Below are 47,980 nucleotides of genomic sequence, written 5' to 3'. Positions count from 1 at the left end.
TTGCTCAGCCGCATGCGCCGTAATTCCAACCGTCGCAATATCACCCTCAACTGAAACCCACTCATGATCCTCTGAATAATAGATTCCCATTACTATATCTCCCTAGCTCAACGCTTGTAGTTTTGCTGCACGAAGGGCAGCGATACGATTTCGGCAGGCTGGGCCTTGCCGCGAATGATAAGATTGATTTGCTCGCCCGGTTCACCATGACCCGCGCTCACATAGCCCATTGCAACCGGGCCGCCCACTGTCGGGCCAAAGCCGCCAGACGTGATCGCACCGATAGTGTTGCCATTGGAACATTGGATTTCAACGCCTGAACGCGCAGGTGCACGACCAGATGGTTTGATCCCAACAAGTTTGCGTGACGCACCCTCGGCCAGTTCTTTTTGGATGCGTGCCGCACCCGGGAACCCACCGTTTTCACGACGGCTTTTCTGCATGGCCCAAACCAATGACGCCTCAACCGGGCTTGTGTCATTGTCGATATCGTTGCCATACAAACACAGGCCAGCCTCTAGGCGCAGACTGTCGCGTGCACCCAAACCGGCTGCTTCGCAGTCTTCATGCGCAAGGAACGCTTTGGTGATTTCAACGGCGCGGTCTTCTGGGATGGAAATTTCATAACCATCTTCGCCAGTGTAGCCCAGACGTGAAATCCGGCATTCCGCACCCAAGATGTCACCCACCATGGTTTGCATGAATGTCATGTCCGCCACAGCCGGGCAAAGTGCTGCCACAACGCCTTCGGCTTTGGGGCCTTGAACCGCAATCAACGCACGATCAAAGATTTCGGTAACTTCGACGCCTTCAAGATTATCGCGCATATGCGGAATATCCTGATGACGCATGGAGGCATTCACAACCACGAACAGATGATCACCCGCGTTTGAAACGATCAAGTCATCCATGATGCCGCCGTTTTCGTTGGTAAAGAACGTGTAACGCGCTTTGCCCTCTTTCACGGTTGTCATCGCAGATGGCACCAATGCCTCAAGTTTCTGAGCCACATTTTCGCCACGCAAGATCACTTGCCCCATATGAGACACGTCAAACAAAGCTGCGCGTTCACGACATTGGGCATGTTCACCCATAATACCAAGTGGGTAGTTCACCGGCATCATCCAGCCTGCAAAATCGACCATCTTGCCACCCAACTCTACGTGTAAATCGTAGAGAGGTGTATGTTTAGGAGTATCTGTCATTGTTGACATACCTTTCTTAATTCAGTCGCGTACAACCATAACCGTACAATGCGCATTTCTGACAACGCGGGCAAGGTTCGGACCGATTTCGTAGTTTGGGAAGTCACCCTTGGCCGATGCCATAACGATCAAATCATAACCGTCTTTGTGGGCGAGCTTTAGAATTTCGCGATAAACGCTACCTTCTTCGATATGAACAGGCACGTCATTTGCACCACCATCTGCAAGGATCGCGCGGATTTTCTCTGCAACATGTTCCTTGGCACCAGCACCATAATTGGCAGGCAGGTTTGGCAATTGGATGATCTCGGGAATGACCGAAACCGCGTGTAGCTCCGCGCCGTAAAACTTGGCCTGCTCCAATGCGACGGGCAGTGCCTTTTTCCACGATTGGGCGTCACTATGATCTACGGGGAACAAAATTTTAGTCGCCATCTGTCATCTCCTGAGACATTGAATTTCTGGAGTGGAGGCCCGAATAAACGGGCCTCCGTTGTTCTTATTATTCTGCTGGTGTTCCAGATTCAGACTTACCGCCGGACGCAAAGAATTCGCGTGTCAGTTTAAAGACGATCGGGCTAAGCAGAGCCAAAGCGATCAAGTTCGGGATCGCCATCATAGCGTTCAGCGTATCGGCCAAGAGCCAGATAAAGCCGAGATCAGCTGTCGCACCGAAGTAAATCGCAACAACCCACAAGACGCGGTAAGGCATCAGCGCTTTCGCACCAAAGAAGAAGCCTACGCATTTTTCGCCGTAGAAAGACCAACCCAAAATAGTGGTGAAGGCAAAGATCGACAGTGAAATTGCGATGATGTACCCACCGATACCCGGCAGAGACATTTCAAACGCAAGTGATGTCAAAGCAGCACCAGATTCACCCGATGTCCAAGCACCAGAGGCGATGATCGCAAGACCAGTGATCGAACAAACGATGATGGTATCAATGAAGGTACCCAACATCGCGATCAAACCTTGGTTGACCGGACCAGCAGTCGATGCTGCTGCGTGCGCGATAGGCGCTGAACCCAGACCAGCCTCGTTTGAGAACACACCACGTGCCACACCGAAACGGATCGCAGCCCAAACAGCCGCACCAGCAAAGCCGCCTTCAGCAGCGGATGGTGTGAATGCATGTGTGAACACAAGGCTAAGCGCAGAACCAACAGAACCGATATTGATCAAAAGAACCAAAAGGCCTGCGATAATATAAGCAACCGCCATGAACGGAACCAATTTACCAGCGACAGAACCGATGCGGCTGATGCCACCCAGAATAACGCCTGCTGTGAGAACCATCAGAACGATACCGGTTACGGCTGTTGGAACACCAAAGTTAGAGTTGATAACCGCAGCAACACCGTTCGCCTGAACGCCGTTGCCGATGCCGAATGCCGCAATCGCGCCAAACAAAGCAAACGCAGGTGCCAACCAGTACCAACCAGAAGACAGACCGTTTTTGATGTAGTACATCGGGCCACCAACAAAGTTGCCCAATTCATCTTGTTCACGGTATTTCACCGCAAGAACAGCCTCAGCATATTTGGTTGCCATACCGACAAGCGCGGTCATCCACATCCAGAACAGCGCACCAGGGCCACCTAGGAATACAGCCGTTGCAACACCAGCAATGTTACCGGTACCGATGGTCGCGGACAATGATGTCATCAGCGCGTTGAACGGGCTGATTTGGCCTTCGCCGCTATCTTCGCGACCTTTAAAGAGCAGGCTAAAGCCCGTTCCCAATTTCATGATAGGCATAAATTTCAGCCCAGCTTGTAGGAAAAACCCCACACCGAGAATAAGAACCAGCATCACTGGTCCCCACACGATTGAGTTAATCTGCCCTACTAGATTGGTAAGCGCTTCCATGGTTTCCCTCCCTGTTTGCGTTTTCCGATTAGATCGTCAGTTCGTTTGCTGCCCTATTGGACAACGCCTTTTTCCGCGCGTCTTTCAACGCTGCGAAATCCTCATCCGCGTGAAAAGAAGACCGCGTAAGCGGTGTTGCTGACACGCCTAAAAATCCCTTAGCGCGGGCTGCTATCTCAAGCTTTTCAAACTCCTCAGGGGTCCAAAAACGATCAATAGCGTGGTGTTTTGCGGTGGGCTGCAGATATTGCCCAACTGTTAGAAAATCGACATTGGCGGCGCGCAGATCATCCATGACCTGTTTGACCTCTTCCAAACTTTCACCAAGCCCAACCATGAGACCGGATTTCGTAAAAATTTCAGGATTGGCGCGCTTTGCATCATCCAATAAGCGCAACGATTGATAGTAACGCGCACCCGGACGCACCGTCGTATAAAGACGCGGCACAGTTTCAAGATTGTGATTGAACACATCCGGTGCAGCGTCATAAACGATTTGGCCGGCGTCCCCTTTGCCCAGAAAATCCGGCGTCAGAACCTCAATCGTGGTGTCAGGTGTTTGGTGGCGCACAGCGCGAATGGTTTGCGCGATATGATCCGCACCGCCATCCGCCAAGTCATCACGGTCCACTGATGTGATCACAACGTGACGCAATCCCAGCTTTTTGACCGCAGCCGCAACCCGACCCGGTTCAAACGCATCCAGAGCATCCGGTTTACCCGTTGAAACATTGCAAAACGTACAACCCCGCGTACAGGTTTCGCCCATGATCATCATAGTCGCGTGACGCTTAGACCAACATTCACCAATGTTTGGGCAGGCTGCCTCTTCGCATACAGTAGACAGATTATTGTCACGCATGATGCGGCGGGTTTCATAGTATTCGTTTGATTCAATCTTTTTCAGTCGAATCCAGCTCGGTTTGCGCGGGATCGCAGTGTCGGCCTTGTGGGCTTTTTCCGGGTGGCGTGGACGCAGCTGGATGGTCATATCTGGCAACCCCTTACGCGTGGATCGCGCGGTTGAGCGCATCAAGACAGGCTTCTTTCACCGCTTCGCCCATTGCAGGGTGGGCGTGGCATGTGCGTGCGACCTCTTCAACAGTGGCGCCTTTGACCATCGCCAGAACCAGTTCAGCGATCAAATCACCACCATGAGCCCCAACAATATGCGCGCCTAAGATCTTGCCAGAAGGGTCTGCCAGAACTTTGACCATCCCATCGGTTTCGCCAATAGAACGCGCGCGGGAATTCGCCATAAAGCTGAATTTACCGACGATGTAATCCACACCGCTTTCTTTCAGTGCCTCTTCTGGTAAACCGACAGAGGCAACTTCGGGGTCTGTGTAAACCACACCCGGCACAGTGTTATAATCAACATGGCCGTGTTCACCCGCTAAGGTTTCAACACAGGCAACGCCGTCTTCTTCTGCTTTGTGCGCAAGCATCGGGCCGGGGATACAGTCGCCAATCGCATAAACGCCAGCAACGGAAGTTTGGAAGTTTTCGTCAACTTCGATAAACCCGCGACCATTGACGTTCACGCCAAGCGCCTCAAGCCCAAGACCATTGATCACCGGGCGACGCCCAATCGCGACCAAAACTTTGTCCGCAACCAATTCTTCTTTTTTATCTTTGCCAACACGTTCAAGTGCCAGTGTTAGACCATCTTCGCCTTTTTCAACGCCCAGAACTTTGCGCCCCAAAGAAAACTTCAAACCGCGTTTGCTCAGCGCACGTTGTGATAGTTTTGCGATCTCGCCGTCCATCCCCGGTAGGATACGATCCAGATATTCAACCACGGTCACTTGGGCGCCAAGGCGTGACCAGACTTGGCCTAACTCAAGCCCAATCACGCCGGCGCCGATCACCACCATGCGCTTTGGAACCTCTTCCAAAGACAAAGCGCCGGTGCTGCTCAGCACGTCCACCTCGTCCGTCACCACACCAGGGAGCGGCGTTGGTTCAGAACCGGTGGCAACAAGAATGTTTTTTGCAGATAATGATAAATCACCATCTTCAGTTTTGACGGAAACAGTGCCAGCAGCCGGGATAGACCCCCAGCCCTGCACATACTCAACGCCATTTTTCTTAAAGAGAAATTCGATGCCTTTGGTCAGATCGGCAACGATCTTTTCCTTACGGCCCATCATGCCGCTCACATCAAGCCAAACACCATCAACAGAAATCCCGTGCCCCGCCAGATGAGAAAGCTCCGCGAATTTAGCCGAAGACGTCAGCAAAGCCTTTGACGGAATACAACCAACGTTCAGACAAGTGCCCCCTAAGGCCCCTCGCCCTTCCACGCAGGCCACTTTTAGACCCAACTGCGCAGCACGAATTGACGCAACATATCCGCCCGGACCACCGCCAATCACTACGAGATCATATTCAGCCATCGGATTTCTCCCTATTGCGACGCTATTTCAACTGGAATCGCCATTAAGTTTCCTCTGTGTTTCCTTTAGTGGAATTTTCCATCCATAGCAACAAAAACAAACATCAAGGAAATTTGACTGAAATTTGAGAATGCACTAGATTGTGCTAACCAACAGAAAGCGAACGAAAAATGATCATTGAACATCCCGAGGACGAAGCGCTCGGCGCAGAAATTTCCAAGGCCGCACCGGATTTGGCCGAACTAGGACAGATGGTGCGCGAGGCGCGAAAGCGTCAGGGATGGACACTAGAGGAAACAGGACAGCGTGCAGGAATCGGCCGCTCGACCCTCTCAAAAATCGAAAACAACCAGACAAAACCAAGCTTCGATATCATCCGAAGACTGACAGAGGCGCTCCAGCTTGAGACACCTAATCTGTTCTTACAATCTGGGAAATCAGATATCTCGGGACGCCGTGATGTCACGCGCAATGGGCAAGGTGAACGCAAATCCACGCAAACCTATTCGCATGAATTGCTCTGCACCGAGTTAACCAGTAAAAGCATGGTGCCTTACATCAGCCAGATCAAAGCACGCGACATTTCGGAATTTGGGGATTGGATTCGTCACCGTGGCGAGGAATTCATGTTTGTCCTCAGTGGCGATGTCACACTTTATACAGAACACTATCGCCCACTTAATCTTAGCGCCGGGGATTCAGTATATTATGACAGTGGCATGGGGCACGGCTGTATCTCAATCAGCGAAGAAGACGCCATGGTGCTGTGGGTCTCTCTCGAAACCACATAGATCATTTGTGGCCCGGCCGTAAATCAGCCGGGCAAACAGGCTTCGATTTAGAAGTCGAAAAGCTCGCTTAAAAAGCTCTCACGCTTTTTCTTTTTACGGGGGCGATCATCGTCCCTATAGCGGTCGTCGCGCGGCGCATCATACTTAGAGGCCGCTGGTGCCTGTTGGACAACGCTGCGTTCGATGATTTTATCCAACTCACCGCGATCAAGCCAAACACCGCGGCATTGTGGGCAATAATCGATTTCAACACCATTTCGGTCAGACATGACCAATTGCGTTCCGTCTAACGGGCACTGCATATGTTTTCTCATCCTTCTATATCTATCGCTGTTTATATAGGTGCGCATTTCCATCGAACAAGACACCGGAATCATCCCAAAGACACGATCTTCAGATGATTAATCAAATGGGGAAACGAATCCGTTCTTTCCCCTGAAACAGGTCTCATTCGTCGCGTAGCCTGCCCCAATCAAGATTGATTCAGTGACGGTTTTCCCACCAAAAACAACAAATCTTAATTGCTCTGATTTTTTTCACCGGCACGATACCCCAATAAAATAAGGCGCATTTTCTAAGGACACGAACAACCCTTACGATTGCCTTAACGTCGCAGTTTTTTGCCGCATTTCGGCCTCACCTTTCATCGAACACTGATCAGACCGATGGAGGAAACATGCGAGTTATATTATTTATCATAGCGCTTTGCTTCGGCACCAACGCCGTAGCCCAAAGCCAACCGTCAACCGTCACTCAGTCTGATCGCTGGGGGGCCGTCGGCCGACTGAACATTGCCGGAAACAGTATGTGTACCGGCACATTGATTGCCACAGACATTGTTCTGACCGCCGCGCATTGTATGTACAATCAGCGCACCGGCCGACGTGTTGACCCGACACAGATCGAATTTCAGGCTGGGCTTCACAATGGCCGCGCCATTGCGACCCGCGGAATTCTTGCCGCCGTCATTCACCCCGACTATGACCACCGCACCCGTGGTGAATCTCAGATCGGGAATGATCTCGCGGTGCTGCGTTTGCGTTCACCGATTGATCACGGAACAATCGAACCCTTCCTCACCGACACCCGCCCCAACGCCGGGGATCGGCTCGGTGTTATTTCCTACGCCCAAGGCCGCTCGGAGTCTGCCAGCATCCAGCAGCCATGCCAAATTTTAGCCAGCCGTCACGATACGCTTGTGATGTCATGCGAGGTTGAATTTGGCGCCTCAGGTGCCCCTGTGTTTCTGTTCAGCGCAGGGGCCCGCCCGAGATTGGTATCCGTGATTTCCGCCAAAGCCGAAGTCAACAATCGCGCGGTTTCAATTGGTACAACACTAGAGGGTCAATTGACTCAAATGCTCAGAGAAGCGGGCTAACCCCCACCCCGTTTTCTCCGTCAAAGGCCAATGTTCAGAAATGGACATTGGCCTTTTTTATTTTGATCACTGCTGATTTTGCGGCAAGCCATCGGTGATGTCGTAATAATCATCTTTGTTCGCCACAAAGATATGCATCTTTAGCTTGGTCTTGGTTGGGGTATCAAACGCGCCCATCGAAATGCCAATCCAGTCTAGGTGCGGCGGGTCGAAAAACAACGTTGATCCACAGGTCGAACAAAAGCCGCGCCGTACCCTTTCGGAAGAGTGATACCAGCTTAGCGCTTCCGCCCCCTCAATCGTCAAGGCAGAGCGCGCGACATCAGTGGACACTTCAAAATGCCCCGTATGCTTACGACAGTTGGTGCAATGGCACGCACTTGGATCAGAGAGATCACCCGCGACCGAAAACCGTACAGCCCCGCAAAGGCATGAACCCATTTTCATATCTTATCCTTTCAAACGGCCTTACGGCTCGCGAAAGGCTTCTTGTGATTTATAAAGCGGTTTCAGAAGATACTGCAAAACGGTTTTGGACCCGGTTTGCAGTTCGACCTGTGCGCGCATACCAGGGCGGATTTCGATTTCCTGCTGGCGCTGCGTAAACGCAGAGGTATCCACGCGCACCGTCACCCGATAATAGGGCTCAGCATTTGGGTTGCGTTCATCTTCAAACGTGTCTGCCGAAATAAAATCAACCGTCCCCTGAAGCGTACCGTAAATCGTGTAATCATACGCTGTCAGTTTAATTGATGCCGTTTGCCCGGCCTCAACACTTGCGATGTTTTCCGGGCGCACGCGGGCCTCAACAAACAGTTCTTCGCCCAAGGGGGTGATTTGAAAAATCTCCTCGCCCGGGCGCACAACGCCGCCAATCGTCGTGACAGATAGGCTGTTGACGATCCCCCGCAATGGGCTGGTGATAACGGTGCGTTCCAACTGGTCCGTGGCCAGTCGCAAGTTTTGCCGCAGTGATGTCAGATCCTGAAGCACCTGCGAATATTCCTGCGCGCGGTCCAGCTCTGATTGCGTCGAAAGTTCATTATACCGGATTTCCGCATCGCTAAACGCTTTGCGTGCGCGGTTGACTTCGATCAGCGCCACGATTTCGCGCGAAAACATATCTTCCATCATCCGCAACTCTTCGCGGGTTTGGTCCAGAATGTCGCGCGCGCCATCGCGGCGGCTGGCGTAATCGGTTTGACGCGCATTCAACAACGTCCGTTCAGACGCATAAATCGCAGGCGACCGGGCCGCCAACGCATCCGGGGCTTCAAAATCAAACGCGCCAGATAATTCCGCCTCAAGCCGCAATTGTTTGATTTCCAACGTGTCGATCTGATCCTGCAAATCATCCACCGCCGTCTGAAACTGCGTGCCATACAACCGCGCAAGAACCTGACCCGCCTCAACAATATCGCCCTGCTGCACCGTCAATTCCGCAAGAATACCACCTTCGAGGTTTTGAATGATTTGTGACCGTGATGACGAAACGATCTCGCCCTCCGCACGCACGATTTCATCCACCCATGCAAAGGCCGCCCAGATGATAAACACCAGAACTGCAACCGCAGACAGTCGGATAATTGTGCTTGGCCCTTTGAGGGAGCTGTCGATTGGAACATCCATCATCGCCATTGTGCTATCCCTTTTTCCCGTCGGTCTGCGCGAGATGCGCCATCACCTGATCGCGCGGCCCATCCACAACCATACGTCCGGCCTGCAAAATCATCGTGCGTTCCGTGAGCGCCAAAATCGGCATCCGGTGCGTCGCAATTACCGAGGTACGCCCTTTTAGCCATTCACCCAGACGCGCAACCAATGCAGTTTCCAACGCCTGATCCAACGCCGCTGTTGGTTCATCCAACAGCACAATCTTTGGGTCCTGCAACCAAAGCCGCGCCCAACCGATAGATTGACGCTGCCCAATCGAAAGCCCATCGCCCCCGTCGCGGATTTCCAGATCCAGCCCTTTATGGTGGGCGCGCACAAACGGGCCTAAACCGGCAAAATCCAGTGCGTCTAGCAGGCGTTTGTCGTCGCGTTCCAACAGGTTGAGGTTCAGGTTCTCGCGCAGCGATCCCGCAAACAGGCGCACGTCTTGCGACAAATACCCGATCCCGCGGCGTAAATCTTTGGGATCGATTTGCAGCATATCAACACCGTCGATCAGCACGCGACCTTTGGTCGGCCCATAAAGACCGGATAGCAATTTCAGCAGCGTTGATTTGCCAGACCCATTGGCACCAAGCACGGCCAAACTCTGACCCGCCGGAATAGCAATTGCAGGCAACTCAAGCGTTGGCGCGCCATCCTCATCATAGCGAAACTCTGTTTCGCGCAGCTCAAATTCACCATCAAAATTTTCGCGGCGCAGATAGGTGCGGTCTGCTTCTTTTTCTTGCGGAGCCTCGGCAATCGCCTCCAGCCCATCCAACGCATTTTTAACGTTGCTCCAACGGGCCATTGTTCCGGTCAATTGCGTCAACGGGGCCAAGGTGCGACTGGTCAAAATGCCCGTCGCGATAATTGTGCCCACGGTAAATTCACCCGCAAACACCAGATACGTCCCGATCACCACCGCCATTACATAAGTGGCCTGCTGCACACCCTGCGACCAAAGGGTCAGCATCGACGATAACTTGCGCTGCTCGGCTGAGGTGTGGGAGGCGAGAACATTCAACTCTTCCCACAGGCGTTCAATGCGTTCTTCGCCGCGTTGCGTTTTTACCGTGTCATGTTCCATGATCACTTCGTGCAACAACCGCCCGGCTTTGGCGCTTGCGCCTTGGGTTTGGCGCGTCAGATCAATCATCTTTTTCTGCATGAAGTAGCCCGGCAGCACCATCAAGATACCGCCAAGAACCAACAGCCACACCAGATTGCCCGCAATCGACGAAACCAGCAGCAAGAACACCAGAATATAAGGCACATCCGCGATGGTCGAAATCGTTGAGGATGTAAAGAATTCGCGGACAGACCCAAATTCGCGCATCACCGCAAACAGACCCGATGGTGGCATGGGTTTGCGATCTGACCGCATGCCCAAAATGCGCTGCATTAGCCGTTGCTGAACCGACAATTCCAATTGCCGCCCCGCCCCATCCATCAGGCGCGACCGCGCAAATTTCAGGAGCCCCTCAAGCCCGATGGCCAAGAACGCACCAATCGCCAACACCCAAAGCGTTGCTTCGGATTGGTGTGGAATAACCCGGTCATAGACCTGCAAAGAAAACAAAGCCACCGCAACCGCCAACAGGTTCGCGATGAACGATCCCAGCATGATTTCTGAGATATGGCGTTTATAGCGTGGGAATTCGCCCCAGAACCAATGATTGCGGTTCAAGAAAGGAACGTGCTTTTCCGCCACCTGACTAATATTGGTTTTGGCCGCAATCACTGTGCCACTAAACACCGGGGCAAAATCGCTGACCGGAACTTCGGTTCGGTTGTCACTATTGGTTTGGTCATAGACGGTTAAGACGTCTTCAACCTGTCCAAGCACCAAAACACATTGACCGTTGACCATCAAAGCCAACCCCGGCCATGACTCTGGATCAAGCTTAGCGTTTTCGTGAATTTCAGGCGTCACGCCAACCGCTTGCAACCCAGCCGCCAGCGCATTTGACGACACATCATCCGGCGCATTGACCAGCATCGACTCCGCAATATCAGACGCCGACGCTTCGATCCCACGCAATGACGCATAAATCGACAGCAAATCCGCCCGATGCACAACCCGCGCTGTTGCCTCATCAGCAGGTGTTTCTGGTTCTACTTCGACTGCCTTTGCCACAGGTGCAGGCACAGAAACCGGTTCAATTTTTGCAATTGGCGCGGGCTGCTCTATCGCTTTTTCAACGACCGGGGCTGCAACCTCGGCCTTTGGCACCTCAATAGGTTGCGGCGCGGGGGCAACTTCGGCTTGCACAGGCTTTGGCGTTGCCTCGGCCTTGGCTTGTTCAAACGCCCGATCGCGGAATTTCGCTTTGACCTTTTCGCGCAGCGCATCCAGATCCGGGTTTGCCGGTTTTGGTTTTGGTTCAGGCTCTTTTTTGACCGCAGGCGGGATCGCCAATAAAGGTGCTGCTTTTTTCGGCTTTGGTTTATCCGTCACCACAATAGAAACCGGTTTTTTCTCCGGTTCCGCAGGTGTTGGGGTCGCCGGGCGTGCAGGCCCACCGATAGAAATTGAAATCGGCTTTTTGACGGCGGTCAAATCGCATCTCCGTCAGCCAATATGCCTGCATCGCGGGCCATTTCCATCTGGATCAGCAGAACTTCGTACTTTGCATCCACATGTGCCTGTTCACGCTGCACCAGTTGTTCATAGATGCTGACCACATCCAAAACAGACCGTTGCCCCGCCTGAAACTGATCTTGGAACAGGCGGAAGGTGCCGCGACTTTCGCGGACCAGCATTTCGGCCTCGCTCTCTTGGCGGCGATAACTGGCCAACCGTTGCTCAAGCCGACTTTGACTGCGGCGCGCGGTTTCGCGGGCCTCATTCACACGGCGATCGGCGGTTTCGCGGCTGGCCTCAATCGCGCGTAAACTTGCACCGGTTCCAAAACCAATGCCCTGTTCACTGCTTGCGGTTAGGCCGCCGGTTGTGCCGTCACCCGTCACATTGGCCGAGGCTGTCAAACCCGGCAAAAGCCCGGCCCGATCAATCGTCGCCTGTGCAACGGTGCGGGTTGCTTCGGCCTGTGCGCGCAAAACGGAAAGGTTCGTTTGCCCCTCAACCGAAAAGGCCCCCTGCCCCGCGCCTGCGCCCGTGAAATCCTGCCCGGTCATCGCATAGAGTTCAGCGCGCGCGGTTTGCGCCGCTTCTTGAGCTGAGGACTGTGCAGACCGCATATCGTTAAGTTTGGATTCAATCACCCGGCGATCCGCCTGATCCGAAACACCGCCCTCAATACGGCCAATCACAATGCGTTCAAATTCATACATCCGCGTCAAAGCACGCGCGCTGATCGCTGCCTTTTCTTCGGATTTCTGCCCGGTGATAAAAAGCGACAGCGCGGTAAACACACGCCCGTTCAAATCTTCCGACAGATTGACCGCTGCCACCTCAACATCCGCAGCGGCAAATGCACGTTCCGCACGCCGCCGTCCATTGTCGAACAAAACCTGTTCAATCAAAATGCTGCTTACGATTTCGCCAAGACTGGTCAGACTGATATTTGGCCCCAAGGTTGGCAACCAATTGCGAGACGTCGCCTCAGCGCGCAAACGTGCGCTATGCAATTCCGCCGCAGACGCGCGTGAATCAGCATCAAGCGCCCCATCCGCTACAGTTGCAAAAGCACTGCCACTGGTCAGAACGCTTTGACGTGCCAATAGCGCGTCGATGATCTCAGAGCGGTTTTCACCCTCTTCTTCTTGTTCAAATGTGCTGGCTTGGCGGCTGACCTCTTCGGTCTCTGTTTCGCGCCCCTGCCCTAGCCCAAACGGCATTCCGTCGGGCAATGCGTCCATGCACCCTGTTAGGGCCGTCATGGCGACGAATAGTACTGCTAGATTTACCTGCCTCATGCGCGCACCCTTTCTTTGTACGAAGGATATTGTTCGGGGGCAGATGTGAAACCACCCTGCCCCCGGCGCTGTTTAGATAATAACGTTGATGTCTTGTTCGACAACCAAAGTCGCCCCATCAGAACCGATGGTGTAGACGTCGTAGGATTGGCCATCAATCTGACGAACTTCAAGCGTACGGGTTGCACCCGCAACAGTCAGTGTATCGTCATTTCCGCCATGCACCATCAAGGTGTCAGACGAACCTGACATTTCCATGATCTGGTTTTCGGTCAGAACCAAATTAGCCTGATCCGCGTAATCCAGATTGATCGCACCAATATCAAAGTTAGACAAACCGGCATTGTTCAACGTGTTGGCGTTTGTTGCGTTATCTTCGAGAACCAACAAAGTGCCAGATCTGTTGCCCGCAGCATCCTCAGATGAAATCACCAAATGCGTGCCATCCGGAACGGGTGAGTTAAAGGTAAACTGCGTACCCAGATTGCCGAGTGACGATTGGGTAAAGGTTGGGTTTTCAACCGTACCATTGGCGTTCAGCTGGCTTACTGAGAAGGCATCAGAAGAACTGTCCACAACGATCCCGCCGACAGTCGCCCCAAAGAAGGTAACAGCCTCAACATCAGGTGTGTCAATCGCGGTATCTACGGCAAAGGTATCGCTGATGCTGCGGCTGTTGCCCGCTGCATCTGTTGCGGTCACAGTTGCTGTTGCTGTGTAGGTGCCTTCGGGAATGTCTGTGGCCGCAAAGGTCACAGTCCAGTTGCCGTTGCCGTCAACAGTCGCGGTACGATCTACACCTTGAACGTTCACAACCACGGTTGAACCCGGCTCCGTCACACCGTTCAGGGTCACACCATCTGCGCGCTCTGCCGCATTCACAACATCGTCGCCTTCGGTGGTGGTGCCCATGGTCAATGCGTTCACACCGGTATCAACACGCACATTATCGGTCAGCGTGCTAACGTTACCCGCCGCATCTGTTGCCGTTGCCGTGATGGCCGCGTCATATTCACCCGCTGGAATATCACCTGCGTTATAGGTCACAGTCCAGTTGCCGTTGGCATCCACAGTTGCAGATTTCGTGACAGACCCAACCTGAACCAAAACAGTTGAACCTGGTTCCGTTGTACCGGTTATGGTCACGCCTGCGTTGGCTTCAGCTGCGTTGATCACATCATCCCCCGCGATTGACGCGGTATTGGCTGTGTAGTTGGTGACTTCGGTATCAACCTGAACGCTGTCGGTCACAGTACGTGTGTTGCCCGCGTCATCTGTGATGGTCGCAGTAATCGGCGCAGTGTAAGTGCCCGGTGTGATTTCACCCGCAGCAAAATTTGAGCTCCAGTTACCATTGGCGTCAGCAAGCGCTGTATGCGTCACAGTTCCCAATTGCACGGTCACAGTCAGACCCGGTGTCGCTGTACCATTGATCATCACACCGTCTGCGCTTTCGACAGCGTTGATGGTGTCGTCAATTTCGATAGGCAACGTTGACAAAGCAACTTCGCCAACAACCGTATCCACACGAATGGCCGTCGTCGCGGTAGAGCTGTTGCCAGCCGCGTCAGTCGCAACTGCAACAACGGTTGTGTCATATTCACCGCCTGGCAAAGACCCGGCTGCAAATGTCGCAGTCCAGTTGCCATTGGCATCGACAACCGCTGTGCGGGTGACAGAACCGATAGAAACTTCAACACTTGCGCCCGCTTCAGCAACACCGTTCAACACGATGTCAGTCGCAGATTCAGCCGCATTGATGATGCTATCGCCGCCAGCATGATTTGTGCCGATGGAAACAGATGTTTCCGTGTCCACATGAACCGACCCGTTTGCAGTGCTGGTGTTACCCGCAAGATCTGTTGCAACCGCAGTGATCGCCGCATCATATGTGCCTGCTGGAATTTCAGTCGCGGTAAAGTTCGCGGACCAGTTCCCATCGCTATCAGCCGTCACAGTATGTGAAACACCCTGAAGCGTCACAACAACAGATGAACCTGCTTCGGCCAGACCTGTAAGCGTCACACCATCAGACTGTTCAACCGCGTTGATCACGTTGTCGATTTCGATGTTAGAGTTCACAGAAACGGTCGCCTCTGTATCAATCCGAACAGAACCTTCCGCCGTGGTCACGTTGCCAGCCGCATCCGTTGCAACCGCAGTGATGGTCGCATCATATGTCCCCGCGGGGACTTCGGACGCGGTGAAGTTTGCAGTCCAGTTGCCATCAGCATCTGCGATCACGGTGTGTGAAACGCCCTGCAATGTCACAACAACACTTGAACCTGCCTCAGCAACACCGTTCAGAACCACACCGTCAGATTGCTCTGCTGCGTTGACGATATTGTCGCCCTCAATGTTTCCACCAAGCGATACGTTGCCTTCGGTATCGACATGCACAACTTGGGACACAGAGCTGCTGTTGCCAACCGCATCAAATGTGGTGACGCTGACTGTGGTGTCATATGTGCCGCCGGCCAGTGTTGTTGCTTCAAAGCTAACAGACCATGTGCCGTTTTCGCTGATCACCACTTCGCGGGTTTCGCCGTTCAGTTCGATAACCGCGCGCGCGCCTGCCTCGCCTGTACCTTCGATGACGATACCATCAGACAGTTCAGAACCATTAATTGTGTTGTCGCCTTCGATGGTTGAGATTTCAGCAACCGGAGCAACCGTATCCACAACCAATGTATCGGTCACAGTGCGGCTGTTACCGCGCACGTCCGTTGTGGTGATGGTCACGTCAGAAGTATATTCGCCAGTCGTAATTTCACTGGTTTCAAAGTTCACTGACCATGAACCGCCTTCGCCAACAACAACGCTGTGCGATGTGCCTTGGATTTCTACAACAACCGTTGAACCCACTTCGCCGGTACCGGAAATGGTTGCGCCGCTTGCGTGGCCAACAGCATTAATATTATCGCCAACAGAACCGGTGCCAGTTTCAACAACAACTTCTGGTGCGGTTGTATCAAAGTCTAGGCTTGGCCCAACCAAGGTTGTGGTTTCACCTTCGGGTGTGGTGACAACGACTTCAGCCGTATAAACGCCATCCTCAGGGAATGGGTCAAAGGTAACTTTCCAGTTTCCGCTGTCGTCAATCACAACTGTTTCGGTCACACCGCCAACAGTTACAGCAACAGAATGCCCAGGTTCACCGGTACCAGAAACAGTTGGTGTTTCTGTGGATGTTCCGCCAATCACCAGATCGCCACCGTTTACGGTTGGAACAGCAACACTGTCACCACCGCCACCGATCAGCGCGCCGCCAACAACAGCAGCACCCGCAGCGCCCGCAATACCAACGCCGCCAAAACCACCAAGCAATGGCGCGACCAAAGGTGCAACAACTGGTTCAATGCGTTCGATATCAAGGAACACGAGATCATCGTATTCAGACCACTTACCCGCGATATCATGGGTATTGTATTGTGCGAACAAACCACCATTGCCGTCTTCGACCAGTGTGACTTCGATCAGTTCGCCGTTCTCGCTGAGGAATAAGCTCTTATCGCCCGTCACCCCTTCGGAGTAGAAGTTCTCTAGAATAATAACTTCGCCACTTAGCAAAACCACACGAAGGTCTTGGCCTGCGCGTTCATACCCTGACACGTCACTTGGACTGAGATTCAGAGAAACGTCTTTGCTAACTGCTGTGAAAATTGATGTTTGTTCCGCACCCGTAGACGCACCACTATAGGAAACGCCCGCGTTATCGCGGATTGTGTAATCCACTGTAATCATTATGTACCGCTCTATGTTTTTGTCGGATTTATATCCGGTTATCTTTCGTATTCCATAAAACTATTTTGGAATCTCGGCTAGTAATTTTTTTGGTTACCGCCACAAAATGTGGGTATTTTTCAACATATTGTGTCAAATTTGCGCCAAAAGTAGGGCAAACCCTACCTTTGAGGCTAAGTCAAAACGCCAAAATTCATCAGAGGATACCCTTTTTTGCGTAAAAACGAGTATTTTGCGTCGATTTCTCCAAAAAATTACATATTCTGTTTTATTTTCAAATACTTAGGTAAAAAGAAAGGGGAAATCCCCCTCCCCTTTTCTTTACTCAGCGTCAAGTGCGTCAAAAAATGCCGCCACGGCTTCTTGTAGTTTCAGGCGATCAAGGTCAGAAAAATCGCGATCCATCCGCAATTCGATCCGACCATCCGCCGCAGCACAGCGCACCGTCCCGGCGGGGACATCATAACGAAACGTGGTTTTCGCCGTTGATTTCGGCGCGGCAGGTGTTTTCGGTTTTGCACTTGGGTTGGCCAATTCACGCAGCACCGCCAATTCAGATGGTTCTGTTGTCGCCATCGCCGCGCCCAACGCATTAGACATTGCCGCAGCAGCGCCCGGTTCCGACGCAAGCCGTTTTTCCAATTGCAAACCAAGCGCGCGTGGAATGGCCTCTGCGAATTTTAGCTTGTGACCAATCGCATCCAGCAGCGTTACAAAATGCCGGATATAGCTGCGCTTTTGACGGGACGCCGAACCAAACAAATGCGCCACCGCCGCCTCGACACTATCGCAATCCGTGTCGCTGTCATCGCGGTACGCCCGCGCGAGCTCGGCCATCTCGGCAAATGAAATGTCACGCCGCACGAGGTTCTCATCCACCATGCGCCGATACAGAACTTCTAACGCCTCGCCTTTCGCGGTCAGGCCTGCTGGGATTTTGGCGAATGCCTCATCCCCGGTTTCCGCATAAAGTTCGCGGTAAGCAGACAGACGCCGAAAGCCTTGGATCAACTCAAAGCCATCTTCAGACTGTTCCACCCGGATCGGATTTGACAGGCCCACGCTTTGAATGGATTGCTTCAGCTCATCCAAATCATCGTCGCGCCCATCTTTGCGGTCGCGGGTTAGCTTTTCTGTTTTGATGTCATGGACCGAAATCAGATCATTGATCAGCCCGGCCTTTTTCAGGCGCACATGTTCATGGGCCAAGGCGTCATTTTCGGCACGTATCTGAGCCTCGGCAGATTGACGTTCGCGCATCGCGTCGGCGTTTTCACCAATGGCGGATGCCATCGGTCCCCGCCGGGACTCGGGTTTTGTGGTGTCCTGAACGACGGGTTCGTCGCTGGGAAAATCAATATCGAAAACGCGGCGCTTACTCATTGCTCATCCTCCAGATTATCCCACGCGGTCAACAGATGGGATTTGAATTCATCATACGCCCCATCAAAAGACGTCCGCGCCCGACGCCAGGTTTCGCGCGTCATATCGCGGTAATCAATTTCGTAAATCGAACTTAGGAACCGTCCAGATTGTTCAACAGCGCGGGTCAGCTCAATGGGGTTTTGCGCCACTCTATCGCCAAAAACCTTTTCAAACGCAGAACGCATCGCACGGTGCAAATCGTTGTTCGGTTCGTAACGCGTCAACAAAAACCGCACGTCGTGAAACACCTTTGGCAGGTTCATTGTCCCCGCGGGGACAACATTGGCAAAGCGCGACAGATCCTCCAACGCTTCGGCCAACTGACCGATAAATGACGTGGTTGAATCGTATTCCCAATACCCCGGCCCCGAGGGGACATATAAAACATCCGCCGCGAAAACCGCGTTCATAGATTGGTAGCCAATCGCGGGTGGGCAATCAAAAAGGATAAGGTCATAGGCATCATCCGGGATGCTATCAAGATACCGAGACACCGCCGCAAAGAACGACCATTCTGGGTTAAGGTGACGATACTGCGCAGAGGCAAATTCAACAAACGCGGCGTTGGCGCAGCTTGGGATCAGATCAATCGTCGGCCAAGAGGTCGGTTTGATAAAGTCATTCACTCGCAAACCGGCCAAACCCATATCAGTGATGGAACTGGGCAATTGGCGTTGGGGCAGAGCGGCACCGCTTTCAGCCCCTTGGGTTGCGGAATTCATCCGCTCTGTTTCATGAATAAGGTCGCGCGCCATAACCCCCCAAACGGTGTATTCCTCGGCCACATCAAACAGGCCCATCGAATGCGACAGCGTTGCCTGCGGGTCAAAATCCACACACAACACACGGTACCCATCCAATGCGGCGGCGTGGGCGAAATGCAGGGCGACCGTCGATTTGCCAGCACCCCCTTTGAAGTTCGCAATCGCGGCGCGGATCGCGCGTTTACCTGCTGGGCGTTCGGGCATCAGGGATTTACGGTTCACCTTTAGACGGCGGCGCAGTTCGTTGATTTCCTCAAGCGAATACCAGCGCTGGCGACCATCTTCCTCAACCTGCCCCTGAGGCAACGACGGATCAGCCGCAAGACGCCCCCGGAGTGTGGATTGATTGACCTTAAAGATCAGCTCACCCACTTCCCAACTGGAAAAGCGGCGCAAGGTTTTGGCCAACTCAGGGGAGAAGGTTTGTTGGCGGATCCATCCTTGCATCTTTAAGGACTGTGCCTGCATCTGCGCGAGGTCTTCGTGATTAAACATCTGCTTTGCTCTCTTATAGAACGCTAATTACTGCTCAACCCTGATTTACGCTGTATTTGCAAAAAAAGCAAAAGCGAATATTCTAAATATGAAAATAACATGTCCCCACGGGGACAGCCTTAATTTTATGGCGCTGAGCGATTCGGCCAGCCGGATCAAAGGCCACAGCGGCGATATAGCGTCCGCCACCCTATATTGGGGGACAGTTTTAGAGCCTCCACAACAGAATGGGGGACAAAAATACGCAAATAGGGGCCATACTGTCTGTCCCCCTATACCTATTAATACCCTTTTTCTTTTTTTGAATGAGAGAAGGATAAAAGGTAAACCACCAAAACCCTTGACAGAATCGACGCATTGGACGCAAATCAGTGGCAGAGAGCAAAGAACGTTGCGTTTGCCGGGAATTCAGCAATAATAGGCCATAAGGCCAATCCAGCGAAGACCGGAACAGATTCGCCCAGAACCATTCAGGGCGGATCAACAGGCAACGTAGTATGAGGGCAGTGATGCTACAACCAAGGGCAACAGGGCGCAGTGCCTCTGCGCGCAAGTATGATCTTTTGACGGCGATGGGGTCTTATGCCTTAGCGCAGGCCAAAGGTCCGCAACGGTTGGTGTTGCGATTGATGACTCTCATCACTGCAAGATACAATTGGGGACGGGATGAGCTGTGTGTCGGGCAACGCGAAATCGCGCAACTCTGGTCTGTCGATGAACGCACGGTCAAACGTGAAATGGCAAAACTGCGGGCGATGGGCTGGCTTGTTGTGCGACGGCAGGGCGCGCGGGGACGTGTCACACAATACAGCATTGATATCGAAGCTATCCTGAAAACCACGCAACCGCAGTGGGCCGCTGTTGGGCCTGATTTTGTGTTACGGATGGAACAGGGCGATGCCCCTGATCCTAAGGTCGTGCCACTACCGATGTCTGGTAGTGTTGCGCCACCTGATCTCAGCGATGGCAGTGAATGGGCACTGGCGCAGGCTGTGTTGCATCAAGAGGACCCGGCGTTGTTCGGGGCCTGGGCGCGATCCTTGGTGCGTCAGGATAGGGCAGGGGGGCGCTTGACCCTATGCGCGCCAAGCAGGTTCCATGCGGCGTATGTGGAAACCCACCTAAAGGATCGTATTCTAGCGCTGTGCCATTCCGTGGATTCAGAAGTATCTGAAATCAGGATCACCCACGCCTAATCCCCCTCTGTCCCTGCGGGGACAAAGTTGAATTTTGCGGTTTTTTGAAAAATACGCTTTTAGGATTTCGCGTTTATATGCGTTCACCTGCGGCGTTGAACATAAACTGATTGGCAGCATCCCAGGTTAAATGAACCGCTTCGCCAACTGCGATGTTGTGCTGACCAAAGAAACGCACTGTGATGGGTTCGTCATGCTCTGTTACTAGAATGGCGTTTGTTTCCCCGCCTAAGCGTTCCACATGCGTTACGCGCGCGCTAAGGCCCGTTTCCGCCAGTTGAATATGTTCCGGGCGAATGCCAAGGGAGTTTTCACCGTGGCGCAGAAAATTCATTGACGGCGCCCCAAGGAACCCCGCTACGAATTGATTGGCAGGGTTGTTATAAAGTTCCATCGGCGCGCCGACTTGTTCAACCTGTCCATCCCGCAGCACAACGATTTTATCCGCGAGGGTCATCGCCTCTGTCTGGTCGTGGGTCACATAGATCATCGAGGCCGCCAATTGACGGTGCAGGTTGGCGATTTCGATACGGGTGTTCATGCGCAACGCAGCGTCGAGATTGGACAGTGGCTCATCAAATAAAAACAGATCCGGTTTACGCACTATGGCGCGTCCAATGGCAACCCGCTGACGTTGACCGCCGGACAATTCCGATGGGCGACGATCTAGATATTCAGTGAGCGACAGCATCCTCGCCGCTTCGCCAACGCGTTTGATGATTTCGTCTTTCGGGGTCTTTTCCTGTTTCAGGCCAAGCCCCATGTTCCCGGCAACTGACAGATGCGGATAAAGCGCGTAGGATTGAAACACCATCGCAATGCCGCGTTTGGCAGGTGGGATAGCGTTGACCATGCGCTCACCGATTTGCACGGTACCTTTGGTTGCATCCTCTAGCCCGGCAATGACCCGCAGCAGGGTGGATTTCCCGCAACCCGACGGGCCGACAAATACGACAAATTCCCCGTCCTCAACTGTGAGGTTGATGTTCTTTAGGACTTCGACCTCGCCAAAGGATTTACAAACGTTGTCTAAGATAAGGGCGGTCATTTTGGCTCTCCGGTCAGGTCAATCGCGCGGCCGGTGCGAATGCTTTCATCCGCAGCAAGGCAGATGCGCAGCGATTGCACGGCGTCATTCATGTGGCGCGTCAGGTCGATGTCGTGGGCGATGGCGTGCAGGATATAGGCCTGTTCGGTATCGCAAAGGGTTTGGTGGCCGGGTTCGTCCGGCATGTCAATTTGGGTGTCACCAGAGGGGCGATGCACAAGAATACCGCCAACGCGGGTGTGCCCATCAACATCGTCTGAGGCCCCTTTGTTCCCGTCCGTTATGGAAACCGCGCCATTTGGGCTGATGATGTCTTTGACGAAAAAAGCGGTTTCAGACATCATCGGTCCCCAGCCTGCCTCATACCAGCCGACGGAGTTATCATCAAATGTCACCTGAAACTGGCCGTAGTTATACATATCCGGTGCGATTTCGTCAGACAGACGCAGGCCCATTCCATTAACACGTATAGGTTGAGCATCGGTAATTTGGCACATGACATCCACGTAATGCACACCGCAATCCACAATGGGGGAGGTGGTCTGCATCAGCGCTTTGTGGGTTTCCCAGGTGGGGCCGTCTGATTGCTGGTTCAGATTCAGGCGAAACACATAAGGGCCACCCAGATCACGAGCCTCAGCAATCAGGCGTTGCCAGCTGGGATGATGGCGCAGGATATAGCCAATCACCAGTTTTTTGCCGGTTTCAATCGCGCAATCGACGACCCGAACGGCATCTGTGACCGTGGTTGCCAAAGGCTTTTCCACGAAAACATGCGCACCGGATTGCATCGCCGCAATGGCGAAATCAGCGTGGCTGTCGGAATAGGTGGCAACAACAACAAGGTCAGGTTTTGTTTCGGCCAGTGCGGCGTGAAAATCGGTAAACACCGGGTAGGATTGCAGGTCGGGATGATCCACCTCGCCAGAACGGTTTACCAACCCAACGATTTGGACCTCTGCGTGATGATGATGGGCGAGCGCATGGGACAACCCCATATTGCCAAGCCCGGCGATAAGAACACGTATCATTTCACCGCCCCCGATGTGATACCCCGGATCAACTGACGCGAAAATAGGGTATAAAGGATGATCACCGGGATGATGGCAAGGCCAAGCGCGGCAAGAACTGCGTTCCAATTGGTCACGTATTGCCCAATGAAGACTTGCGATCCTAGCGTAAGCGTTTTGACCGATTCAGCCGGCGCAAGGATGAGCGGAAACCATAGGTCATTCCAGATCGGGATCATGTTAAACACGGCCACCGTCGCCATGGCGGGGCGCATCAGCGGCAGCACCAGTTTGAAAAAGATCGTGTATTCATTCAGCCCGTCAATGCGGCCAGCGTTCTTTAGGTCGTCGGACACTTGTTGCATAAATTCGCTGAGAATAAACACCGCGAGCGGCAGACCTTGGGCTGTATAAACGAGGATCAGTGCCATTAGCGTATTCACCAGCCCGGTTTGCACCATCAAATCCAAAATAGCGACGGTGCCGATGCGGATCGGGATCATGATCCCAAGCGCAAGGTAGAGGCCCATCACCGTATTGCCTTTGAACCGATATTCCGCGAGCGCAAAGGCGGCCATTGCGCCAAACAGCAGGATGAAAAACAGCGACACGACCGTGACGACAAAAGAGTTCTGGAAATATTGCAGAAAGTCGCCTTGGTTCAGGACGGTTTGATAGCCTTCCCAGGTAAAACTATCAGCGTTGGGCAGGGCAAGTGGTTCGCGAAAAATCGCGCGGCGGGTTTTGAAGCTATTGATCAGAATGACAAAAACCGGAAACAATGCGATCACGACATAGGTGATCAAAACAGCATGAACGGCGATTTTGCGGCTGAGGGCGGTGCGGGCAGAATTCATGTCAAATTCCCCTTAAAACTGGTAGCGGCGCAGCCGCGTTTGAATGCCAAAGAGGTAGACGCACACCCCGATCAGGATCACAGCAAACATGCCGGACGCAATGGCGGACCCCATATGTGGATCACCCAATTGCAATTGGAACCCAAAGAATGTGCGATACATCATGGTGCCCAGAATATCGGTTGAAAAATCTGGCCCCGCCAGCGCGCCTTGGGTGGTATAAATCAGGTCAAAGGCGTTGAAATTGGCCACAAATGTCAGAACGGATATGATGCCGATTGACGGTAGGATCAACGGCAGTTTGATTTTCCAAAAGGCGGAAAATCCGGTGATGCCATCACATTCTCCGGCTTCTAGAATTTCATCAGGGATCGACAGAAGTGCAGCATAGGTCAGCATCATCGGTATGCCGACAAACTGCCAAACGGAAATCAGCGAAAGCGTCAGCAATGCTGTGCCTTCACGCCCCAACCAAGGTTGGAACAGGGATTTTAACCCAACTACATCCAGCAAATCCGGCGCGATGCCCCAAAGGGGGGATAAGATCAGCTTCCACGCAAAACCAACGATCACAAAGCTTAGGATCGTGGGGATGAAAATGGCAGTGCGATAAAACGCAGCCATGCGCAGTTTTGGGTGGCTCAGCAGCGCGGCAAGCAAAATACCGACCGGGTTTTGCACCAGCATATGCACCACGAAGAAAACCATATTATTCCACAGCGCATTCCAGAAGGCATCAGACCACAAAGGATCACCAAAGAGCGTGCGGAAATTTTCCAGCCCGACAAACAGCCGCGTTTGGTCAACTTCGGTGTAAAGCGCGAGGCGCAGCGTGTTGAACAGCGGGAAAATCATGATTGCAGAGTAAACAAGCACCGCCGGTGCCAGAAAAACCACAATATGCCATTTGATACGGGGGAATTGCATAGCCTGTCCTATTTTGATGGGTGGGCTGAACAAAATACCCGGACGCGTTGCCACGCCCGGATATTTCGCGAGTGGTGTTTATTGCTGGGGTTCGTACCAGCTTGCCAGACCCTCTTGCAGACGGGCGCCTGCGTCTTCTGGGGTTTCTGTGCCTTTGATCGCCGCAACGGAGGCGTTCCAAGTTTCCGTTTCGAGGTTCGGAGTGCCGCGAGACAGAATTTGATAAGTGGAACGGATGGTTGAATGACAATCACCACGCCAGCTTACGAATTCCTGTGCAAGAGGATCTTCCATATCAACTGCGTGGTTTGACAGGGAAAAGAACCCCGGTAATGCGTTTGCATAGAGGGAAGCAAATTCAGATGATCCAACCCAATCAAGGAAAATACGACCTGCTTCGGCGTTCGGGCTGGCGGCATTCAGGCCAAGCGCGATGTCGGTGTGATCTGAAATATAGCATTCGTCACCAGCGTTTTGCACCGGTGGGCGGAACGCGCCCATTTCAAAATCTGCCAAGCCGTTAAAACCTGAGATTTCCCAGCTGCCTGCTGGATAGACCGCGGCGCGCCCCAAAGTGAACAGGTTTTGGCTGTCTGGGTAGGTTTGGGCCTCATATCCGTCGCCCATATAAGCACCCCAACGGGCCAACGTGCGATATGGTGCAACCCATTGTTCGTCGGTTAGGCTTTGGTCACCCGCGATAAGGGCAAGGCGGCCCTCTTCACCGTTCCAGTAGTTTGGACCGATGTTGTTGTAGCCCATTGTCGCCGCTTCCCATTGGTCATTAGTCCCCATGGCAAGCGGAATGTAGTTTCCGTCTGCTTGGATCGCGTCCAATGCGGCGAAAAACTCTGCTTCGGTTTCAGGGGCTGCAAGACCGAGTTCATCAAACGCTTCTTTGTTGTAAATGAAGCCGTGAATCACCGATGCCATCGGCACGCAGAAGGTTGCTGCACCATCATCGGTTTGCCATGCTGATTTTGCCACGTCAGAGAAGTTATCCATGCCGGATAGATCGCTGAGGTCTGCCAATTGGCCGGCGTCATAAAGCGCAAGTGACGCGTCAAACGGGCGACAGGTGATAAGATCACCGGCGGATCCCGCGTCGAGCTTTGAGTTCAAAACAGCGTTGTACTCCGCAGGGGAGGACGGTGCGAACACGACGTTGATGTCGGGGTGCTCTGCCTCAAACGCAGGAATAATCTGAGATTGCCAAAGCGCAAGGTCATCATTGCGCCAGCTTTCGATTGTGAGCGTGGTTTCAGCCATCGCAGCCGTCGCGCCCAATAGGGTCGAGGCCAAAAGAGCCGTTTTTGCTGTGGATTTGATCATATTTCTTCTCCCTTAAAATTGACCCGGATTTTCCCGGTGACTTAAAGTTTTTCCAGTGCCGCCCTGAGGTGGCCCTGGGTTGTGCTCAATAAGTAAAATGCCGTGTCGTGCGATGCGCCGGAGGCCATAAGGATCGCGGGTTTTACCGCCCAGTTGCAGGTTTCCAAATGACCAATTGCGGTTGAGGCATCGGTGTTTGCAATTTGGGTGACCATGCCAACCGCGCGATTGCGCAGTTTGAGGTTGTCCGCGACAAGGTTCACCATCATGCCGTCATAGACATGGCCCAATTCTACGCCCATCAATGTGGACATCGTGTTGAGTGCCACTTTTTGTGCGGAGCCTGCGCCCATCCTGGTCGATCCCGCGATGAGTTCGGGGGGCGTCGGCAGGCAAATCGCGACATCAGCCAACTCAAAGAACGGGGCGCCGATGTTGTTTGCGATTGCGATGCGACTCGCCCCTGCATCTTTTGCAGCTGTCAAAATAGCGGTGGGATAGGGGGTTGTTCCGCTCGCTGAAAGAGCAATGACCGTATCGCGGGCCTCTATTTCACCGGCATCAGCGCGTGCGGCATGGGCATCATCTTCGGTATGGCCGGGCATATGTGAATCTGTAGGAAAGCCACCTGCCATCAAGATTTTCACCTGATCTGTCGAAATTCCAAATGTACCCGCCAATTCAAGTGCATCCGCCATGGCCATAAGGCCGGATGATCCGGCACCCGCATAAATCAAACGACCGCCTGCGCGAATGGTTTGGGCCATTATCGCGGCAGCTTTGGTGATATTCGGTAAGGCCGTGTTTATGGCGCTTAGCGCTGTTTGCTGTGTCTCAAGCAATAGGTGCGCCACTTTTTCCGTTGGCTGCGCGTCTAATGCGGCTGAGGCGTCGCATACGCTTTCTGTCACTGGCAGCGACATTAGATTTCCCCCTTTAGTTGCTGAATAAGATACCGATGTAATACCTTTTGTCCAGATATTTTGTGTAAAATCTAAAAAATTACCAAATTTGGCTATATTGGCTTTGTTTTTTGCACAAAGGTATCATATAGGTATCTTATGGCGGATACAGAGATAGATATGGTATTAGGGGTAGATGGTGGCGGAACGTCCTGCCGATTTACTCTGTTGTGTGGTGCGACCCGATATGACGTGATTTTAGGGAGCGCGAATGTTCATTCAGATTACCAAGGCGCAATGGCCGTGTTGGAAAATGGATTAAGTGAACTCGCTGCAAAGGCTGGCGTTGCCGTGGAACGTGTTAAGTCTACCTTGGCCTATGTGGGGTTGGCAGGTGTGTTGTGCCCCAACATTGCCGCGCAGGTTTCACGCGAGCTTGGATTGAAAAACGCCTTTGTCGGGGATGATCGTAAAACTGCAGTTGTTGGCGCGCTGGGGCCGCATGACGGCGTTGTTGTCAGTATCGGGACCGGATCGTTCGCCGCGCGTCAAGTGGCGGGTGGTGTGCAATTGATGGGGGGATATGGTCTGCGTCACGGCGATGAAGCGTCGGGTGCCTGGCTTGGGCTGCGAATTCAGTCTCAAGCACTGCATGCCGTTGATGGATTGGTTCCTATGACACCTTTGTTACAAGAGGTTCTAAGCCAATACAAAAGCCCTGCGGCGTTGATCGTAGAGGGGGCTGAAATGTCTCCGGGGGAATTGGCGGGATTGGCGCCGCGCATTATACGGGCTGCCCAAGAAGGCGATAGTGCTGCGCTTGCGTGTATGGATGCCGGTGCGGCTTATATTGAACGGGCCTTAATGGCGTTGCGGTGGCAATCCGATGAACCGATTTGTTTGCTGGGGGGCGTGGCGCGCCATTATGCGCCTTATCTCAATCAAAGTGTTGTTGCAGCGATAACTGATCCAAAAGGAACCGCGTTGGACGGGGCGTTAGCGCTGGCCATGCAACGCCCCAAAGTAAAGCAGGTGATCCAATGAATGTGACCGAATTTTTACGTCCTGAGCATTGGTTATCTGCAACGGCCGGACCCCGGTATGTGCAATTGCGCCGCCGGATAGAAGAAGGCATCGCCAGTGGATTATTGCCGATTGAATCGCCTCTACCGCCGGAACGTGAAGTGGCTGCTATTACCACTTTGTCACGGGTTACAGTGCGCAAAGCTATACAGGAGCTCGTTGATAAAGGGTCCGTTGTGCAAAAGCAGGGGTCGGGGTCGTTTATTCAGGACAGCACGCTGCGGGTTGAACAATCATTGTCTCAGCTCACATCCTTTACCGAAGATATGTCAAACCGCGGAATGGAAAGCCATTCCGTCTGGCTGGAGCGCGGTGTCTTTCTGACCTCATCGGAAGAGGCAAAAGCGCTGAACCTAGAGCCTGAACATTCTGTCGCCCGTATCGCGCGGCTGCGTCATGCGCAGGATCGGCCTATCGCGATTGAACGGGCCTCTCTTCCGTTGGATTTACTGCCAAATCCCCTAGCGGTGACAAGTTCCCTTTACGAGGTGCTTGGTCAAGATGGAAATCGGCCAGAGCGCGCAACGCAGAAAATTTCGGCTGTTAACCTATCAGAAGCTGACGCTGAGTTGTTAGACGTCACGCCGAATGCTGCTGGTTTGAAAATTGAACGGACTTCTTTCTTATCATCCGGCCGGGTGGTGGAATTTACCCGTTCGCTTTACCGCGGTGATGCATACGACTTCGTCGCTGAAATGAGGCTCGCCCATCCATGAAAGCTGCTATGTCTTTAACAAAACCCCCATCGCAAATGCGACGAGAAATCGAAGAAATTCCAGTGGCGGTTGAACGCTTGGTGTCCGAGGGACAGGTGGGCATTCTTCGTGCCGCAGTCGACATTATTGCCCGTGATCCTAGATTTGCTGTGACAGTGGCACGTGGATCATCTGACCATGTGTGCACTTACCTGAAATATTGTGGAGAATTGTTGTTGGGTTTACCGGTGGCATCGGTCGGCCCATCGGTTGCGTCGATCTACAAAGCGCCGCTGAAGCTAGATAACAGTCTGTGCCTCTCTGTTTCGCAATCTGGTAAAAGCCCAGATATCGTTGAAATGACCCGCGCGGCCCGCCGGGACGGCGCGTTGACCGTAGCATTGACCAACGACGGCACATCACCATTGGCGGCTATGGCGGATCATTGTTTGGATATCCATGCTGGGCCAGAACGTTCTGTGGCGGCAACCAAAACATTTGTGACCTCTGCGGTTGCAGGGTTGATGTTATTGGCGGAATGGAAAGGGGACGCAGACCTGCGCGCTGCGATCCAGAATTTGCCGGACGCGTTAGACCGTGCGACGCAGATCGATTGGCCTGAAATGCGTGCGGCTGTCGCCGGTAAAAATTCGTTGTTCACTTTGGGGCGTGGGCCTGTTTGGGCGATTTCAAACGAGGCTGCTTTGAAATTCAAAGAAACTTGCCAAATCCACGCTGAAAGCTATTCCTCAGCGGAGGTTTTGCATGGGCCAGTTTCGATTGTTGAAGAGGGCTTTCCGGTTCTGGGATTTGCGGCAGGCGATCAGGCCGAAGGGGCATTGGTGGGCATCGCTGATCAAATCGCCGCCAAGGGGGCAAACGTTTTTGTCACATCCGATAAGGCAAAACACGCAATCTGTCTTGAACATGTGCGCGCGGGCCATGTATTGGCGGACCCGATCGCTTTGATTGTTTCGTTTTACGCAATGGTGGATCAAGTTGCCGCCGAACGCGGTATCAACCCTGATGCGCCGCGCCACCTAAAGAAAGTCACCGAAACCCTATGACCCTGCGCCAAACTGCCCTGATCTGTGACCAAGTTTTTGATGGCTCCGCGTTGATTTCCGGACAGGCGGTTGTCGTGGAAGGGGCGGATGTGATTGCGGTGTGTCCGGTCAAAGATGTTGCAAAAGACGCTGATAAAGTGAACTTGGGGGCAGGTATTTTAACGCCGGGGTTTGTTGATCTTCAGGTCAACGGTGGTGGGGGCGTTATGTTCAACGCCCGCCAAGATGTGGAGACGTTGAAAACGATCGTTGAGGCCCATGCGCGGCTGGGGGCCACTTCAATTTTACCGACGTTGATCACCGATACGCGCGATATAACGCGGGCGGCAATTGCGGCGGGAATTGCGGCGTGGAACGCCAGATTGCCCGGATTTATTGGATTGCATTTGGAAGGTCCGCATTTGGACCCCGTGCGCAAGGGCGCGCATGATCCATCATTGATCCGCAAAATGGATGACGAAGACCTCACGATGTTATGCGAGGCTGCGCGGGTTTTGCCGGTGTTGATGGTTACGGTTGCGCCAGAAAACACGACGCCGGATCAGATCGCGACACTGACGAACGCTGGCGTGATTGTGTCATTGGGACATACGGACGCCACCTACGATAGCTGTGTTCAATCGGTCAAAGCGGGTGCGCGTTGTGTGACACATTTATTCAACGCGATGCGCCAGCTGGGCAATCGCGAACCGGGTGTTGTTGGGGCCGCGTTGGATCTTGGTGAGGTGTGCGCAGGGTTGATTTGTGATGGATTGCATGTGCATCCGGCAGTGATGCGCACAGCATTGCGTGCGAAAAAAGGACCGGGGCAGGTGTTTTTAGTGTCTGATGCAATGGCTGTTGCAGGGACCGATTTGGACCGGTTTACGCTAAATGGCCGTGAAATTTTACGCCGAGACGGGCGTTTGACGCTGGCGGATGGAACGTTGGCCGGGGCGGATTTGGATATTCCAACCGCCGTGCGTTTTGCACATGAAAAGGTCGGCGTCGATCTGGCGCAGGCTTTGGCTATGGCCACGCGGATTCCGGCAGATTTAATAAACACCAAACACGTTGGGCGTTTGCAAGCCGGGGCAGAGGCAAACCTTGTGCATTTATCACCTGAGCTGAAGTTGAACTCCGTATGGCATCAGGGCGTTGCGCTTTAGTAGCTTGTGCTCATCCGATAACCGGGGTGGTAGGTCATACGTACAAATGTGACAGGTTTGTTTTGCAGCCATGTTGTGCGTTCGAGCTGAAACACCGGTGTTCCTGTTGGCGTTGACAAAAACTCAGACAGATCGGCGTCCGCGCCCACAGCGCAAAAGTTGATTTGGGCGTCGGTGAATGGCACCACGCTTAGCAGCCATTCGTTTGGACCGGTTTCAACGAGGTCAGCGTCCAGAATGGTTGGGACGGCATCGATGTTGACCCAGCGTTCTTCGAATTGGTAGGGGCGATTGTCAGCGTAATGCATACATTTGAGGTACATCACTTTGTGGGTGATGGGCAGATCCAGTTGGGCGGCTAACCATGGCGGGATCGCGGTTATTTCTTTGTGGACGAGGGCATAGCGATATATTGCGTTTTGCTCTTCGACGGAATGACGGACAATGGCAATTTCGATTTTGGCTTGTTTGACTGGCGCGGTGTTGACACGTGTTCCGCTTTTGCGTTTGCGATCAACAACACCATTTTCGGCCAATTCCCGCAGGGCGCGGTTCACAGTTGCGCGGGCACAGCCGAACTCTTCGGCCAGCTCGACCTCAGTGGGGAGCAAGGTGCCTTGGGGCCAGATACCACTTTGAATGCGATGAATGACTTCGTCGCGCACGTCTTGAAAGCTGGTCTTGCCGGATTGATGCACGCTATGTCCTGTTTGTTAAGTTGTTATGCCGCGCTAATTGATATTATGTCTGGGTATATGCGCGATTGCAAAGGATATTCCCAATGAAACGATTTTCAGCCGCAACAACCGAAGCAAAGCCATGGAAAAATGGTGGTGGGCTTATGCGGGAGTTCCACGAGCAAAATGATGGAACACAGGTGTTATGGCGTTTCAGCCTCGCAGATATTACCCAAGACGGTGCTTTTTCGACGTTTCCGGGGATGTCACGCGCGTTAACTATCGCCAAGGGACACGGCGTGATTCTGGCTGGGGGCGGGGTGAGCCTACATGCGAATCCCGGTCAACCGTTGGCGTTTGATGGGGCGCGGGTGCTGGACAGCCAATTGGTAAATGGTCCAACGCAAGCGCTGAATATCATGTGGAACACCAATTTGGTGCATGCGGAAGTCAGGGTAAAACAAGCGGGATCGGTTGATCTGAGCGCTGATGCAACCACTGTTGCCTTTGTTTTGAAGGGCAGGGCCGAGCTGGGAGGGCAGTCGTTTGCCGCCCAAGAGGGCGCGATCTGGGAAACTGGTCGGGTCACGGGGCATGTTGCTGACAGTGCCGTGTTATGGATTGCGCGGATAATATTGCGATGACGTGATGGCAATGCACAAAGATTTTTATTTGAGCAAACAAAAGACTATTAAACGCAACATAATGCATGTAGGGTTTTTGCGAAATTGTACCTGTGCCGCTTGACCAAAGTGACACAGACGCACTAGTAAAATTTAAACTCACCCACGGGTGAGCCTAACAAACAGGAGAGACTCATGCGTACTCGCGCTGCTGTAGCCGTCGCCGCCGGCAAACCATTAGAAGTAATGGAAGTGAACCTTGAAGGCCCGCGCGCGGGTGAGGTTTTGGTCGAAATCAAAGCAACTGGTCTGTGTCACACAGATGAATTCACCCGTTCAGGTGACGACCCCGAAGGTATCTTTCCAGCGATTTTGGGCCATGAGGGCGCAGGTGTTGTGATCGAAGTGGGCGAAGGTGTAACAAGCCTAGAGGTTGGCGATCATGTGATCCCGCTTTACACCCCGGAATGCCGCGAATGCGATTACTGTTTGAACCCAAAAACAAACCTCTGCCAAAAAATCCGCTCTACGCAGGGTGCGGGGCTTTTGCCGGATGGATCAACACGTTTTTCCATGCTCGATGGCACACCAATCCACCACTACATGGGTTGTTCCACCTTTGCGAACCACACAGTTGTGCCAGAAATCGCATTGGCCAAAGTGCGCAAAGACGCGCCATTTGATAAAATCTGCTACATCGGTTGCGGTGTAACGACAGGCATCGGCGCCGTGATCAACACAGCCAAAGTTGAAATCGGTTCAACTGGTATCGTGTTTGGTTTGGGCGGCATTGGTTTGAACGTAATCCAGGGTCTTCGCCTTGCGGGTGCGGATCAGATTGTTGGTGTTGATCTGAATGACGGCAAAGTTGAAATGGCGACAAAATTCGGCATGACCGACTTTGTAAACCCATCCAAAGTTGACGGCGATCTTGTTGCGCATCTGGTTGAACTGACAGGTGGCGGCGCGGACTATACGTTTGACGCGACTGGTAATGTTGGTGTGATGCGTACAGCGCTTGAGGCTGCGCACAAAGGTTGGGGCGAAAGCATTATCATTGGTGTGGCACCGGCTGGCGCTGAAATCTCAACACGTCCGTTCCAATTGGTTACTGGCCGTAGCTGGCGCGGGACCGCGTTTGGTGGTGCATCTGGTCGTACGGATGTTCCAAAAATCGTTGATTGGTACATGGATGGCAAGATCGAAATCGATCCAATGATCACCCATAAATTGACCCTTGATCAGATCAACGAAGGCTTTGATCTGATGCACGAAGGCAAATCAATTCGCGCTGTTGTTGAATTCTAAACACTGCGAAAACCTAACATTGGGGCGGGCCGATTGGTCCGCCCTTTTTCGTTTTCTAGGTGCGCGCCGCTGTGGCGCACCCGATCAAGGCGGCTTCGTCTTCTAAGATGACCGAAATCGGGACGTGTTCAACGTGCTGATCAAACAGCGCATCCCGACGTAATGCGGTTTTGAAAACATCATGAAACCCCGCGGAAAACACGCCGCGCGCTACGCTGCCTGCAAAATAGATCCCGTTCTGCGGCATGTACTGAAGGATATGCTGCTGGCACAACGCGCCAAGGGCTTCGGAATAAAGCGATAGTGTTTTGGCGGCCAGCGGGTCAGCGTCATTGAGATGAGCGTTGACGATATCCAGCCCTGACATTCCGAATTTAGCGGTTATCAGGCTGTGCAATGCCTCTAGCCCGCGCCCGGAAAAAAGATGTTCAACGGTTGGGAATTGGTTGATTTCAGTCCCAATGATAGGGGCGAGTATGGCCAACACGGTTTGGGGCATTTGAATGTGTCCGCCTTCGGCAGCCAAACACACCGTGCCATGGGTCGTGCGTTTTACAGGGCAGACGTTAAACCCGGTACCGATGCCAACAACAAGCGATTGATCGTTGGTCAGAGGATGATCAAATGCACCGCAGATATGATCGGTGCCTTTGGGGGATAGGTGATCAAGCGAATACCCAAGCGCGCTGAGATCGTTGATCAAAACGGCCGTGTTTGCGCCGGTTTGATTTTTCAGCCCATCCAATGAAATGATCCAATCGCGATTGGTCAGCCGACCGGATGTTCCGGCAATTGGCCCGGCAAGGGCGGCGCAGCAATGGGTGATTTCGGGTGTGTCCAATTCATCTAGAAACGCTGCAATGACATCGTAAAACGATGTAAAGCTTTGGTTTTCAAACCTGCGAATTGTCGTGGTTTCAACACCATTTTCTGTGGCCAACGCCAGTCTGGAATTGGTTCCGCCAACATCGGCCACAAGAATTTTCATCGTGTCTAATCCCTTGGTCTTAGTTCAACCGTTCGCCTGTGTTTGGCTCAAAGTAGGATACTTTGCCAAGATCAAAGGCAAACTCCAACGGTTGACCCGCGCAAGCTGTGGTTTCTGCGTGTAGGCGTGCGGTGACTTCTTTGCCACCTAAATGCGACACAACAAAGGTATCAGCACCCGCCGGTTCCACCACGTCAATCATACAATGGGCGGTTTGCACGTTCTGGCCAGACCGATAGCCGGCTTCGGCGATATCTTCGGGGCGCAGTCCGATGATCACATCATCCGGCAGATTACGATGGGTTGTGTCCGTTAATAACAAAGGTTTCCCTGTTGCGCTGGCGATTTCGATCTGCGTGCCGCCGTCTTTCTTTTGGGTTCGAGCGGGGATCAGGTTCATGGCAGGGGAACCCATGAAATCTGCGACAAACAGGTTTTCGGGGTGATTGTAAATTTCTGAAGGCGTGCCGATCTGTTGAATAATGCCGTCTTTCATCACCACGATTTTAGTGGCAAGCGTCATGGCTTCGATTTGGTCATGGGTCACGTAAACCATGGATGCACCTAGGTTCTGGTGCAGCTTTTTGATTTCGGTGCGCATTTCGACACGCAGTTTAGCGTCAAGGTTTGACAGGGGTTCGTCAAACAAAAACAGCTTTGGATCGCGGACCAAAGCGCGGCCCATTGCGACGCGTTGGCGTTGACCACCTGACAATTGACCGGGGCGGCGGTTCAGCAGCGGTTCGATTTGCAGTTGGGCTGATACTTCGGCCAGTTTTGCAGCTTGCGTCGCCTGATCAACGCCGCGCACCTTCATGCCAAAGGTGATGTTTTTGGCAACGGTCATGGTGGGGTACAGCGCGTAAGACTGAAACACCATCGCGATATTGCGGTCTTTGGGGCTGACGTCGGTCATGTCTTGGCCGCCGATGTCTATAGATCCGCCAGAGATCGGTTCAAGCCCGGCAATGCAATTCAGCAAGGTGGATTTACCGCAACCAGACGGGCCAACAAGCACTAGGAAATCACCCGGCTCAATCGCGACGTTGATGTCTTTTAGAATTTCGGTCGCGCCGTAGCTTTTGTAGAGGTTTTTGATATCGAGGATAGGAGCCATTTGATTATCCTTTCACAGAGCCAGCGGTGAGACCGCGGATGAAATATTTGCCAGCAACGACATAAACAAGAAGGGTCGGAAGCGCTGCGATGATCGCGGCGGCCATATCGACATTGTATTCTTTGATGCCAGTCGTGGAATTAACGATGTTGTTCAGCGCAACGGTCACGGGTTGGGTTCCAGCCTGACTAAAGGAAACCCCAAAGAGGAAATCATTCCAGATTTGGGTGAATTGCCAGATGACGGTCACAACGATGATCGGCAGCGATAGCGGCAGGAAGATCGACCAAAGGATGCGGAAGAACCCGGCACCATCGACCTTGGCCGCTTTGACCAGTTCACTTGGGATCGACACATAGTAGTTGCGGAAAAACAAGGTGGTGAAGCCGATACCATAGATGACGTGGACAAAGATCAACCCCGGAATGGTGCCTGCGATACCCATCAGGCCAAGCACCCGCGCCATTGGCAGCAGAACAACCTGAAATGGGATGAAACACCCAAAAAGCATCAAGGAAAAGAACAGGTTCGCGCCGCGAAAGCGCCACTGGGCAACGACATATCCGTTCAACGCGCCGATGCCGGTGGACAGGATCACGGCGGGAACTGCGATCAGAACGGAGTTCCAGAAATAGGGGCGCAACCCTTCGCATTGGATACCGGTACACGCCCCGGACCAGGCTGTGGCCCAGGCATCAAATGTGATGTCACGAGGCAGGGCGACCAAGCTGCCAGAGCGAATTTCCTCAATGCTTTTGAGCGATGTGGTGAGCATCACAAAAAGCGGCATCAGGTAATAAAGCGCAAAGACACAAAGGATGAGATATAGGCCCCAACGTAGCGCTATCTTTGACAGCGGTACATTACGCGAACGACGGGGGGCCGTGGGGAATGCTTGATCAGTCATTTTTCGCCCTCAGTTCAGAGTATAGGTATGGCACAACGATGGTGAAAACGACCAACATCATTATCATTGCAGAACTGGCGGCTTGGCCAATGTCGCCGCGTGAAAACGCCATGGCGTACATGTACGTTGCGGGTAGATCCGTGGCATAACCGGGGCCGCCGCCTGTCAATGCAATCACAAGGTCAAAGCTTTTGATCGCGAGGTGTGACAGCACGATGAAGGCTGATAGAAAAATCGGGGCCATGGATGGGATGATAATAGCGGAATAAATCCGGCGCGTGGGGATGCCATCGACTTGGGCAGCTTTGATGATCTCCTGATCAACGGACCGCAGGCCCGCCAAGAAAAGCGCCATCACAAAACCCGATGCCTGCCAAACCCCCGCGATGACTACGGTGTAAATCGCATAATCAGGGTTCACGAGCCAATCAAATTCAAAATTTTCAAAGCCCCAGCCTTGGACCACAGATTCAATACCCAAACCGGGGTTCAAAATCCATTTCCACGCCGTACCAGTGACGATCATCGACAAAGCCATGGGGTATAGATAAACGGTGCGCAAGACACCTTCGGTACGGATTTTTTGATCAAGCAGGATTGCGATCAATAGACCCAGAACCATAGAAATAAGGATAAAAAGGGTGCCAAAAATGAACAGATTGTTCATAGCAGTGTCCCAACGTGGCGCAGCAAACAAGCGGCCATATTGAAAGAACCCTTCGACTTCGTATTTTGGCAGCAGGCGTGATCGTGTCAATGATACCCAGGCTGTCCAGCCAATGAACCCGTAAACAAAGATCATGATGGCGACAAAAGACGGGGCCATTACGATCTTAGGGATGTGTCGTTCAAGCCATTCCGACATGATGTTTCTCCGATAAAAGAACGGCCCCTGAAAATGGAATCAGGGGCCGTTTTGGGTTTTATTATTGGCTGTTAGCGACTGCAGCAACCAACTGTGAAACCGCATCAGCAGATGACATATCTGAGTTGAAGTGTGCAGTTACAACGTCGGTGATTGCACCGGACTGCGCACCACGAAGCGCCATGCCATGTGCATAAGATGGCAGAAGCGAACCAGATTCAGTGCTTGCGGCCATATCAGCGGCAGATGTGTGCGCACAGCTGTCGAAATCATCCAACGCGATGTCTGTACGGGCTGGAATAGAGCCTTTGTTCAGGTTGAACGTGTGCTGGAAGTTTTCGCCAACAATCAATTCAGCCAAAAGCGTTTGGCCGTCGATGTTGTCTTGGCCATCTACGTCAAACATCGCAAAGCTGTCTACGTTGTAAAGGAAACCTTCGCCCGGTGTAGACATGCAGAGGAAATCTTCGCCCGGTACAAGACCAGCGGCTAGGAATTCGCCTTTGGCCCAGTCACCCATGATTTGAAACGCTGCTTCGCCGTTCATGACCATCGCAGTTGCAAGGTTCCAGTCACGGCCAGAGAAGTTTTCGTCAACGAAACCACGCATGATACGCATCTGATCAAAGATCGCGACCATTGTGTCAGAGGTCAGAGCTTCTTCGTCGAGTTCAACAAATGCTTTTTGGAAGAACTCTGGGCCACCAATGCCAAGTGCAACAGCTTCAAACACTGTGGCGTCTTGCCAAGCTTGGCCACCATGCGCGAGCGGGGTGATGCCTGCGGCTTGCAATTGTTCTGCAGCGGCGTTGAATTCTGCCCAAGTGGTTGGCATTTCGATGCCGTTTGCAGACAGAATGCCGGCGTTTGCCCAGATCCAATCGATGCGGTGAACGTTTACGGGCGCTGCGCACCATGTTCCTTCGCACATCATGTGGTTGGCGATAGATGCTGGCAGGACGTCAGCCCAACCCTGCGCTTCGGCAACAGATGAAATGTCAGCAAGAACGCCTTCTTCGTACCATTCTTGGATCGCTGGGCCTTTGAGCTGAACAGCGGTTGGCGCATTGCCTGACAAAACGCGTGCGCGTAAAGCGGTCATCGCTGCGTCGCCGCCACCGCCTGCAACAGGCATATCGGTCCATGTGCCACCGCGCGATGCGAATTCTTCCTGAAGCACAGCAACAGAGCGTGCCTCGCCGCCGGATGTCCACCAATGCAGAACCTCTGCTTGTGGATCAGCGTACGCAACATTGGTTGCGAGGAATGACATTGCAGCCGCCGCTGCAAATGCGGATTTCTTATTCATGATTCCCTCCCAGAAATGAGTTTTCCATCAATTTGATGTGGTGGTGGCATTGCACTTGGTTGGGGAGGGCTTGTAAATGTGTAATGGCGGATATGCGTGGGACGCAGTGGAAAAAACAGATGCTTTGTTACCTGTTGTTACGATAGAGTTGATTTTGTTGCACAGTGTTACAATGAGGATGCTGCACCAGACCTGAGGGACGCGCACCAAATGACGATTTCCAGATTGATGGTCGTAGATGACGACGCTGAAATGCGCCAAATGCTATCGCAGTATTTGCGGACCAACGGGTTTTTCGTTTTAACGGCGGCCAGTGAACAGGATATCCTGAACCACTTAGACGCGGGGCGGATTGACCTCGTTTTATTGGACGTCATGTTGGGCACCGAGAACGGGGTAGATATTTGCAATCGTTTGCGCAGCGAACAAGATGTGCCGATCATACTTGTGTCTGCGTTATCTGCGGATCACCATAGAATGGCCGGGTATGAGGTGGGCGCGGACGACTATATCGCCAAACCGTTTAACCCTAGTTTGCTGCTTGCTCGGGTTAAGGCCGTGTTGCGACGTGGCAGGCGGTCTGCGTCCTTAAGTTATCGCCGCAATACATCGGTCTATCAATTTGGCGGTTGGCGTTATGATGGAAAGAAAGACACAATCAGTGCACCAGACGGGTTTCAGGTGACGCTGTCAAAACGCGAAACCAACCTACTAAAGGTCCTGTTGGCCAATCCGCATATCCCGCTGACACGCGAAGAAATCGCGGATGCCTTAAATGTGGCCCGTGATCCAGCGGCGGCTTTGGAAAGCAGTGAAAGCCGGGCAATTGATGTGCTGGTTGGACGTTTACGCTCAAAGATAGAAAAGAACCCAAAAGAGCCAGATTTTCTGCGCACAGAACGTGGTGTGGGGTATGTGTTTGCCGTCGATGTGGTCGTGAGCGATGGGTAGGTTTCGCTTACGCAATTACGGCGTTGTCTGGAGCATTGGATCACTGTTCATCGGTATCGCGGTGACCTGGATTTGGATGGCTTCGCAGGCGGCATGGCAAACACATCTTAACACCGCTTATACGACAGGATTACAGTTATACGATACATTGCTTGCAGATAGCCCGCCACCCTCTGGTGTGCAGGTTACGCCATTGTCTGCATCCGAAATTTCTGTCGGGGGTGATCCCGTTCCGCTACCTTTGACCACCGGGCGCGCTGCACATATCACGTCGATGTCTGTGTTCACCGAACCTGCGCCTCATTTGGTCGGGTCACGATTGCAGTTGCACATTGTCTCGGCTGATATGCGATATCCGGTGTCAGGTATCGCATCTGATCGGGCTGGCAATCTGAATGCTCAGCTCGGCAATATTACTAAGCTGTTGGCCAATTATTGCAGCGAGCCAATCGTTTATGCCCGTCTTGATCAAAGGGGATGGATGCGGATCGACGGGAATGGGGTTTGGGGCTGTGGCGCTGCCCCGCGCGACAACCGATTGCTGGCTTTGTTGTTGCTCGTGGTTGGAGTTGGCATTTGTCTGTCACAGGTTTCAGAGACAGCGTCGTATTTTACTGGATTTGCGAATGAGCTAAAGAACCGCGGGCGTTTAGGGCGCCATGACCCTCTGCGCGAAGAGGGCCCGCAGGAACTGCGTGATATTGTGAGAACGGTGAACGATTATCTGGATATAGAGCGTGATAATCTGCAACAGCGCGCGTTGGTCTTGTCAGGGGTTAGTCACGATTTGGGTACGCCGGCAGCTCGGCTTCGATTGCGCGCGGCGCTGATCGAGGACGAAGATTTACGGACAAAACTCGAATCCGACCTTGATCAAATGACTGGGATGATCGAGAGCGTTTTAACGTATACGCACGCGGAAATCAGCGCTGAGGAACCGGTGCAGCTTTCCCTTACTTCGTTGGCCGAAGCTGTGGTCGCGGATTACGAAGATGTTGGAAAACCCGTACGTTTTATCCAGCGTGATACGCAGGTTATTGATAAAAGCCGATCCGTGTTTGGCATTGGGAGTGCCCAGCTGAAAATGCCAACGGATGACGCGCGGCGGGTGCTGGTGTCAGGGCGGCCGATTTCGTTACAACGTGCTTTGTCAAACTTGATTGATAATGCTTTAAAATATGGTCGCACGGCCACGGTTTCGGTCGAGGCAAATTCTTCAATGGCTTCGATCATTGTCGAAGATGAATGCACCACGTTATCTGAGGACGCATTGAACCAATTGACCGGCCCGTTTCAACGGGGTGAAAATGCGGGTTTGATTGATGGGGTTGGACTAGGCTTGACCATTGTATCAACCATTGCCCGCCAGCACGGCGGTACCCTGAGTTTTGAACGATATCCTCAGGGACTGCGCGCCGTTTTGCATTTTTGTCGGCAGTGGGGTTAACGACCCAATTGGGATGCGGCTAACGCAAGTGTGCGAATATCATCCCATCGCTCTGCATCGACCAGCCCGGCGGGGGCGACCCAGCTACCGCCTGCGCACAGAACATTTGACAAGCTAAGATAAGATAATGCGTTTTCAGAGCTTACGCCCCCGGTTGGGCAAAATGTGATGTGGGGCAGGGGGGCACCGATTGCCTTTAGGGCGGGCGCGCCGCCTGACGCTTCGGCGGGAAAAAATTTCTGCATCGTGTAGCCACGCTCTGCCAAACGCATTGCTTCCGAAGCCGTTGCAGCGCCGGGGAGCAGCGGTAAATCCGCGTCTTCGCAGGCGTCGATTAATCGCTCGGTTGCGCCGGGAGATACACCAAAAGTTGCGCCAGCGTTTTTTGCTGCGATTACATCTTCGGGGGTGATCAGCGTGCCAGCTCCGACATGGGCACCGGGGATGTTGGCCATTTCGCGTATGACGTCTAAAGCGGCAGGCGTCCGAAGCGTGACCTCTAATGCGGGTAATCCACCTGCGACCAATGCGTCGGCCAAACCGCGCGCTTTGTCTGCGTCGTGAACAACCAGAACCGGAACAATCGGGGCAAGGGCGCAAATGGCGCGGGTTTTTTGTGTGCTTTGGGCTGGTGTCATGATTTAAACTCCGAATACAGTTGCGCCGGTTTCGGCAGAAGAAACAGCACGGCGAAACACAGAGAAAAGATCGCGGCCCGTGCCATGTTCGTTAGCGCTTAGGTCTGCAGATGCGGCAAGGCGATCATTGATGCCACCCGTGAGAACATCGAGTGTGCCGTTCACAGCATCGAGTCTTAGAACGTCGCCGTCTTCGAGCTTGGCAATCATCCCGCCGTCTAAGGCCTCGGGGCTGACGTGAATGGCGGCGGGCACACGTCCCGATGCCCCAGACATGCGCCCATCTGTGACCAAAGCGACCTTTAGCCCGCGACCCTGCAAAATCCCCAGCATCGGCGTGAGGCTGTGCAGTTCAGGCATACCGTTTGCCTTGGGACCTTGGAACCGAACAACGACAATAACATCACCGGTGAATTCGCCTGCTTTGAAGGCATCCTTTACGGCGTCTTGGTCGTGAAATACCCGAACCGGGGCTTCGATGTATTGATGTTCGCGTGCGACGGCGGAAATTTTTATGACTGAATTCCCAAGTGCGCCCGTAAGGCGTTTTAATCCACCTGTGGTTTGGAACGGGTTAGACGCCGGGCGCAAAATAGCATCATTTAGGCTTTGGCCTGCGCCGCCGATCCACTTTAGGGTGTCTCCGCTAAGCTGGGGCTCTTGGGTGTAGTGATGCAGTCCAACACCGGCGATGGTTTTAGTGTCCGGGTGTAAAAGCCCTGCGTTTAGCAAATCACCGATCAAGTAGCCCAAACCGCCTGCCGCATGGAAATGGTTCACATCTGCCAAGCCATTTGGATAGACCCGTGCCATCAGGGGGGTGATGTCGGAGAGGTCAGAAAAATCCTGCCAGTCTAAAATGATCCCGCCTGCTTGGGCCATCGCGATTAAGTGGATCAGCAGGTTTGTTGATCCGCCCGTCGCGTTTAGCCCAACGATCCCGTTTACAAAGGCCCGTTCATCTAAGATATCGCACACCGGCGTGTAATTCTCGCCCAATGCGCTTAGGTTGAGGGCGCGTTTTGCCCCTTCGATGGTAAGGGCGTCGCGCAAGGGTGTGTTTGGGGAAACAAAGCTGGAACCGGGCAGGTGAAGGCCCATAAATTCCATTAACATCTGGTTGGTATTGGCGGTGCCATAAAAGGTGCAGGTGCCGGGACCGTGGTAAGCCGCACTTTCTGCCGCCATGAGCGCATCGCGCCCAACTTCGCCGGTTGCGAATTTCTGGCGTACTTTGGCCTTTTCATCATTTGACAGCCCACTGGTCATAGGGCCCGCCGGTAGGAAAACCGCTGGCAAATGGCCAAAGCTTTGCGCCGCAATGACCAAGCCGGGAACAATCTTATCGCAGACCCCCAAAAACACCGCGGCATCAAAAGTATTATGGCTGAGGGCTACACCGACGGACATTGCGATCACATCGCGAGAAAACAGGCTCAGTTCCATGCCCGCTTCGCCTTGGGTGACGCCATCACACATGGCGGGTACACCGCCCGCAACTTGGGCTGTGCCGCCAATATCGCGTGCCGCGTTGCGGATCAGGTCAGGATAGCGTTCAAAGGGTTGGTGGGCAGACAGCATGTCATTATAAGCGGTGACAATGCCGAGATTTCCAGATTTGCACTCCGTAAGCGCGCCTTTGTCATTGCCAGTGGCAGCGTAGGCATGGGCTTGTCCACTACAGCATAGATGCGCGCGCGCGGGGCCTTTGGATTCTGCATCGCGCATACGGGCAAGGTACGCAGAGCGGGTCGGCGCACTTCGTGTGATGATGCGGTTGGTGACGTCGGATATCGTTTTATGCAGGCGCATTATTTGGTCCTTGCGGGTTGGCTTGGATCACTGTTAGCGCTAACAATCATGATTTAGAGATTAAATCAAGAGTGATCATTCCCGTTTGTTCAACAAATTGGCCATCAACCGGAACGCACCGGGCGTTAATGATGCCATTTGATGATGCAGGATCAGTGACGTATGGACATGGCGCCCTGCGCCGATATCAGCAACAAGCAATGCGCCGTTGAGCGGCGCTTCGTCCGGGTCATGCATGGACAGAGGGGCGATATAGTCATCAGCCCAGTCTTTGGCAAAATATAGCCCGCGCTCTTTGTGCCAACCGTCCCAATCTTGGGGGCTTATTTTATTTGGTGTGGTCAAAACTGCATGGGGATGGGTAACGGTGACTTCTGCGTTTTCATTCGTCACGCGCCACCGCAGACTCGGTTTTCCGATTTCAAGATGGCGTGGGGGCGTCGTTGCAGAATCCCAATTGTCCCATGGTCGGTGATATAGCGTGACAAGCGTGCCGCCGGCTTCGACCCATTTATGGATGCGAGGCATTTGCGCAGATAATTTTTGACGAAACCGCATGGCAAAAATGCCGATCAGTAGCGTGTCAAATTGGGCGAGGACAGCATCCGACAGCAGATCGTCGTCCGATACTGCTGTGATATCGCATCCGATCGCATTTAACCAATGATCGGCCGTGTCACGCTGTGCGCCCATATAGCCGATCCGACTGTTGGGAAGTTCACATGTGACGCTGAGGATTTTCAGAACGGTAGGCGTGATCAGGGCGCGGCGCGCGGTGTGGTCATGGGTCAACCGGGTGATGGTATGTGCGATTTTACCATTCAGCCGCAATTGAAGATGATCCACCGTATCTGCGTGTTGATCCGCAGGTGCAGTTAGGGCAAAGCCCGTTTGGGTGCGTTGGGCATGCCATCCTTTGGGGAGGTCAAAGCTGGGCTCGGCGCCTTCGGGTGTGATGTCTTGAAGTGTGACATTTACTGTGCGCTGCTGCGCTCTGGAGTTGAGGACCGACACGTCAGGTGTGATGCTGGCGCTGTACGTTGGCAGAACGAGAGGAGTTTGTTCTAGGCGCATTGGCACAGTGATTGTTTGGCCTTTGAGCGAAATATATGTGTTCACATATGGCGCGATTGGCGCGCCGGGAAGATAGACGGAAGGGTAAGGATCGCTAAGGGCCGCTGTATCGGAAATAGTCGCCGTGTCGCCGTCAATATCCCAGCCCTCAGGCAATACTGCTGTCGTTGTAATCGAGTCAGCAGTGCCCTTGCGGATTTCGACAGATAGGGCCGTTTGGTCGCCTGGGTGCAGTTCATCTTGGTCAAAGCGGGGGATAACCTCGGCACCAGCGGCAATCATCACGACTTCTGATAATTGCTCAATTTTGCGCTCTATACGCTGAATGTGCGGGTTAGTTCCGGTTTTTTGCACTTCGCTCAAAGCCGCAAAGGCATCCAGTGCATGTTCGATGATTTTGTCCGTATCTGGAAAAGATTTAGTTGCCATTTCAACAGCTTCTTGCGCATGGGCGAGTAAGGGTGCGTCAGACCCATCTGCAAAATCGGCTAATGTTTGAGGAATGCCGGAAAGTAGGGTGTCATCTGGGCCGCCCACGCGCGTTTTTGCCAAGTGAAGCGGCCAGTTGCGTTCTGATCCCGCTGGAACCCACCGCCCCATGCCTTGGGTTGCGTGACAAACGCGCGAATGCTGGCCGATCTGTTCAAAGCTCCAACCTGTGACAGGATCTTGGCCGCTAGCGTCAAAGGTCAGTGTCGCCGGGGGAGGAGGGAGATCATCATCGTAAGCGTCCCCGGCACCGGACCATGCGGGAAGATAGAGTTTGCTTATTTTCCACGGAGATAATTCATCTGTGACATAGTTTGGATCAGCCGCGAGATCAAAAGCCTCAAGCGCGGCTTCGGTCATGGCGCGGTGATGGCCATGCTGTCCGGGAATATCCAGAAATGTCGGGCATAAAATATCCGGGCACTCCATTCGAATTGCGGTTACTAAGCGATGCAAAGTGCGATCGCGGCCCCACTTTGACAGGGTTTCAACGCCAGATTTTGAAAACCCGAAATCTGTCAACGTGTCATCTGGTGTATATCCAAGCCAATACATGCGCAGCCCGAGTACATCGCAGGCGCGTTCCATTTCAGCGGTGCGCAAGGCACCCAATGCGGCCCCGGTTTCAACGCCAATATCGTTTTGTCCGCCTTCGCCGCGGGTGGAGCATACATAAGAAATGTCAATTCCGTCACGCCAAGTCATTGCAGCCAACATCGCAGAGGTTTCGTCGTCAGGGTGGGCGCCTGAGTTCATGAATTTCGCAACGGACTTTAGTGCAGAGAGCTTCCGCCAAAGGGTTACAATACGGGGTTGCAGGCGTTGTTCCTTGACCCGTTTTTGATCCGAAAGAGGCATTTTATATCCTAGGCTTGGATTAGGCTGCTGGGCCAAATACAGGTGTATAAACGCGATTGAGTACAAGCGAAGCTGCGCCGTTCGTTGCGGTGAGCCGTCCGCATTGCCCCAATATCACACGATCATGAGGCGCATCTGGTCGGTGAGATACGCTGGCAACATTTAAGGGAATTTTGCTGGTGATGTCTTTGAGAAGCCCGCTTGGCATTGCGCCACCTAAAATGACGGCTTGTGGATCAAAAAGATTTTCAATGATAGCAACAGCCTGCCCCAATGCTTTTGCGGCTTGTTCCGTCCAGCTTGAAAGAGCGGGGCTTTGGGCCGCATGAAGTGTATCAAGTGTATCCATTTCGCTGACGTCTATTCCAGCATTGTTCATGTGGCGTTGAATGGAGGACCGGCTTGCGACGCTTTCGAGCTGGGCTATCGTGCCGTCTAGATTGACCGGCAATTGCCCAATTTCGCCTGCGTTGCCAAACGCCCCTGCAATTAATTGACCTTGGCTGACCAATCCAAGGCCAAGACCCGTTCCAAAATATAGATAGGCGTATGTCGATAGGCCTTTTGCCACGCCAGTGACGCGCTCTGCCATTGCAGCTGCATTGGCATCATTTTCGATCTGAACAGGAAGCTCGAGCGCTTCGCTGAATAATTTGGTCAGATCTTTATCTTCCCATCCGGGTAAATCATGGGCTGATCCGCTTAAGCCAGTGCGGCCAAATGGGCCGGGCATGGCTATGCCAGCACCAATAATCCGTTCGGGCTGCACTGTTCGTTTTACATCAAGCATTAAATGTTCGAGCGTGCATAATGTTTCGTCTGGCGTCGCTTTGCTTAGAGGGAGCCGCCAAGTGGCGACGTTTGTTCCGCCAAGGTCTAGGATCGCGGCAAATAACGCAGTTGGCCGCACCTCTATTCCTAAGGCATACCCTCCGCTGGCGTTGATACTATATTGCACGGCGGGTAAGCCGCGCCCTTGGACCCTGCGACCAGCTTCCCTTAGATAACCTTCGGTTTCAAGTTCCGCGATAATATTAGAAACTGTCTGAGTGGTAAGCCCAGATGCCCGCGCAATTTCGGCGCGTCCTATTTCGTGTGCGCTATGAATTTTGCCCATCACCACGCGTCGATTATGGGCGCGGGAACGTTCGGCGTTGGCGCCAGATGTTGTGTGCGTTTGCTTCATATTTTGAGTTTAATTCAATTGACTTGAATAATCAATTGAATTGAGTTAAAAAGCTGAGGCGCTGAGTGAATTCCTCTGGGCGTCAAAGATTGCAGGAGCCAAAATTGGCCCGCCAACCGGGAGAAGATGCAATGAAATGGACGAATAAAACGCTCTTTGCTGGGCTGACGAGCGCTGCTGCGCTGCTTGGAACGTCGGCAAGTGCTGTGGAAATTGAATATTGGCAATATTTCTTTGACGCACGTGTCGAGGCAATGGAGCAGCTGATTGAAAATTTTGAAGCCGCAAATCCAGATGTAACCGTGAACATGACCCATTTCCCGTATGCGGAATATCGAACCAAGGTTGCGGCCTCAATTCCGGCTGGCGAAGGCCCGGATGTGGTTCAATTGTTTTATGGATGGCTAAACGATTACATCGAAGCCGATTTGATTCAGCCATTGCCAGCGGAACAATTTCCAACTGAGATGATCGAGGCAGAATTTTTCCCAATGGTGAGTGCGATGCAGGTGGATGGCGATTACTACGCGCTTCCGACTGCGGTGCGATCTTTGGCGTTGTTTTACAATACGCGTCTGTTCGAAGCAGCCGGCCTAGATCATCCGCCGGCTGATTTAGATGAGCTTGTTGAAATGGCAGGCGCTTTGACCGAACGGGACGGGGCTGGGAATGTCACTACTGTTGGTCTTACCACAGGCATGACGGCACAGGATCACCATTGGTGGCGCGAAGTTTTAGTGCGTCAATTTGGTGGGGAGCCTTACGCAGAAGACAATCAAACGGTTACTTATGATTCCGATGCAGGCCGCGCTGCCGCTGCGTTTTATGAAGGATTGAGCAGCGAGCACGGAGTGACC

General features: G+C 53.0%; 41 protein-coding genes and 1 pseudogene (1 of these 42 running past the window's edge). 12 read left to right on the top strand and 30 right to left on the bottom strand.

Annotated elements, in window-relative coordinates:
- The 6 genes and pseudogenes from G9C99_RS16315 to lpdA form a co-directional block, all read right to left on the bottom strand.
- Positions 1–90: pseudogene (locus G9C99_RS16315) on the bottom strand (glycine cleavage system protein H); the annotation flags it as partial.
- A 17-nt stretch (positions 91–107) separates the two neighbouring features.
- A complete protein-coding gene (gcvT, locus tag G9C99_RS16310) occupies positions 108–1,205 on the bottom strand; it encodes a glycine cleavage system aminomethyltransferase GcvT (protein WP_166418587.1) in 1,098 nt (365 codons plus the stop codon).
- A gap of 21 nt (positions 1,206–1,226) precedes the next feature.
- On the bottom strand, positions 1,227–1,640 hold the full coding sequence (locus tag G9C99_RS16305; RefSeq protein ID WP_166418586.1) for a universal stress protein: 414 nt from the start codon (positions 1,638–1,640) through the stop codon (positions 1,227–1,229).
- A gap of 67 nt (positions 1,641–1,707) precedes the next feature.
- Positions 1,708–3,075 carry an alanine/glycine:cation symporter family protein gene (locus G9C99_RS16300; RefSeq protein ID WP_166418585.1) on the bottom strand — a complete coding sequence of 456 codons (1,368 nt, stop codon included), beginning with the start codon at positions 3,073–3,075 and terminating at the stop codon, positions 1,708–1,710.
- A gap of 28 nt (positions 3,076–3,103) precedes the next feature.
- Positions 3,104–4,066, bottom strand: coding sequence for a lipoyl synthase (lipA, locus tag G9C99_RS16295; protein WP_166418584.1), 963 nt, complete (start codon positions 4,064–4,066; stop codon positions 3,104–3,106).
- Positions 4,067–4,079: 13 nt separating this feature from the next.
- A complete protein-coding gene (lpdA, locus tag G9C99_RS16290; protein ID WP_166418583.1) occupies positions 4,080–5,474 on the bottom strand; it encodes a dihydrolipoyl dehydrogenase in 1,395 nt (464 codons plus the stop codon).
- A 170-nt stretch (positions 5,475–5,644) separates the two neighbouring features.
- Between lpdA and G9C99_RS16285 the strand changes: the two genes are divergently transcribed.
- Positions 5,645–6,265, top strand: a complete 621-nt coding sequence (locus tag G9C99_RS16285; RefSeq protein ID WP_166418582.1) for a helix-turn-helix domain-containing protein — start codon at positions 5,645–5,647, stop codon at positions 6,263–6,265.
- 47 nt (positions 6,266–6,312) lie between these two features.
- Here G9C99_RS16285 and G9C99_RS16280 read toward each other — a convergent pair whose 3' ends face one another.
- Positions 6,313–6,567, bottom strand: a complete 255-nt coding sequence (locus G9C99_RS16280) for a TFIIB-type zinc ribbon-containing protein (protein ID WP_166418598.1) — start codon at positions 6,565–6,567, stop codon at positions 6,313–6,315.
- Positions 6,568–6,941: 374 nt separating this feature from the next.
- On the opposite strand from G9C99_RS16280, the gene G9C99_RS16275 reads away from it, so the two are divergent.
- The gene (locus G9C99_RS16275) at positions 6,942–7,643 is read left to right on the top strand and encodes a trypsin-like serine peptidase (RefSeq protein WP_166418581.1); all 702 of its coding nucleotides are present in this window, start codon (positions 6,942–6,944) and stop codon (positions 7,641–7,643) included.
- A 66-nt stretch (positions 7,644–7,709) separates the two neighbouring features.
- On the opposite strand, the gene G9C99_RS16270 is transcribed toward G9C99_RS16275, so the two are convergent.
- From G9C99_RS16270 to G9C99_RS16240, 7 genes are all read right to left on the bottom strand, one after another.
- Complete coding sequence (locus tag G9C99_RS16270) at positions 7,710–8,090, bottom strand: GFA family protein (RefSeq protein WP_166418580.1); 381 nt, start codon at positions 8,088–8,090, stop codon at positions 7,710–7,712.
- A 21-nt stretch (positions 8,091–8,111) separates the two neighbouring features.
- Positions 8,112–9,281 carry an HlyD family type I secretion periplasmic adaptor subunit gene (locus G9C99_RS16265; protein WP_166418579.1) on the bottom strand — a complete coding sequence of 390 codons (1,170 nt, stop codon included), beginning with the start codon at positions 9,279–9,281 and terminating at the stop codon, positions 8,112–8,114.
- A gap of 4 nt (positions 9,282–9,285) precedes the next feature.
- Positions 9,286–11,541, bottom strand: coding sequence for an ATP-binding cassette domain-containing protein (locus G9C99_RS16260; RefSeq protein WP_407926026.1), 2,256 nt, complete (start codon positions 11,539–11,541; stop codon positions 9,286–9,288).
- 317 nt (positions 11,542–11,858) lie between these two features.
- On the bottom strand, positions 11,859–13,181 hold the full coding sequence (locus tag G9C99_RS16255; protein WP_231704105.1) for a TolC family protein: 1,323 nt from the start codon (positions 13,179–13,181) through the stop codon (positions 11,859–11,861).
- Between the two features lie 72 nt (positions 13,182–13,253).
- Positions 13,254–16,925 (bottom strand): Ig-like domain-containing protein, encoded by a 3,672-nt coding sequence (locus tag G9C99_RS16250; protein ID WP_166418578.1) that lies wholly within the window; start codon positions 16,923–16,925, stop codon positions 13,254–13,256.
- Positions 16,926–17,246: 321 nt separating this feature from the next.
- Positions 17,247–18,308: a ParB N-terminal domain-containing protein gene (locus G9C99_RS16245; RefSeq protein WP_166418577.1), complete on the bottom strand. Its 1,062-nt coding sequence runs from the start codon at positions 18,306–18,308 to the stop codon at positions 17,247–17,249.
- A complete protein-coding gene (locus tag G9C99_RS16240) occupies positions 18,305–19,609 on the bottom strand; it encodes an AAA family ATPase (protein WP_166418576.1) in 1,305 nt (434 codons plus the stop codon). The genes G9C99_RS16245 and G9C99_RS16240 overlap by 4 nt, the downstream gene beginning before the upstream one ends.
- Before the next feature lie 509 nt (positions 19,610–20,118).
- Between G9C99_RS16240 and G9C99_RS16235 the strand changes: the two genes are divergently transcribed.
- Positions 20,119–20,805 carry a hypothetical protein gene (locus G9C99_RS16235; RefSeq protein ID WP_166418575.1) on the top strand — a complete coding sequence of 229 codons (687 nt, stop codon included), beginning with the start codon at positions 20,119–20,121 and terminating at the stop codon, positions 20,803–20,805.
- A 73-nt stretch (positions 20,806–20,878) separates the two neighbouring features.
- Here the strand turns inward: G9C99_RS16235 and G9C99_RS16230 are convergent, their stop codons facing one another.
- The 6 genes from G9C99_RS16230 to G9C99_RS16205 all read right to left on the bottom strand — a co-directional run bounded on the left by G9C99_RS16230 (position 20,879) and on the right by G9C99_RS16205 (position 26,902).
- Positions 20,879–21,853, bottom strand: a complete 975-nt coding sequence (locus G9C99_RS16230) for an ABC transporter ATP-binding protein (protein WP_166418574.1) — start codon at positions 21,851–21,853, stop codon at positions 20,879–20,881.
- A complete protein-coding gene (locus G9C99_RS16225) occupies positions 21,850–22,884 on the bottom strand; it encodes a Gfo/Idh/MocA family protein (RefSeq protein WP_168713335.1) in 1,035 nt (344 codons plus the stop codon). The genes G9C99_RS16230 and G9C99_RS16225 overlap by 4 nt, the downstream gene beginning before the upstream one ends.
- Complete coding sequence (locus G9C99_RS16220) at positions 22,881–23,720, bottom strand: carbohydrate ABC transporter permease (protein WP_166418573.1); 840 nt, start codon at positions 23,718–23,720, stop codon at positions 22,881–22,883. Before G9C99_RS16220 ends, G9C99_RS16225 begins: the two co-directional genes overlap by 4 nt.
- A gap of 12 nt (positions 23,721–23,732) precedes the next feature.
- Positions 23,733–24,647 carry a carbohydrate ABC transporter permease gene (locus tag G9C99_RS16215; protein ID WP_166418572.1) on the bottom strand — a complete coding sequence of 305 codons (915 nt, stop codon included), beginning with the start codon at positions 24,645–24,647 and terminating at the stop codon, positions 23,733–23,735.
- Positions 24,648–24,725: 78 nt separating this feature from the next.
- A complete protein-coding gene (locus tag G9C99_RS16210; protein ID WP_166418571.1) occupies positions 24,726–25,979 on the bottom strand; it encodes an ABC transporter substrate-binding protein in 1,254 nt (417 codons plus the stop codon).
- Positions 25,980–26,020: 41 nt separating this feature from the next.
- The gene (locus G9C99_RS16205) at positions 26,021–26,902 is read right to left on the bottom strand and encodes an N-acetylmuramic acid 6-phosphate etherase (RefSeq protein WP_166418570.1); all 882 of its coding nucleotides are present in this window, start codon (positions 26,900–26,902) and stop codon (positions 26,021–26,023) included.
- 138 nt (positions 26,903–27,040) lie between these two features.
- Between G9C99_RS16205 and G9C99_RS16200 the strand changes: the two genes are divergently transcribed.
- From G9C99_RS16200 to nagA, 4 genes are read left to right on the top strand one after another with little or no spacing between them, the layout of a single operon-like run.
- Positions 27,041–27,925 (top strand): BadF/BadG/BcrA/BcrD ATPase family protein, encoded by an 885-nt coding sequence (locus G9C99_RS16200; RefSeq protein ID WP_166418569.1) that lies wholly within the window; start codon positions 27,041–27,043, stop codon positions 27,923–27,925.
- The gene (locus G9C99_RS16195; protein ID WP_166418568.1) at positions 27,922–28,680 is read left to right on the top strand and encodes a GntR family transcriptional regulator; all 759 of its coding nucleotides are present in this window, start codon (positions 27,922–27,924) and stop codon (positions 28,678–28,680) included. Before G9C99_RS16200 ends, G9C99_RS16195 begins: the two co-directional genes overlap by 4 nt.
- 8 nt (positions 28,681–28,688) lie before the next feature.
- Positions 28,689–29,726 carry an SIS domain-containing protein gene (locus G9C99_RS16190; protein ID WP_231704104.1) on the top strand — a complete coding sequence of 346 codons (1,038 nt, stop codon included), beginning with the start codon at positions 28,689–28,691 and terminating at the stop codon, positions 29,724–29,726.
- Entirely contained in the window at positions 29,723–30,874 is a 1,152-nt protein-coding gene (gene nagA / locus G9C99_RS16185; protein WP_166418567.1) for an N-acetylglucosamine-6-phosphate deacetylase, read from the top strand. The genes G9C99_RS16190 and nagA overlap by 4 nt, the downstream gene beginning before the upstream one ends.
- Here the strand turns inward: nagA and G9C99_RS16180 are convergent.
- A complete protein-coding gene (locus tag G9C99_RS16180) occupies positions 30,871–31,572 on the bottom strand; it encodes a GntR family transcriptional regulator (protein ID WP_166418566.1) in 702 nt (233 codons plus the stop codon). The genes nagA and G9C99_RS16180 overlap by 4 nt on opposite strands.
- Before the next feature lie 83 nt (positions 31,573–31,655).
- Between G9C99_RS16180 and G9C99_RS16175 the strand changes: the two genes are divergently transcribed.
- The gene (locus G9C99_RS16175; protein WP_166418565.1) at positions 31,656–32,195 is read left to right on the top strand and encodes a HutD/Ves family protein; all 540 of its coding nucleotides are present in this window, start codon (positions 31,656–31,658) and stop codon (positions 32,193–32,195) included.
- Positions 32,196–32,369: 174 nt separating this feature from the next.
- Entirely contained in the window at positions 32,370–33,482 is a 1,113-nt protein-coding gene (locus G9C99_RS16170; RefSeq protein ID WP_166418564.1) for an S-(hydroxymethyl)glutathione dehydrogenase/class III alcohol dehydrogenase, read from the top strand.
- A gap of 55 nt (positions 33,483–33,537) precedes the next feature.
- Here G9C99_RS16170 and G9C99_RS16165 read toward each other — a convergent pair whose 3' ends face one another.
- The 5 genes from G9C99_RS16165 to G9C99_RS16145 form a co-directional block, all read right to left on the bottom strand.
- Positions 33,538–34,470 carry a glucokinase gene (locus G9C99_RS16165; RefSeq protein ID WP_166418563.1) on the bottom strand — a complete coding sequence of 311 codons (933 nt, stop codon included), beginning with the start codon at positions 34,468–34,470 and terminating at the stop codon, positions 33,538–33,540.
- A gap of 19 nt (positions 34,471–34,489) precedes the next feature.
- Positions 34,490–35,587, bottom strand: coding sequence for an ABC transporter ATP-binding protein (locus tag G9C99_RS16160; protein WP_166418562.1), 1,098 nt, complete (start codon positions 35,585–35,587; stop codon positions 34,490–34,492).
- 4 nt (positions 35,588–35,591) lie between these two features.
- Positions 35,592–36,494 carry a carbohydrate ABC transporter permease gene (locus G9C99_RS16155; protein ID WP_205859874.1) on the bottom strand — a complete coding sequence of 301 codons (903 nt, stop codon included), beginning with the start codon at positions 36,492–36,494 and terminating at the stop codon, positions 35,592–35,594.
- The gene (locus G9C99_RS16150; RefSeq protein WP_166418561.1) at positions 36,487–37,359 is read right to left on the bottom strand and encodes a carbohydrate ABC transporter permease; all 873 of its coding nucleotides are present in this window, start codon (positions 37,357–37,359) and stop codon (positions 36,487–36,489) included. Before G9C99_RS16150 ends, G9C99_RS16155 begins: the two co-directional genes overlap by 8 nt.
- Before the next feature lie 61 nt (positions 37,360–37,420).
- Entirely contained in the window at positions 37,421–38,632 is a 1,212-nt protein-coding gene (locus G9C99_RS16145) for an ABC transporter substrate-binding protein (protein WP_166418592.1), read from the bottom strand.
- A gap of 246 nt (positions 38,633–38,878) precedes the next feature.
- Between G9C99_RS16145 and G9C99_RS16140 the strand changes: the two genes are divergently transcribed.
- Together G9C99_RS16140 and G9C99_RS16135 are read left to right on the top strand one after the other, a co-directional pair.
- A complete protein-coding gene (locus tag G9C99_RS16140) occupies positions 38,879–39,619 on the top strand; it encodes a response regulator (RefSeq protein ID WP_166418560.1) in 741 nt (246 codons plus the stop codon).
- Positions 39,612–41,066 carry a sensor histidine kinase gene (locus G9C99_RS16135; RefSeq protein WP_166418559.1) on the top strand — a complete coding sequence of 485 codons (1,455 nt, stop codon included), beginning with the start codon at positions 39,612–39,614 and terminating at the stop codon, positions 41,064–41,066. Before G9C99_RS16140 ends, G9C99_RS16135 begins: the two co-directional genes overlap by 8 nt.
- On the opposite strand, the gene eda is transcribed toward G9C99_RS16135, so the two are convergent.
- The 4 genes from eda to G9C99_RS16115 all read right to left on the bottom strand — a co-directional run bounded on the left by eda (position 41,063) and on the right by G9C99_RS16115 (position 47,123).
- Positions 41,063–41,704 carry a bifunctional 4-hydroxy-2-oxoglutarate aldolase/2-dehydro-3-deoxy-phosphogluconate aldolase gene (eda, locus tag G9C99_RS16130; RefSeq protein WP_166418558.1) on the bottom strand — a complete coding sequence of 214 codons (642 nt, stop codon included), beginning with the start codon at positions 41,702–41,704 and terminating at the stop codon, positions 41,063–41,065. The genes G9C99_RS16135 and eda overlap by 4 nt on opposite strands.
- Before the next feature lie 3 nt (positions 41,705–41,707).
- A complete protein-coding gene (edd, locus tag G9C99_RS16125) occupies positions 41,708–43,516 on the bottom strand; it encodes a phosphogluconate dehydratase (RefSeq protein WP_166418557.1) in 1,809 nt (602 codons plus the stop codon).
- 75 nt (positions 43,517–43,591) lie between these two features.
- Positions 43,592–45,937, bottom strand: coding sequence for a PIG-L family deacetylase (locus tag G9C99_RS16120; RefSeq protein WP_166418556.1), 2,346 nt, complete (start codon positions 45,935–45,937; stop codon positions 43,592–43,594).
- Positions 45,938–45,956: 19 nt separating this feature from the next.
- Positions 45,957–47,123: an ROK family transcriptional regulator gene (locus G9C99_RS16115; RefSeq protein ID WP_166418555.1), complete on the bottom strand. Its 1,167-nt coding sequence runs from the start codon at positions 47,121–47,123 to the stop codon at positions 45,957–45,959.
- Between the two features lie 131 nt (positions 47,124–47,254).
- On the opposite strand from G9C99_RS16115, the gene G9C99_RS16110 reads away from it, so the two are divergent.
- On the top strand, positions 47,255–47,980 hold the 5' portion of the coding sequence (locus G9C99_RS16110) for an extracellular solute-binding protein (protein WP_166418591.1). The gene runs 528 nt beyond the window's last position; 726 of the gene's 1,254 nt are visible here — the first part of the coding sequence; the start codon lies at positions 47,255–47,257; its stop codon lies off the right edge, out of view.

The organism is Cochlodiniinecator piscidefendens, assembly GCF_011326755.1.
Taxonomy (GTDB): Bacteria; Pseudomonadota; Alphaproteobacteria; order Rhodobacterales; family Rhodobacteraceae; genus Cochlodiniinecator; species Cochlodiniinecator piscidefendens.
The sequence above is the reverse complement of the archived record's forward strand: the minus strand, read 5'-3'. Positions and strand labels throughout refer to the sequence as shown.

Bases quoted from the DNA above. Each gene is read 5' to 3' on its own strand.
- G9C99_RS16170 (WP_166418564.1), top strand. From the start codon at position 32,370: ATGCGTACTCGCGCTGCTGTAGCCGTCGCCGCCGGCAAACCATTAGAA.
- G9C99_RS16255 (WP_231704105.1), bottom strand. From the start codon at position 13,181: ATGAGGCAGGTAAATCTAGCAGTACTATTCGTCGCCATGACGGCCCTA.
- G9C99_RS16280 (WP_166418598.1), bottom strand. From the start codon at position 6,567: ATGCAGTGCCCGTTAGACGGAACGCAATTGGTCATGTCTGACCGAAAT.
- G9C99_RS16210 (WP_166418571.1), bottom strand. From the start codon at position 25,979: ATGATCAAATCCACAGCAAAAACGGCTCTTTTGGCCTCGACCCTATTG.
- G9C99_RS16145 (WP_166418592.1), bottom strand. From the start codon at position 38,632: ATGTCATTCCTCGCAACCAATGTTGCGTACGCTGATCCACAAGCAGAG.
- lpdA (WP_166418583.1), bottom strand. From the start codon at position 5,474: ATGGCTGAATATGATCTCGTAGTGATTGGCGGTGGTCCGGGCGGATAT.
- G9C99_RS16205 (WP_166418570.1), bottom strand. From the start codon at position 26,902: ATGTCGCTGCCAGTGACAGAAAGCGTATGCGACGCCTCAGCCGCATTA.
- G9C99_RS16115 (WP_166418555.1), bottom strand. From the start codon at position 47,123: ATGAAGCAAACGCACACAACATCTGGCGCCAACGCCGAACGTTCCCGC.
- G9C99_RS16250 (WP_166418578.1), bottom strand. From the start codon at position 16,925: ATGATTACAGTGGATTACACAATCCGCGATAACGCGGGCGTTTCCTAT.
- G9C99_RS16215 (WP_166418572.1), bottom strand. From the start codon at position 24,647: ATGCAATTCCCCCGTATCAAATGGCATATTGTGGTTTTTCTGGCACCG.
- G9C99_RS16140 (WP_166418560.1), top strand. From the start codon at position 38,879: ATGACGATTTCCAGATTGATGGTCGTAGATGACGACGCTGAAATGCGC.
- G9C99_RS16235 (WP_166418575.1), top strand. From the start codon at position 20,119: ATGCTACAACCAAGGGCAACAGGGCGCAGTGCCTCTGCGCGCAAGTAT.
- eda (WP_166418558.1), bottom strand. From the start codon at position 41,704: ATGACACCAGCCCAAAGCACACAAAAAACCCGCGCCATTTGCGCCCTT.
- G9C99_RS16300 (WP_166418585.1), bottom strand. From the start codon at position 3,075: ATGGAAGCGCTTACCAATCTAGTAGGGCAGATTAACTCAATCGTGTGG.
- G9C99_RS16230 (WP_166418574.1), bottom strand. From the start codon at position 21,853: ATGACCGCCCTTATCTTAGACAACGTTTGTAAATCCTTTGGCGAGGTC.
- lipA (WP_166418584.1), bottom strand. From the start codon at position 4,066: ATGACCATCCAGCTGCGTCCACGCCACCCGGAAAAAGCCCACAAGGCC.
- G9C99_RS16275 (WP_166418581.1), top strand. From the start codon at position 6,942: ATGCGAGTTATATTATTTATCATAGCGCTTTGCTTCGGCACCAACGCC.
- G9C99_RS16190 (WP_231704104.1), top strand. From the start codon at position 28,689: ATGTCTTTAACAAAACCCCCATCGCAAATGCGACGAGAAATCGAAGAA.
- G9C99_RS16175 (WP_166418565.1), top strand. From the start codon at position 31,656: ATGAAACGATTTTCAGCCGCAACAACCGAAGCAAAGCCATGGAAAAAT.
- nagA (WP_166418567.1), top strand. From the start codon at position 29,723: ATGACCCTGCGCCAAACTGCCCTGATCTGTGACCAAGTTTTTGATGGC.
- G9C99_RS16155 (WP_205859874.1), bottom strand. From the start codon at position 36,494: ATGACTGATCAAGCATTCCCCACGGCCCCCCGTCGTTCGCGTAATGTA.
- G9C99_RS16165 (WP_166418563.1), bottom strand. From the start codon at position 34,470: ATGAAAATTCTTGTGGCCGATGTTGGCGGAACCAATTCCAGACTGGCG.
- G9C99_RS16240 (WP_166418576.1), bottom strand. From the start codon at position 19,609: ATGTTTAATCACGAAGACCTCGCGCAGATGCAGGCACAGTCCTTAAAG.
- G9C99_RS16200 (WP_166418569.1), top strand. From the start codon at position 27,041: ATGGCGGATACAGAGATAGATATGGTATTAGGGGTAGATGGTGGCGGA.
- G9C99_RS16285 (WP_166418582.1), top strand. From the start codon at position 5,645: ATGATCATTGAACATCCCGAGGACGAAGCGCTCGGCGCAGAAATTTCC.
- gcvT (WP_166418587.1), bottom strand. From the start codon at position 1,205: ATGACAGATACTCCTAAACATACACCTCTCTACGATTTACACGTAGAG.
- G9C99_RS16135 (WP_166418559.1), top strand. From the start codon at position 39,612: ATGGGTAGGTTTCGCTTACGCAATTACGGCGTTGTCTGGAGCATTGGA.
- G9C99_RS16225 (WP_168713335.1), bottom strand. From the start codon at position 22,884: ATGATACGTGTTCTTATCGCCGGGCTTGGCAATATGGGGTTGTCCCAT.
- G9C99_RS16150 (WP_166418561.1), bottom strand. From the start codon at position 37,359: ATGTCGGAATGGCTTGAACGACACATCCCTAAGATCGTAATGGCCCCG.
- edd (WP_166418557.1), bottom strand. From the start codon at position 43,516: ATGCGCCTGCATAAAACGATATCCGACGTCACCAACCGCATCATCACA.
- G9C99_RS16270 (WP_166418580.1), bottom strand. From the start codon at position 8,090: ATGAAAATGGGTTCATGCCTTTGCGGGGCTGTACGGTTTTCGGTCGCG.
- G9C99_RS16305 (WP_166418586.1), bottom strand. From the start codon at position 1,640: ATGGCGACTAAAATTTTGTTCCCCGTAGATCATAGTGACGCCCAATCG.
- G9C99_RS16195 (WP_166418568.1), top strand. From the start codon at position 27,922: ATGAATGTGACCGAATTTTTACGTCCTGAGCATTGGTTATCTGCAACG.
- G9C99_RS16120 (WP_166418556.1), bottom strand. From the start codon at position 45,937: ATGCCTCTTTCGGATCAAAAACGGGTCAAGGAACAACGCCTGCAACCC.
- G9C99_RS16160 (WP_166418562.1), bottom strand. From the start codon at position 35,587: ATGGCTCCTATCCTCGATATCAAAAACCTCTACAAAAGCTACGGCGCG.
- G9C99_RS16220 (WP_166418573.1), bottom strand. From the start codon at position 23,720: ATGAATTCTGCCCGCACCGCCCTCAGCCGCAAAATCGCCGTTCATGCT.
- G9C99_RS16245 (WP_166418577.1), bottom strand. From the start codon at position 18,308: ATGAGTAAGCGCCGCGTTTTCGATATTGATTTTCCCAGCGACGAACCC.
- G9C99_RS16265 (WP_166418579.1), bottom strand. From the start codon at position 9,281: ATGGCGATGATGGATGTTCCAATCGACAGCTCCCTCAAAGGGCCAAGC.